The organism is Phycicoccus elongatus Lp2, assembly GCF_000367525.1.
Taxonomy (GTDB): Bacteria; Actinomycetota; Actinomycetes; order Actinomycetales; family Dermatophilaceae; genus Phycicoccus_A; species Phycicoccus_A elongatus.
On sequence record NZ_HF570956.1, the window covers coordinates 1248462 to 1305084 of the forward strand.

48 protein-coding genes and 1 pseudogene are annotated in these 56623 nt (G+C 69.0%); 17 read left to right on the forward strand and 32 right to left on the reverse strand.

All coding sequences use genetic code 11. The features are described from left to right. On the forward strand, nucleotides 1-1039 hold a 1039-nt coding region (locus tag BN10_RS05930; protein WP_324603516.1), incomplete at its 5' end, for a hypothetical protein. A 138-nt stretch (nucleotides 1040-1177) separates the two neighbouring features. On the opposite strand, the gene BN10_RS05935 is transcribed toward BN10_RS05930, so the two are convergent. Together BN10_RS05935 and topA are read right to left on the reverse strand one after the other, a co-directional pair. Next, nucleotides 1178-2752 (reverse strand): AMP-binding protein, encoded by a 1575-nt coding sequence (locus tag BN10_RS05935; protein ID WP_010850286.1) that lies wholly within the window; start codon nucleotides 2750-2752, stop codon nucleotides 1178-1180. Further along, nucleotides 2749-5550: a type I DNA topoisomerase gene (gene topA / locus BN10_RS05940; protein WP_010850287.1), complete on the reverse strand. Its 2802-nt coding sequence runs from the start codon at nucleotides 5548-5550 to the stop codon at nucleotides 2749-2751. Before topA ends, BN10_RS05935 begins: the two co-directional genes overlap by 4 nt. 139 nt (nucleotides 5551-5689) lie before the next feature. Here topA and BN10_RS05945 point away from each other — a divergent pair, with 139 nt between their 5' ends. Both BN10_RS05945 and BN10_RS05950 read left to right on the forward strand, forming a co-directional pair. After that, nucleotides 5690-6487 (forward strand): dioxygenase family protein, encoded by a 798-nt coding sequence (locus tag BN10_RS05945; RefSeq protein WP_010850288.1) that lies wholly within the window; start codon nucleotides 5690-5692, stop codon nucleotides 6485-6487. A 67-nt stretch (nucleotides 6488-6554) separates the two neighbouring features. Next, nucleotides 6555-7346, forward strand: a complete 792-nt coding sequence (locus BN10_RS05950; protein WP_051369812.1) for a maleylpyruvate isomerase family mycothiol-dependent enzyme — start codon at nucleotides 6555-6557, stop codon at nucleotides 7344-7346. Here the strand turns inward: BN10_RS05950 and BN10_RS05955 are convergent. Beyond that, nucleotides 7336-8709, reverse strand: coding sequence for a cryptochrome/photolyase family protein (locus BN10_RS05955; RefSeq protein WP_010850290.1), 1374 nt, complete (start codon nucleotides 8707-8709; stop codon nucleotides 7336-7338). The two genes, BN10_RS05950 and BN10_RS05955, sit on opposite strands and share 11 nt — an antisense overlap. Before the next feature lie 78 nt (nucleotides 8710-8787). Between BN10_RS05955 and BN10_RS05960 the strand changes: the two genes are divergently transcribed. Genes BN10_RS05960 through BN10_RS05970 form a run of 3 tightly spaced genes read left to right on the forward strand, consistent with a single transcriptional unit; the run spans nucleotide 8788 to nucleotide 10871 of the window. Further along, entirely contained in the window at nucleotides 8788-9699 is a 912-nt protein-coding gene (locus BN10_RS05960; protein WP_010850291.1) for a MerR family transcriptional regulator, read from the forward strand. 10 nt (nucleotides 9700-9709) lie between these two features. After that, nucleotides 9710-10504, forward strand: coding sequence for a DUF1295 domain-containing protein (locus BN10_RS05965; protein ID WP_010850292.1), 795 nt, complete (start codon nucleotides 9710-9712; stop codon nucleotides 10502-10504). A 16-nt stretch (nucleotides 10505-10520) separates the two neighbouring features. Further along, nucleotides 10521-10871 (forward strand): hypothetical protein, encoded by a 351-nt coding sequence (locus tag BN10_RS05970; protein WP_010850293.1) that lies wholly within the window; start codon nucleotides 10521-10523, stop codon nucleotides 10869-10871. Between the two features lie 24 nt (nucleotides 10872-10895). Here BN10_RS05970 and BN10_RS05975 read toward each other — a convergent pair whose 3' ends face one another. From BN10_RS05975 to BN10_RS06000, 6 genes are all read right to left on the reverse strand, one after another. Further along, the gene (locus BN10_RS05975) at nucleotides 10896-12932 is read right to left on the reverse strand and encodes an ABC transporter ATP-binding protein (RefSeq protein WP_010850294.1); all 2037 of its coding nucleotides are present in this window, start codon (nucleotides 12930-12932) and stop codon (nucleotides 10896-10898) included. Nucleotides 12933-13013: 81 nt separating this feature from the next. After that, nucleotides 13014-14747, reverse strand: a complete 1734-nt coding sequence (locus BN10_RS05980; RefSeq protein ID WP_010850295.1) for an ABC transporter ATP-binding protein — start codon at nucleotides 14745-14747, stop codon at nucleotides 13014-13016. Further along, the gene (locus BN10_RS05985; protein ID WP_010850296.1) at nucleotides 14747-15319 is read right to left on the reverse strand and encodes a TetR/AcrR family transcriptional regulator; all 573 of its coding nucleotides are present in this window, start codon (nucleotides 15317-15319) and stop codon (nucleotides 14747-14749) included. The genes BN10_RS05980 and BN10_RS05985 overlap by 1 nt, the downstream gene beginning before the upstream one ends. 31 nt (nucleotides 15320-15350) lie before the next feature. Continuing rightward, nucleotides 15351-16901 (reverse strand): DUF7059 domain-containing protein, encoded by a 1551-nt coding sequence (locus BN10_RS05990; protein ID WP_010850297.1) that lies wholly within the window; start codon nucleotides 16899-16901, stop codon nucleotides 15351-15353. 90 nt (nucleotides 16902-16991) lie between these two features. Further along, nucleotides 16992-19448 (reverse strand): sodium-translocating pyrophosphatase, encoded by a 2457-nt coding sequence (locus BN10_RS05995; protein ID WP_010850298.1) that lies wholly within the window; start codon nucleotides 19446-19448, stop codon nucleotides 16992-16994. A gap of 145 nt (nucleotides 19449-19593) precedes the next feature. Then, a complete protein-coding gene (locus tag BN10_RS06000; RefSeq protein ID WP_010850299.1) occupies nucleotides 19594-19950 on the reverse strand; it encodes an anti-sigma factor antagonist in 357 nt (118 codons plus the stop codon). A gap of 68 nt (nucleotides 19951-20018) precedes the next feature. Between BN10_RS06000 and BN10_RS06005 the strand changes: the two genes are divergently transcribed. Then, the gene (locus BN10_RS06005) at nucleotides 20019-22376 is read left to right on the forward strand and encodes a DEAD/DEAH box helicase (RefSeq protein WP_156917153.1); all 2358 of its coding nucleotides are present in this window, start codon (nucleotides 20019-20021) and stop codon (nucleotides 22374-22376) included. A 73-nt stretch (nucleotides 22377-22449) separates the two neighbouring features. Beyond that, a complete protein-coding gene (locus tag BN10_RS06010; RefSeq protein WP_010850301.1) occupies nucleotides 22450-22911 on the forward strand; it encodes a hypothetical protein in 462 nt (153 codons plus the stop codon). A gap of 90 nt (nucleotides 22912-23001) precedes the next feature. On the opposite strand, the gene BN10_RS15620 is transcribed toward BN10_RS06010, so the two are convergent. From BN10_RS15620 to BN10_RS06055, 9 genes are all read right to left on the reverse strand, one after another. Further along, nucleotides 23002-23424, reverse strand: a complete 423-nt coding sequence (locus BN10_RS15620; protein ID WP_010850302.1) for an Rv3654c family TadE-like protein — start codon at nucleotides 23422-23424, stop codon at nucleotides 23002-23004. After that, on the reverse strand, nucleotides 23421-23789 hold the full coding sequence (locus BN10_RS15625) for a TadE family type IV pilus minor pilin (RefSeq protein WP_156917154.1): 369 nt from the start codon (nucleotides 23787-23789) through the stop codon (nucleotides 23421-23423). Before BN10_RS15625 ends, BN10_RS15620 begins: the two co-directional genes overlap by 4 nt. Then, nucleotides 23786-23980 (reverse strand): DUF4244 domain-containing protein, encoded by a 195-nt coding sequence (locus BN10_RS16240; RefSeq protein WP_040750984.1) that lies wholly within the window; start codon nucleotides 23978-23980, stop codon nucleotides 23786-23788. The genes BN10_RS15625 and BN10_RS16240 overlap by 4 nt, the downstream gene beginning before the upstream one ends. 133 nt (nucleotides 23981-24113) lie before the next feature. Further along, nucleotides 24114-24695 (reverse strand): type II secretion system F family protein, encoded by a 582-nt coding sequence (locus BN10_RS15630; RefSeq protein ID WP_010850304.1) that lies wholly within the window; start codon nucleotides 24693-24695, stop codon nucleotides 24114-24116. Next, nucleotides 24692-25174: a hypothetical protein gene (locus tag BN10_RS06035; protein ID WP_040750987.1), complete on the reverse strand. Its 483-nt coding sequence runs from the start codon at nucleotides 25172-25174 to the stop codon at nucleotides 24692-24694. Before BN10_RS06035 ends, BN10_RS15630 begins: the two co-directional genes overlap by 4 nt. Before the next feature lie 149 nt (nucleotides 25175-25323). Further along, nucleotides 25324-26475, reverse strand: coding sequence for a TadA family conjugal transfer-associated ATPase (locus tag BN10_RS06040; protein WP_010850306.1), 1152 nt, complete (start codon nucleotides 26473-26475; stop codon nucleotides 25324-25326). Further along, on the reverse strand, nucleotides 26472-27179 hold the full coding sequence (locus BN10_RS15635) for a hypothetical protein (protein WP_010850307.1): 708 nt from the start codon (nucleotides 27177-27179) through the stop codon (nucleotides 26472-26474). Before BN10_RS15635 ends, BN10_RS06040 begins: the two co-directional genes overlap by 4 nt. A gap of 291 nt (nucleotides 27180-27470) precedes the next feature. Next, entirely contained in the window at nucleotides 27471-28340 is an 870-nt protein-coding gene (locus tag BN10_RS06050; protein WP_010850308.1) for a Fic family protein, read from the reverse strand. Continuing rightward, nucleotides 28337-29176 (reverse strand): acyl-CoA thioesterase, encoded by an 840-nt coding sequence (locus BN10_RS06055; RefSeq protein ID WP_010850309.1) that lies wholly within the window; start codon nucleotides 29174-29176, stop codon nucleotides 28337-28339. Before BN10_RS06055 ends, BN10_RS06050 begins: the two co-directional genes overlap by 4 nt. Nucleotides 29177-29199: 23 nt before the next feature. Here BN10_RS06055 and BN10_RS06060 point away from each other — a divergent pair, with 23 nt between their 5' ends. The 4 genes from BN10_RS06060 to BN10_RS06075 are packed head-to-tail and all read left to right on the forward strand — an operon-like array spanning nucleotide 29200 to nucleotide 33087. Further along, nucleotides 29200-30408: a sensor histidine kinase gene (locus BN10_RS06060; protein WP_010850310.1), complete on the forward strand. Its 1209-nt coding sequence runs from the start codon at nucleotides 29200-29202 to the stop codon at nucleotides 30406-30408. A 9-nt stretch (nucleotides 30409-30417) separates the two neighbouring features. Then, a complete protein-coding gene (locus BN10_RS06065) occupies nucleotides 30418-31158 on the forward strand; it encodes a LytR/AlgR family response regulator transcription factor (RefSeq protein WP_010850311.1) in 741 nt (246 codons plus the stop codon). Nucleotides 31159-31201: 43 nt separating this feature from the next. After that, nucleotides 31202-31546 carry a hypothetical protein gene (locus tag BN10_RS06070; RefSeq protein ID WP_156917155.1) on the forward strand — a complete coding sequence of 115 codons (345 nt, stop codon included), beginning with the start codon at nucleotides 31202-31204 and terminating at the stop codon, nucleotides 31544-31546. Continuing rightward, on the forward strand, nucleotides 31543-33087 hold the full coding sequence (locus tag BN10_RS06075) for a sodium/solute symporter (protein WP_010850313.1): 1545 nt from the start codon (nucleotides 31543-31545) through the stop codon (nucleotides 33085-33087). The genes BN10_RS06070 and BN10_RS06075 overlap by 4 nt, the downstream gene beginning before the upstream one ends. A gap of 3 nt (nucleotides 33088-33090) precedes the next feature. Here BN10_RS06075 and BN10_RS06080 read toward each other — a convergent pair whose 3' ends face one another. The 3 genes from BN10_RS06080 to tdh are packed head-to-tail and all read right to left on the reverse strand — an operon-like array spanning nucleotide 33091 to nucleotide 36092. Beyond that, on the reverse strand, nucleotides 33091-34287 hold the full coding sequence (locus BN10_RS06080; RefSeq protein WP_010850314.1) for a glycine C-acetyltransferase: 1197 nt from the start codon (nucleotides 34285-34287) through the stop codon (nucleotides 33091-33093). 54 nt (nucleotides 34288-34341) lie between these two features. Next, nucleotides 34342-35046, reverse strand: a complete 705-nt coding sequence (locus BN10_RS06085; protein ID WP_010850315.1) for a DUF3558 family protein — start codon at nucleotides 35044-35046, stop codon at nucleotides 34342-34344. Between the two features lie 5 nt (nucleotides 35047-35051). After that, entirely contained in the window at nucleotides 35052-36092 is a 1041-nt protein-coding gene (gene tdh, locus BN10_RS06095; RefSeq protein WP_010850317.1) for an L-threonine 3-dehydrogenase, read from the reverse strand. Nucleotides 36093-36352: 260 nt separating this feature from the next. Here tdh and BN10_RS06100 point away from each other — a divergent pair, with 260 nt between their 5' ends. From BN10_RS06100 to BN10_RS06110, 3 genes are all read left to right on the forward strand, one after another. Further along, nucleotides 36353-36652, forward strand: a complete 300-nt coding sequence (locus BN10_RS06100) for a DUF485 domain-containing protein (RefSeq protein ID WP_156917335.1) — start codon at nucleotides 36353-36355, stop codon at nucleotides 36650-36652. A gap of 1 nt (nucleotide 36653) precedes the next feature. After that, nucleotides 36654-38345 carry a solute symporter family protein gene (locus BN10_RS06105; RefSeq protein WP_010850319.1) on the forward strand — a complete coding sequence of 564 codons (1692 nt, stop codon included), beginning with the start codon at nucleotides 36654-36656 and terminating at the stop codon, nucleotides 38343-38345. 101 nt (nucleotides 38346-38446) lie between these two features. Beyond that, on the forward strand, nucleotides 38447-39709 hold the full coding sequence (locus BN10_RS06110; protein ID WP_010850320.1) for an AI-2E family transporter: 1263 nt from the start codon (nucleotides 38447-38449) through the stop codon (nucleotides 39707-39709). A 386-nt stretch (nucleotides 39710-40095) separates the two neighbouring features. Here BN10_RS06110 and BN10_RS06115 read toward each other — a convergent pair whose 3' ends face one another. The 5 genes and pseudogenes from BN10_RS06115 to BN10_RS06130 form a co-directional block, all read right to left on the reverse strand. Then, on the reverse strand, nucleotides 40096-43266 hold the full coding sequence (locus BN10_RS06115) for an efflux RND transporter permease subunit (RefSeq protein ID WP_010850321.1): 3171 nt from the start codon (nucleotides 43264-43266) through the stop codon (nucleotides 40096-40098). A gap of 9 nt (nucleotides 43267-43275) precedes the next feature. Continuing rightward, on the reverse strand, nucleotides 43276-43710 hold the full coding sequence (locus BN10_RS06120; RefSeq protein WP_010850322.1) for an efflux RND transporter periplasmic adaptor subunit: 435 nt from the start codon (nucleotides 43708-43710) through the stop codon (nucleotides 43276-43278). Beyond that, nucleotides 43703-46771: an efflux RND transporter permease subunit gene (locus BN10_RS06125; protein WP_010850323.1), complete on the reverse strand. Its 3069-nt coding sequence runs from the start codon at nucleotides 46769-46771 to the stop codon at nucleotides 43703-43705. Before BN10_RS06125 ends, BN10_RS06120 begins: the two co-directional genes overlap by 8 nt. Before the next feature lie 139 nt (nucleotides 46772-46910). Continuing rightward, nucleotides 46911-47113, reverse strand: a pseudogene (locus tag BN10_RS17960) (transposase); the annotation flags it as partial. A gap of 36 nt (nucleotides 47114-47149) precedes the next feature. After that, complete coding sequence (locus BN10_RS06130) at nucleotides 47150-48040, reverse strand: phenylalanine 4-monooxygenase (RefSeq protein WP_010850324.1); 891 nt, start codon at nucleotides 48038-48040, stop codon at nucleotides 47150-47152. 271 nt (nucleotides 48041-48311) lie between these two features. Here BN10_RS06130 and acs point away from each other — a divergent pair, with 271 nt between their 5' ends. Beyond that, nucleotides 48312-50288 carry an acetate--CoA ligase gene (acs, locus tag BN10_RS06135; protein ID WP_084310952.1) on the forward strand — a complete coding sequence of 659 codons (1977 nt, stop codon included), beginning with the start codon at nucleotides 48312-48314 and terminating at the stop codon, nucleotides 50286-50288. 24 nt (nucleotides 50289-50312) lie between these two features. Here the strand turns inward: acs and BN10_RS06140 are convergent, their stop codons facing one another. From BN10_RS06140 to BN10_RS06165, 6 genes are read right to left on the reverse strand one after another with little or no spacing between them, the layout of a single operon-like run. Continuing rightward, nucleotides 50313-50657: a monovalent cation/H(+) antiporter subunit G gene (locus BN10_RS06140; protein WP_010850326.1), complete on the reverse strand. Its 345-nt coding sequence runs from the start codon at nucleotides 50655-50657 to the stop codon at nucleotides 50313-50315. Beyond that, on the reverse strand, nucleotides 50657-50932 hold the full coding sequence (locus tag BN10_RS06145; RefSeq protein WP_010850327.1) for a monovalent cation/H+ antiporter complex subunit F: 276 nt from the start codon (nucleotides 50930-50932) through the stop codon (nucleotides 50657-50659). The genes BN10_RS06140 and BN10_RS06145 overlap by 1 nt, the downstream gene beginning before the upstream one ends. Continuing rightward, entirely contained in the window at nucleotides 50929-51303 is a 375-nt protein-coding gene (locus BN10_RS06150; protein ID WP_010850328.1) for a Na+/H+ antiporter subunit E, read from the reverse strand. The genes BN10_RS06145 and BN10_RS06150 overlap by 4 nt, the downstream gene beginning before the upstream one ends. Further along, nucleotides 51300-52829, reverse strand: a complete 1530-nt coding sequence (locus BN10_RS06155) for a proton-conducting transporter transmembrane domain-containing protein (RefSeq protein ID WP_010850329.1) — start codon at nucleotides 52827-52829, stop codon at nucleotides 51300-51302. Before BN10_RS06155 ends, BN10_RS06150 begins: the two co-directional genes overlap by 4 nt. Then, a complete protein-coding gene (locus tag BN10_RS06160) occupies nucleotides 52826-53158 on the reverse strand; it encodes a sodium:proton antiporter (RefSeq protein WP_010850330.1) in 333 nt (110 codons plus the stop codon). Before BN10_RS06160 ends, BN10_RS06155 begins: the two co-directional genes overlap by 4 nt. Next, nucleotides 53155-55965, reverse strand: a complete 2811-nt coding sequence (locus BN10_RS06165) for a DUF4040 family protein (RefSeq protein WP_010850331.1) — start codon at nucleotides 55963-55965, stop codon at nucleotides 53155-53157. Before BN10_RS06165 ends, BN10_RS06160 begins: the two co-directional genes overlap by 4 nt. A 132-nt stretch (nucleotides 55966-56097) precedes the next feature. Here BN10_RS06165 and BN10_RS06170 point away from each other — a divergent pair, with 132 nt between their 5' ends. Then, nucleotides 56098-56496: a phage holin family protein gene (locus BN10_RS06170; RefSeq protein WP_010850332.1), complete on the forward strand. Its 399-nt coding sequence runs from the start codon at nucleotides 56098-56100 to the stop codon at nucleotides 56494-56496. Nucleotides 56497-56623: the final 127 nt, after the last annotated feature.

A 56623-nucleotide genomic window follows, 5' to 3' on the forward strand; every position in this document is an offset into this window, starting at 1 on the left:
CATTTCCCAACCCAGTTCGTATGCCGCGGCCCGCTGCCTGTGGAAACCGCCGGGTCGCCTGCGTCACTTTCGGGATGCTGGGGGCATGACGAGCGCACCCGACGCTGCCGGGACACACCCGGCCGAAAAGCTGGACACCAGCCGACCCTTCAGCCGTACCACCGCGATCACACGAGGCCTCACCGACGGTGATCTGCGCAGCGGTCGATTCACGCAGGTTCTGTGGGGAGTCCACGTGGCCGCCGAGGTGGAACTCGATCACCTGACGAGGTGCCGGGCTGCCTTGGTCGCCCTCCCTGACGGAGTCATCAGCGGCCGGTCCGCCGCCAAGCTCTGGGGTGCGATCGTGCCCGATTCGGCCGACATCGAGGTTCTGCTCGACCGGCGACAGACCACGGCCATTCACGGCATACGCATGCATCGGCCACCACAACGGCCGGCGACCACGCGTCGGTACGGCGTGTCGGTGACGACGCCGGAAGCGACCTTCCTCAGACTCGCCGCCGAACTGGAGTTGGTCGACCTTGTCGTCGCGGGGGACACCTTGGTGAAGAAGGCGACGTCGCCCAAGAAGCTTGTCGATGCGGCCGCGACGTACCGCGGCAAGCGCGCGCGGCTGGCTCGCCGGGCGGCCGCCCTCGTCCGCAGCGGGGTCGACTCGCCACAGGAGAGCAAGGTTCGCCTGCTGGTCGTCCTCGCCGGCCTGCCGGAGCCGACGGTCAACATCGAGTTCCGCGACGACGAGGGAAACATCCTGCGCCGCTTGGACATGGGCTATCGCGAGCCGCGGGTCGCGATCGAGTACGACGGTCGTCAGCACGCCGAGAATGACCAGCAATGGCAGAGCGACATCGATCGGCGCGAGGAGTTCGACGACCTCGAGTGGCGGTTCGTGATCGTGCGCTCGCCAGGACTCTTCACTCATCCCGACCAGACCTTGGCAAGGATCGTCAAGGTGCTCTCCAAGAAGGGGATGCGCGTCAGGATCAGCAGCAACGAGTGGCGACGACACTTCCCGATACGCCGTGCCGCGGCCTGACGGGAGCTGGCCTGGGCCGGGAGCACGCGGCATACGAACCGGGTTGGGAAATGGGGACCCAACCCGCCCAAGCGACCCGCGGCCTACGAACCGGGTTGGGAAATGCGCACTCGCACCCGCACCCGCCCCGCGCCCGCGTCAGGCGAAGCGGGCCTTCAGCTCCCGGGTGAGGATCTTGCCGGTCGTGTTACGCGGCAACTCATCGAGGAAGACGACCTCGCGCGGCACGCAGTGGCGGGCCCGCTGGGAGCGCACCAGATCGCGCACGTCGTCGGCCGACAGTTCGGCACCCGGCTCGAGCGCGATGAACGCCGCGAGCCGCTGGCCGAAATCGGGATCGGGCACGCCGACGACCGATACCTCGCGCACGGCGGGATGGGCGACGAGCAGGCCTTCGACCTCGGAGGGATAGACGTTCTCGCCGCCGCTGATGACCATGTCGTCGTCCCGGCCGTCGATGAAATAGAGCCCGTCGGCACGATGCCCCATGTCCCCCGTGGAGACCATCCCGTCGATGAACTCCTTGGAACCCCCCGACGTGTAGCCCTCGAAGACCATCTCGTTGCCGCAGAAGATCCGCCCCGTCTCTCCGTCGGGCACCTCGGCACCGTCGGCATCGAGCAGCCGCACCACCGTGCCGAGGGGCGGCGTACCGGCCGTGTCCGGGTGGCGCCGCAGGTCCGACGGCGTCGCGATGCAGATCCACGAGGCCTCGGTGGAGCCATAGAGGTTGTAGAGGACGTCGCCGTACTCATCCATGAACCGCGTCGTGAAGCCACTGGGATAGGCCGACCCGGAGGTCGCGACGACGCGCAAGGACGGTCGGCGCACCGTGCCACCAGGATCCGCCGGCAGCTGCTCGATCATCCGCTGGAGCATCACGGGCACGGCGAACATCGCCTGGACCCGCTCCCCCTCCAGCACCTCGACGACATCGCGTGGGTCGAAGCGCCGCCGCAGGATGACGGTGGCGCTCATCCCGAAGGACAGTTGGAGGGCGGCATACCCCCACGTGTGGAAGATCGGGGCCGCGATGAGGATCCGATCCCCGACGTGCAGCGGGATCCGGTCGATCATCGACACCAGGGCGCCGACCCCCTTGGGCGTGCGCCGGGCGGCCCCCTTCGGCACCCCCGTCGTGCCCGAGGTCAGGATGATCGTCCGACCGGCCGGCTCCGGCCGGTCCACCGAGGTCCCGACAGGGAGCGCATCGACCGCAGCGGCAAAAGCGCTCTCCGACAGTGTCTTCGGGCCGTCCACCAACACATCCACGATGGCAGCGAACTCCTCATCGTGCACCAGCAGGTCGATCTCCTGTTGCGCCAGGACCAACCCCAACTGCTCCCCCGCCAGCCCGGTGTTGACGAGCACGAGGTCGACGCCGAGCGCACTCGCCCCGACCATCACCTCGACCGCGCCGACGTGATTGCGCGCCATCAGGCCGATCCGGTGGCCCGGCTCCACCCCCTGCGAGCGCAGCGCGACCGCAGCCCGCATGCCACGGTCGAAGAGCTCGGCATAGGTCGTGGCCCCCCGCGCCTGGTCGATCACGGCGATCCGCTGCGGTGCCCCCAAGGCGGCCTGGCGCACCTCGCCGACCAAGGACATCCCCCAGGTCGCGAGCGATGTCAGTTGACCGACGAGGCGGTGCGGCAGGTTCGGTGCGAGCATCCCGCGCCGAGCCATGGTCGCCGCGATGACGAGCGGGTTCACGAGGTCCTCTTCGCCGCCGTCTTCCTGGCCGGCGCCCGCTTCGCGGCGGTCTTCTTGGCCGTCGTCTTCTTGGCAGCGGTCTTGCGCGCGGTGCGCTTGACCGGTCCCTTCGCGCGCTTGTCCGCGAGCAACTCGTAGGCACGCTCGGCCGTCACCTGCTCTGGATCCTCGCCGCGCGGCACGGTCACATTGGTCTCGCCGTCGGTGACATAGGGCCCGAAGCGACCGTCCTTGATCGTCACCTTCTTGCCGGACACGGGGTCGGGTGCGAACTCGGCCATCGGCGGCTTGGCGGCGGCCCGACCACGCTGCTTGGGCTGCGCGTAGATGGCGAGCGCCTGCTCGAGCGTGATGTCGAAGAGCTGCGCCTCGGTCTCCAGCGACCGCGAGTCGGCGCCCTTCTTGAGGTAGGGCCCGTAACGACCGTTCTGTGCCGTGATCTCCTCGCCGTCCTCGCCGGCGCCGACGACCCGCGGCAGCGACAGCAGCCGGAGCGCATCCTCGAGGCCGATGCTCGACAGATCCATGTCCTTGAAGAGGCTGGCCGTGCGCGGCTTCTCCTTGGCCTTGCCCCGCTTGGGTGTCTCGTCGGGCTCCGGCAGCACCTCGGTCACATAGGGTCCGTAGCGGCCGGCCTTGGCGATGATCTCATTGCCGCTCACCGGATCCCGGCCGAGGACACGACCGTCGTCGGCTGCCGCCTCGAGCAACTCGCGCGCCTTGGCCGGCGTCATCTCGTCGGGCGCGATGTCGTCGCCGATGGTGGCCCGGCGCGGTTGCCCCGCCTTCCCTTCGTATGCCGCGGCGCTGGCTTCGTCGGTCACCTCACCGGTGCTGGGGTCGACTCCGGGCGGCACGACCTCCTCGACGTAGGGGCCGTAGCGGCCGACGCGCACGACCATGCCGTCGCCGATCTCGATGGTGGAGATGCCCCGGGCGTCGATGTCGCCGAGGTCCTCGACCAACTCCCTCAGCCCTTCCGCCGAGGACGCCTCGTCGCCGAAGTAGAAGCGGCGCAGCCACTCCACGCGGTTCTCGTCGCCGCGGGCGATCTCGTCGAGCCCCTCCTCCATCTGAGCGGTGAAGTCGTAGTCGACGAGCTGGGTGAAGTGTTCCTCGAGCAGTCGGGTCACGGCGAAGGCCAGCCACGATGGCACGAGGGCTTGGCCGCGCGTCGACACATAGCCGCGGTCCTGGATCGTGCCCAGGGTGGAGGCATAGGTCGACGGGCGACCGATCTTCTTCTCCTCCATGGCCTTGACCAGGGTTGCCTCGGTGTAGCGCGGCGGCGGGGAGGTCTCGTGGCCCTCGGAGTCCGCGCGCAGGACGGTGAGCTCGACGCCCTCGGAGAGTTTGGGCAGGCGCCGCTCCTCCGCGGCCACGTCCTTCTTGCGGGCCGCCTGTTGCTCGTCGCGGCCCTCCTCGTAGGCGGCGAGGAAGCCGCGGAAGGTGATGACCGTGCCACTGGCCGACAGCTCGACCTCGCGGGCAGGTGCGTCGGGGTCGAGGGTCGCGCCGACCTTGATGGTCGCGGTCGAGCCGCGGGCGTCGGCCATCTGAGAGGCCACGGTGCGCTTCCAGATCAGGTCGTAGAGGGCGAACTCGTTGCCCCGCAACTCACCGGCAACCTGGGCCGGGGTCCGGAAGCGGTCGCCCGCGGGGCGGATCGCCTCGTGCGCCTCCTGGGCACCCTGCACCTTGCCGTAACGCCGCGGTGCGTCGGGGACATACTCCGCGCCGTACATGTCGCGCGCCTGCTGGCGGGCCGCGGTCAGCGCGGTCTCCGACAGCGAGGTGCTGTCGGTGCGCATATAGGTGATGTAGCCGTTCTCGTAGAGTCGCTGCGCCACGCGCATCGCATCGCGGCTGTTGAGCCGCAGCTTGCGCGAGGCCTCCTGCTGCAGGGTGGAGGTGATGAAGGGGGCCGACGGGCGGCGGGTGTAGGGCTTCTCGGCGACCGAGGTCACCTTGGCGTCGGCAGCCCGAAGCGCCGCAGCGATCCCCGTCGCCACCGCTTCGTCGAGGTGGATGACCTTGTCCGAGGTCAGGGTCCCGTCATCGGCGAAGTCACGCCCCGCGGCGACCCGGCGACCGTCGACCCCGGTGAGTTTGGCGGTGAACTGCTCGGCGGCCGACCCCGGCGTGACATCGGCCTCGACGTCCCAGTACGAAGCGGCGCGGAAGGCCATCCGCTCCCGTTCGCGCTCGACCACCAGCCGGGTGGCGACGGACTGCACGCGGCCCGCGGACAGACCCGCCTTGACCTTGCGCCACAACACCGGCGAGACCTCGTAGCCATAGAGACGGTCGAGGATGCGCCGGGTTTCCTGCGCGTCGACGAGCGCAGTGTCGAGGTCGCGCGTGTTGTTGGCGGCGCGCTGGATGGCCTCCTTGGTGATCTCGTGGAAGACCATCCGCTTGATCGGGACCTTGGGCTTGAGCGCCTCGACGAGGTGCCACGCGATGGCCTCGCCCTCGCGGTCCTCATCCGTGGCAAGGTAGAGCTCGTCGGCGTCCTTGAGGGCCCGCTTGAGTTCGGCGACCTTCTTGCGCTTGTCGGGATCGACGACGTAGTAGGGCTCGAAGTTGTCCTCGATGTTGACGCCGAACTTCCCGAACGGCCCCTTCTTCATGTCCGCCGGCATCTCGCTCGGGGTGGGGATGTCGCGGATGTGGCCGACGGAGGCCTCCACCACCCATCCGGCGCCCAGGTATCCGGCGATCGACTTGATCTTGTTGGGGGACTCGACGATGACGAGCTTGTGGCCCGTCGCGGTGGGGGGAGCCATCGCAACCATCACTTCCTGCCCCGGTCACGTGCAGCGGATTCGTCGCTGCTCCGACGTGCGGGACGCCCGCCACTGTAGAACCTGAGCGGGTCGGGAAGACAAACGGACCACGAATGCTTTAACCTACAACCAACGAAGGAGACCACTGATGACCCCCACGGCCGACCCGATGCCCGTCCTGTACCTCAGTCACGGCGCCCCGCCGCTCGCTGACGACACCCGATGGACCGCCGAGCTCGCGGCATGGTCCGCCGAACTCCCCCGCCCCCGCAACATCCTCATGGTGAGCGCGCACTGGGAATCCGCCCCTATCGCCGTCTCGTCGACGTCGGGCACCACCCCTCTCGTCTACGACTTCTGGGGTTTTCCGCAGAAATACTACGGGGTGACGTATGCCGCGCCCGGCGCCCCCGACCTGGCCACCTCCGTGGCCGGCCTTCTCGCCGGCGCCGGGGAGCATCTGCACCAGGACCCCGACCGCGGCCTCGACCACGGCGCCTATGTGCCGCTCGTCGAGATGTTCCCCGAGGCCGACATCCCGGTCCTCCAACTCTCGATGCCCACTTTGGACCCGCAGCGCCTCTTCGCACTCGGCCGCCGCCTCGCGCCCTTGCGCGACGAGGGCACCCTGATCGTGGGCTCCGGCTTCACGACCCACAACCTGCGCTGGTTCAACCCCCGCGCCGGCGCGGACGGCACACCACCCACCCCGTCGAGCGAGTTCGACCACTGGGCTGCCGAGACCATGGCCGCTGGGGACGTCGACAGCCTGCTCGACTTCCTCGCCAAGGCCCCCGCTGCGCACGAGGCCCACCCGCGCACCGAGCACTGGGCTCCGCTCTATGTCGCGCTCGGGGCCGCAGACGCCTCCGCCGGCATCGAGGCGCGCAGTGTCATCGACGGCTTCTGGTTCGGCCTGTCCAAGCGCAGCTGGCAGCTCGCCTGAGTCTCCCGTCGAGGTGCACCCCGCCACTGGGGTGCGGCTCTTCGGCGGCAAGTGGCACAGTCGAGCCATGACCCTCGACCCGCACTCACCATCGCTGCTGTCGACGCCGACGCACCTCGAGCGCCTGGCCCAGGCGGCCGGCGCGATGACTCGGGCCGCACGCGAGACCTGGCTCGGCGCACCGGTGCCGACCTGTCCGGACTGGACGGTCCTCGACCTCGTCGCCCACCAGGGCATGGTGCACCGCTGGGCGACGGCGGCCGTCCGCCTCGACCCTGAGGGCATGGGCAATGCGGCGAGCCGCGAGACGGAGGGCCGCACCAGCGCTGATCCGATCGGCTGGCTCGAGGCCGGGGCCGCCGACCTCATCCAGGCGCTGGGGCAGGCACCCGACGACCTCGACACCTTGGTCTTCCTGAAGGAGGCCCCGCGCGCCAAGGCCTTCTGGGCACGCCGTCAATGCCACGAGACCACCGTGCACGCCCTCGACGCGCTGGGCGCCGTCCGGGGTCGCCCGCTCACCGCCGCCGACGCCTGGTTCGACGACGACCTGGCGCTCGACGGCATCGACGAATTGCTCATCGGCTTCTGGCAGCGAGGCAAGTTCGCGATCCGCTCCGCCATCCCGTATGCCGTGCTCGTCCGCCCCGACACCTCTCCCGTCGCGTGGGTGGTCACCATCTCCGACGGGCCGGTCCGGTCCCGACGCATCGACCCGGAGGAGCAGGTGGCCGTTGACCTGACCCTCAGCGGCACCCCGGTCGACCTCTACCTGGCCCTGTGGAACCGCGGCGGATCCCCCGACGACCCCGACGGAGCCCTCGATCGGTTCCGTGAGGGCGGCGCCATCACCTGGTGACGCGCTCCTTGGCCGCCGCGAGCCGGGCCAGGGCGTCTACCCGCTCCTGCGCGTGGTCGACGATGCGCGGGCAATAGCCCGCGGCATACCCGTCGTGGCGGGTCCACGGCTCGTGCGCGGCCGCGCCCGTCAGGTGCGCCAGCTCGGGCACCCAGCGCCGCACATAGGCGCCGTCCGGGTCGAACTTCTTGCCCTGCGTGACCGGGTTGAAGACGCGGAAGTAGGGCGAGGCATCGGTCCCCGTGCCGGCGACCCACTGCCAGCCGTGGCTGTTGGACGCGAGATCCCCGTCGACGAGGTGGTCGAGGAAGTGGCGGGCGCCGATCGGCCACCACACGTGGAGATCCTTGGTGAGGAAGCTCGCCGTGATCATCCTGACCCGGTTGTGCATCCAGCCGGTCGCGAGCAACTGACGCATCCCGGCGTCGACGATCGGGTAGCCGGTCCGCCCCTGCCGCCACGCCTCGACGAGGTCATCGGCTTCGTCGTAGGCCAGCCCGCTCAGCGTCGGCTTCAGGTCTCGCCACGCGCTGGAAGGGTTGTGCCACAGCACATCTGCATAGAACTCGCGCCACGCCAGCTCGCTGACGAAGGTGTCGGCGGCACGGTCCCGCCGACCCGCCAGGTCGGCGAGCAGGGTGCGCGGGTGGATCGCCCCGACCTTGAGGTGGGGCGAGAGTTGCGAGGTGCCGGGTCGATCAGGTCGATCGCGATCGGTGTCGTATGCCGCGAGCTCACCATCGAGGAACTCGCGCCACTTCCGTAAGGCCGCCGCCTCCCCCGGCTCGGGCAGCGGCGGCAGGCCCTCGACCGACAAGGCGTCGTCGACGAACGACCATGCCTCACGATCCGATTCGAGGTGCGCGACAGCAAGATTCGCCGGCGCTCCCGCCGGGGCCGGCCAGCCGTGGTCGCGCCAGGCCGCCCGGAAGGGTGTGAAGACCTGATAGGGAGCACCGTCCTGCTTGACGACCAGACCCGGCCCGACGGCATAGGGAGTGCCGGTCGAGATGAAGCGAATATCCCTGTGCGACAACGCCCTCTCGACCTGCGCGTCGCGCCGACGACCGAAGGGAGTCGACTCGCGGGTCACGTGAACCGCCTGGGCGCCGACCTCCCGCGCAACCGCCGGCACGACCTTCCGCGGATCACCGACGCGGAGCACCAACTGCCCGTCGTAGGCCTCCGCGCAGGCGCGGACGCTCGCGGCATACCAGGCGCGGCGCACCACCCCTGCGCCCTCCCAGAGGGTCGCATCGATGACGACGAGTGGCAGGACGGGCCCCTCCGACGCAGCGGCGACCAGCGCAGGGTGGTCGGCACGCCGCAGGTCGCGACGCAGCCAGAGCACCGAGCCGGTCATGCAATCCACGATGACGGAACTGTCTAAGGTATGTCAAAGGTTTGTCTTACGTCTGTCCAACCTCTAGGCTGTCTGTCCATGTCACCCCAGGTGATGACCATGCGGATCGGTGAGCTCAGTCGCCGGGTCGGAGTGAGCACCCACGTGCTGCGTGCCTGGGAGTCGCGCTACGGCCTGCTGAGGCCGGTCCGCTCCTCGGGCGGTTACCGCCTCTACGGGCCCGCCGACGAGCGCCGTGTGCGCGCCGTTCTGCTCCTGCGCGAGGCCGGGTCGTCCGCCGCGGAGGCCTGTCGCAGCGTCCTGCGCAGCGAGCGCTCCCGCCCGACCACCCTCCAGGACGGCGAGGCGGCGTCACCCCTTGGCCCCGCTGATGTCCGAGCAACGGTGTCCTCGATGTTGGCCTGCGTGCGCGCCTTCGACGACCAGGGCCTGCACGTCCATCTCGATCGACTCCTGGCCGGACTCGACCTCGAAGAGGTCATCCGGTCGGCCCTGATGCCCTTACTCGTCGACCTGGGTGAACAGTGGGCCGACGGGACGATCACGGTCGCCCACGAGCACTTCGCGAGCAACCTGCTCCGCCAACGCCTCGCCGCAATGACCCTGTCCTGGGGGTCCGGCGCGGGACCGCTCGCGGTGCTCGCCTGTCCCCCCGGGGAACGCCACGACATCCCCCTGCTCTGCCTGGGCCTGCTCCTCGGGCGCCGTGGCTGGCGGGTTCGCTTCCTGGGCGCCGACACCCCCGCGCCCGACCTGGCGGCGGCCTGCAGGCTCCTGCGGCCGCAGGCCCTGGTCCTGTCCTCGACCACCACGACTCTCTTGCGAGGCGCGGTGGGTGACCTGGCCGACCATCAGGACCGCCCCCGCATCCTCTTCGGCGGCCGAGGGGCGACCGAGGAGGTCGCCGAGCCGGCCGGAGCCGAGTTGCTGCCTCGGGACCTCGTCGAGGCCGCCGACGCCCTCAATTCGCTCGTGGCCACACCTCGCTGAAAGGACCCTGATGCCCTTCGACGCCGGACGGTTCGGGCTCGCTCTGCTCGTGAGTGCCCTCGCCGTCGTTGTCCTCGTCGCCGTGACGGCGTGGTGGTCCCACCGGGCGGGGAAGGTCGCCGTCGTCGATGTCGTCTGGGGGCTCTTCTTCGCCGCCATCGGGTGCTCCCTGCTGGTGGTCAACCCCGGCGCCCGCGCCCTGTTGCTGGCCGTCCTCGCCACGGTCTGGGGCGTCCGCCTCGCGACGCACCTCTGGGCACGGGCGCGCGGTCACGAGGAGGACTTCCGGTATGCCGCGATGCTCGCGTCGGTCCCCCCCGAGCGCCGCTTCGCGTATGCCGTGAAGCGCTTCTTCGTCACTCAGGGGGTCATCGCGTGGATCATCGCCATGCCCCTCACGGTGGCCGCCGCGACCAACAGGCCGGTGGGTGTCGTGGCTTGGCTCGGTGTCGCCGTGTGGGCGATCGGCCTCGGCTTCGAGGCCCTCGGTGACGCGCAACTGCGCAGGTTCAAGGCCGACCCGGCCAACAAGGGCAAGATCATGGACCGTGGACTCTGGTCCTGGACACGGCACCCCAACTACTTCGGTGACGCCACCGTGTGGTGGGGCCTGTTCCTCGTCAGCGCCGAGGCATGGCCTGGCATCCTCACCGTCCTCTCACCATTGGCCATGACCTATTTCCTGGTCTTCCGCACGGGCGCCCGGCTGCTCGAGAAGGAGATGGCCAAGAGGCCGGGGTATCGCGAGTACATGGAGCGCACGAGCGGCTTCTTCCCGCTCCCACCCCGCCGCAGGACGCCCTGACGTGGGAGCCTGAGCAATGGCCACGTACCTGCTGAACACCGATGCCGTCGACTTCGTCGAGGAGTTGATCAGCAAGCGCCGCTACGTCCTGCAGAGCACATGGACCGAGGCGAATCCCGACGCTGAGACCGAGAACGCCTTCCTGGAGCGGCACGACTGGGTGGCCTACGGTCGGTGGCACCTCGGGCTGACCGAAGGCGCCTCGGAGGAGACCAAGGGACGTTTCGCCTTCTGCGTCGGTGACTTCAGCCGGGTGCACCGCAGCGCACTCATCGCCTGCGTCTACCGCGCCGCGGAGTGGCACCACAAGGACGTCGAACTCGCCGCCCACGAGTTGCTCCAGAAACTCGACCGCGCGACCGCCTGAAACACCCGTCTCCGCGGGACCGCGTCAGTGAACGGGGACTCCTCTCGGGACCGCACCCTGCCCGGCCTCGGCGTCCTCGGTCAGCGCCCCGGCGAACTGCGCGGCATACAACCGGGCGAAGGCGCCGCCGCGCTCGAGCAACTCGGCGTGTGAACCCTGCTCGACGATCCGTCCGTCCTCCATGACGAGGATCAGGTCGGCATCACGGATCGTCGAGAGTCGGTGAGCGATGACGAAACTGGTCCGGTCCTGGCGCAGGTTGGCCATGGCCTGCTGGACGAGGAGTTCGGTGCGCGTGTCGACCGAGCTCGTCGCCTCGTCGAGGATGAGCAGTGCCGGGTCACTGATGAAGGCTCGCGCAATGGTCAGCAGTTGCTTCTCACCGGCCGAGATGTTGCCGGCCTCGCTGTCGAGCACGGTGTCGTAGCCCTCGGGGAGCGAGTGCACGAAGCGGTCGACATAGGTGGCGCGAGCCGCCTCCAGGATGTCCTCTTCGGACGCGTCCGGACGTCCGTAGGCGATGTTGTCCCTGATCGTGCCGCCGAAGAGCCAGGTGTCCTGCAGAACCATGCCGATCTGGCTGCGCAGGTTGTCGCGCGTCAGGTCGGTGATGTCCTTGCCGTCCAAGGTGATCCGACCGCCATCGACCTCGTAGAAACGCATGATGAGGTTGACCAAGGTCGTCTTCCCGGCACCGGTCGGACCGACGATGGCCACCGTCTGGCCCGGCTCCACGCACAGGTTGAGGTGCTCGATGAGCGGTCGGTCCGGGGTGTAGGAGAAGCTCACGTCCTCGAACGAAACCCGACCGTGGGGGTCCACGAGCGTCTCGGGGTGCGCTGGGTCGGGCGTCTGCTCAGGGGCGTCGAGCACCTCGAAGACCCGTTCGGCGGACGCCACACCGCTCTGCATGAGGTTGGCCATCGAGGCGACCTGGGTGAGCGGCTGGGTGAACTGGCGGGAGTACTGGATGAAGGCCTGCACATCACCGATGCTCATCGAGCCACTGGCGACCCGAAGGCCGCCGACGACCGCGATGATCACGTAGTTGAGGTTCCCGACGAACATCATCATCGGCATGATGAGCCCGCTGATGAACTGCGCGCCGAAGGTCGCGTCGCGAAGTTCCTCGTTCACCGCCTGGAAGCGGGCTCCCACTTCGTCCCGCCGGCCGAAGACCTTGACCAACTCGTGGCCGGTGAAGCTCTCCTCGACGATCGAGTTGACCTCTCCGGTCGACTTCCACTGCTGCACGAACTTCACCTGGGAGCGCTTGCCGATGAAGGCCGTGATGCCGATCGAGATGGGGATCGTGACGAGCGCGATGATCGCGAGCAGCGGGGAGACGTAGAACATCATCGCGAGCATGGCAATGACGGTGAGTGCCGACGTCAGGAGCTGGGAGAGGGTCTGCTGCAGGCTCTGGGCAATGTTGTCGATGTCATTGGTCACGCGGCTCAGCAACTCGCCGCGCGGCTGGGAATCGAAGTAGGACAACGGGAGTCGGCCCAGTTTGGCTTGGACGTCGCGGCGCAGGCGATAGACGGCGGTGTTGACGACCCGCACGATGATGCGTGCCTGCGTCCACGACAGGAGGCTCGACACGGCATACAGGGCGAGGGCGAGGAGGAGGACATTGCGGACGGCGGTGAAGTCGACGCCCTGGCCCGGGCGGATGTGCTCCATCGCCGCGAGCATGTCGGCAAGTTTGGTCTCCCCCTGAGCCCGCATGCCTTCGACGGCCTGCTCCTGGGTGACATTGGCAGGGATCTGCTTGCTGAAGAGGCCGGAGAAGATGAGGTCGGTGGCGCGGCCGAGGATCTTGGGACCAAGGGCGGTGAGGGCGACGCTCACGAGGGCGAAGGCCATGGCGGCCCACACGAGCACCTTGTCCGGGGCCATGAGGCCGAGCAGTCGCCGGGCCGACGGCCCGAAGTTCTGGGACTTCTCGGTCGGCTGACCCAAGCGCATGTGAGGTGGCCCGCCCCGCTGGGCACCGCCGGCAGCGCCGCGGCGCTCCTGAGCGGCCTTCTCCTCCTCGGTGAGGATTCTGTCAGCCACGAGGGCTCACCTCCCTGCGCGTGTTGAGGCCACCGCGACGTGTCGACGGGACGGAGGAACGGAGAGCTTCGGTGGGCTTTCTCATGCTGCCTCCTCCCGGACGGCCTGGGACTCGACGATCTCGACGTAGGTCGGGCACGTCTCGAGGAGTTCCTCGTGTCGGCCCTGCCCGACGACCCGGCCGTCCTCGAGGACGACGATCTGGTCAGCGCCGATGATCGTCGACACCCGTTGGGCGACGAGGAGAACGACCGCGTCGGCCGTCCACGGCCGCAGGGCGGCGCGCAGGCGGGCATCGGTGGCGACGTCGAGGGCGGAGAAGGAATCGTCGAAGAGGTAGACGTCGGGGCGGCGCACCAGCGCGCGGGCGATGGCCAGGCGTTGCCGCTGGCCGCCCGAGACATTGGTGCCGCCCTGGGCGATACGGGCGTCGAGCCCGCCGTCCAAGGCCCTGACGAAATCCTCGGCCTGGGCGACCCGCAGCGCCTCCCAGAGCTGGTCATCGGTGGCTTCGGGATCGGCATACCGAAGGTTGCTGGCGACCGTGCCGGTGAAGAGGAAGGGTTTCTGCGGGACCAGCCCGATGCGCGACCAGACGTCCTCCAGGGAGGCATCCCGGACATCGACGCCGCCGAGACGAAGCGATCCGCCGCTGACGTCGTAGAGCCGGGGCACAAGGCCGACGAGCGTCGACTTGCCCGCACCCGTCGAGCCGACGATGGCCGTCACCTGACCGGGCTCGGCGCGGAAACTCAGGCCGCACAGCACCGGCTGCTCGGCCCCCGGATAACGGAAGTCGACATCAGCGAACTCGACGCCGGTGCGACCCGCGGGGATCGGCGTCGGGTGGGCCGGTTGGTGGACGCTGGACTCGGTGTCGAGCACCTCACTGATCCGGGCGGCGGAGACGGCGGCCCGCGGGATCATCATCGACATCATCACGCCCATCATCACGCTCATGAGGATCTGCATCAGATAGGTCATGAAGGCGGTCAGGGCGCCGACCTGCATCTGGCCCGAGTCGACTCGGTGAGCGCCGAACCACAGCACGGCGACGGAGGCCGAGTTGAAGACCAGCATGACGAGGGGGAAGACGAGGGCGAAGAGCTTGCCCACGGCCAGCGCGGTGCCCGTGTAGGTCGTGTTGGCGCCGTCGAAGCGCGCCTCCTCGAGCGGCTCGCGGACGAAGGCACGCACGACTCGGATGCCGGTGATCTGCTCGCGCAGGATCCGGTTGACCGCGTCGACCGAATCCTGCATCTTGCGGAACCACGGCAACATGCGGACGACGATCGAGCCGACGATGACGCCCAGCAGCGGCACCGCGACCGCGACCAGCCAGGACAGGCCGAGGTCCTCGCGCAGCGCCATGAAGATCCCGCCGATCATCATCACGGGAATCGAGGCCATGAACATCAGGCCCATGTTGAGCACGGTCTGGACCTGCTGGACATCGTTGGTGTTGCGTGAGATCAGGGTCGGCGCCCCGAAGTGGGAGAGCTCCTTGGCCGAGAAGTCCCCGACCCGGTGGAAGACCTCCCGACGCAGGTCGCGTGCGATGCCGGCCGAGGTCGCGGAGGCGAAGCGGGCAATCGCGACGGTCGCCAGAATGTTGACGATCGAGACCCCGAGCATGATGGCCCCGGCCCGCAGGATGAAGTCGGTGTCGCCCTTGGCGACGCCATCGTCGATGATCTGGCCGTTGAGCGAGGGCAGGTAGAGGCTGGTCACGGTCGAGACCAGCTGCAACACGGCGACGGCACTGACCGCCCCGGCATACGGGCCGAGGTGGCTGCGGATGAGTTTCCAGAGCATCAGGGGCCCTTTCGTCGGGAGCCGTCGAGCACGATGGCCGAGATCTCGGCGGCGGTCAGGAGGTTGCCCTCGGTGATGTGCGGATTGCTGCCCGAGAACGCCAGCAACCGCACAAAGCGCATCACCTCACCCGGCGGGAGGGTCAACTCGTCGGCAAAGGGCTCGAGTAGTCGCGTGTGCGCGGTCGAGATGCGCCTCACCCAGTCCTCGGCGTTCTGGCGCGGCGGCGACTTCTTGTGCCCGGCGATCGAGATGACGGCGAAGACCTGGCTGAATCTCTGGATCATCAGCTGCGCGAGCTCGGTGACCGTCTCGTCGAGCGTGCGGCGCGGTTGCAGCGCTTCGACGGCGCGGATGTAGGCATCCATGTCGAAAGCGCTGTCGATCGCCTCCTCGACGAGTTCTTCCTTGGTCGCGAAGACCCGGAAGATCGTGCCCTGGGCCACGCCGGCGGCCTCGGCGATCTGGGCCGTGGTGACGGCGCGTCCGTGCTCGAGAACAAGGGGCAGGGTGACCTCCACGAGGGCAGCGCGACGGTCCTCAGGAGCGAGGGCGGGTGCGCGACGAGTCACGAGCGAGCACTCTAACTGAGTGAGCGCTCACTCACAACCGGTTTGTGTCCGCGTTGTCCGTCGTCATGGCGACGGAGGACGCGGACACAAGAAGTCCGTCGCGGGCGACGTCGCGCACGAAGGCGACGACCTCCTCGCGGACCGCCTCGGCCTCGACGCCGAGCACACCCGCGATCGCCGCGGCCGCCACTCGAGCGCTCAGCTCACCATCACAGACCGAGGCGTATGCCGCGGTCACGGTCGTCAGGTCGACCGTCCGTCGCAGGCCGCCTCCTTGGTGAAGGCGAATGCGCGAGGGGTCGGCCGCACCGGGCAGGGTGTGGCGTTCCTCGTGGACATCGCCTGCCATGACCCAGGTGGTGTCCAGCACGTCGTCGTCGGAATGCTCTGCCAACCACGTCCGGGCGAAGAGCCCGGCAAGGATCGTCGGCCCCATCGGAGCATCCACCGGATGCCGCACCTCGACCAGATCCACGAACGCCTGCCGGTCGGTCATCGGCCGCGCCAAGGTGATGACCCCGAAGCCGATCGCCTCGACCTCGCGAGAGGCAAAATCATCGAGCCACGCGGCATACATCCGATCGAAGTCGGCCGTCCCCGCGTGGTGGCCGCCGTCACGCGCCCATGTCTCGGCGTACTCCGCCGGGTCCTGCACCTCGCGCTGGATGACCCAGGCATCCAGGCCCGTGCCGACCAGCCAGCCGCCCACCTGGTCCTGCCAAGTGCTCCCGGCCCGCACCTCCCAGTTTCCGAGGAACTGCGCGATCCCGCCGGGCTCGAGGTGCGCGCCGATCGATCGGACGAGGTCGGCCACGATGGCGTCACCGCTGGCCCCGCCGTCGCGGTACTCGAAGAGGGGAACATCCCCCGAGCGCGGTGTGATGACGAAGGGCGGATTGCTGACGATGAGCGAGAACTGCTCTCCCGCAGCGGGTTCGAGCATCGAGCCGCCGCGGATCTGCCAGTCGACCGAGTTGAGCGCGGCGTTGAACGCGGCATACGCGAGGGCTCGTTCGCTGAGGTCGGTGACGACGACCTCGTCGGCGTGGGTGGCGAGGTGGAGGGCCTGGATGCCGCACCCGGTGCCGACGTCGAGGGCGCGGGCGACCTGCGGGCGCGGGGTCCACGACGCAAGGGTCGCCGACGCGCCCCCGATGCCGAGCACGTGGTCCGGGGAGAGCGGTCGACCGGTCGCCAGTTCGGCAAGATCCGAGGCAACCCAGTGGTCGACGCCATCGGTCGCATAGGGCCGCACGTCGGCGAGCGCGACGATCGCGTCACCTTCCGCCGCGACCAACCCGAGCGCCAGCGCTCCGTCGACGCCGAGCGTGGGCAGCGCGGTCGCCACGTCGCGCGCGTCGACCGGGTCACCGAGGGTGAAGAGTCGAATGAGGGTCGAGCAGCGCGAGTCGTCGTCGGCCGTGACCCGCTGGGCCGGCAGCGACTGCTCCCGGTCCAACGCCCCCAGGGCCATCGGCCCCAGGAGGTCGCTCACTCCGGCGACGGTGAACCCAGCGGAGAGGAGGTCTGCACGCAGGGCAGGGACGAGGGCGTCGTCGACGCGGGGCGTGGTCGTGGACATCGGGGGTCAGCCTATCGGTGGCCCGACGCAGGGGGGTATGCCGCGCGGCCCGGCTCCCACGAGGGGAACCGGGCCGCGAGGATGGTCGGCTCAGAGACCGCCGCCGGGCATCTGACGTGCCTGGGTGATCGCGGAGGATTCACCGAATCCGGGGGCCTCGGGGTGCGCAGCACTCACCTGAGCCGGGTGGTGGTGCTGCGGGTGCTGTTCCTCGGCGATGGCCGAATCCGGGTCGTCGTCGTTGCCGATCGCCAGGTCGCGCCGCTTGGAGATGGCGACCGCCGAGAGGATGACCACGAACGCGATCGCGGCGATGCCGTAGCGAATGGGCGCGGACGCCGACGGCCCGATCGAGAGGGTGACGATGGCCGGGGCGATGAGCACCGCAACGAGGTTCATCACCTTGATGAGCGGGTTGATCGCCGGACCGGCCGTGTCCTTGAAGGGGTCACCGACGGTGTCGCCGATGACCGTCGCGGCATGCGCCTCGGAACCCTTGCCACCGTGGTGCCCGTCCTCGACGATCTTCTTCGCGTTGTCCCACGAACCACCGGCGTTCGCGAGGAAGACCGCCATGAGCGCGCCGGCGCCGATGGCGCCGGCGAGGAAGCCTGCAAGCGCGCCGATGCCCAGGCCAAAACCGACCGCGACCGGCGTCAACGCAGCCAGCAGACCGGGCGTGGCGAGTTCACGCAGGGAGTCGCGGGTGCAGATGTCGACGACCTTGCCGTACTCCGGCTTTGTCGTGCCCTCCATGATCCCAGGGATCTCGCGGAACTGACGGCGCACCTCGAAGACGATCGCGCCGGCAGCGCGGGTCACGGCGTTGATCGCCAGGCCGGAGAACATGAAGACGACCGCCGCACCGAGGATGAGGCCGACGAGGGTCTGCGGGCTGGTGACCAGACCGAAGGCATCGTTGAGGAAGCTCTGTCCCTCGGCCTGGGTGATCTTGGAGGCGTCGAGCTCCTTGACCGCGCCCTGCCAAGCGTCGGTGTAGGAGCCGAAGAGCGCCGTCGCAGCCAGAACCGCCGTGGCGATGGCGATGCCCTTGGTGATCGCCTTGGTCGTGTTGCCGACCGCGTCGAGCTCGGTGAGGATCTGGGCGCCCTCCCCCTCGACGTCGCCCGACATCTCGGCGATGCCCTGTGCGTTGTCCGAGACCGGACCGAAGGTGTCCATGGCGACGATGACGCCGACCGTCGTGAGCAGGCCACAGCCGGCGAGCGCGACGAGGAAGAGGGACAGGGCGACCGATCCGCCGCCGAAGAGGAAGGCGGCGTAGACCGCGGCCCCGATGATGGCTGCGGTGTAGACCGCCGATTCCAGGCCGACGCCGATGCCCGAGAGCACGACCGTCGCGGGACCCGTCAGCGAGGTGCGGGCCACGTCGATGGTCGGGCGCTTGTCGGTGCCGGTGAAGTAGCCGGTGAGCCACAGGATGATGCCGGCGAGGACGATGCCGATGAGGACGGCCGCGATCGCGACATAGCGTGGGTTGCCGTCGAGGGCCGCGATCTCCTCGTTGGTCGAGTTGAGCTCGGCGTACGTGGCGGGCAGGTAGACCCACGCGGCGATCGCGGAGAGGACCGCCGAGATGGCTGCAGCGATGTAGAATCCACGGTTGATCGCCGACAGCGCGTTCTCACCCGGGCGTGCCTTGGTGATGTAGACACCGATGAGGGCGGTGATCGCGCCGATCGCCGGGACGATCAGCGGGAAGACCAGACCGAAGCTGCCGAAGGCAGCCGAGCCGAGGATGAGCGCGGCAACCAACGTCACGGCATACGACTCGAAGAGGTCGGCCGCCATGCCGGCGCAGTCGCCGACGTTGTCACCGACGTTGTCGGCGATCGTCGCCGCGTTGCGCGGGTCGTCCTCCGGGATGCCGGCCTCGACCTTGCCGACGAGATCGGCGCCCACGTCGGCGGCCTTGGTGAAGATGCCACCCCCGACGCGCATGAACATCGCGAGCAGGGCGGCGCCGAATCCGAAGCCTTCGAGGACCTTGGGGGCGTCCCCCTTGTAGAGCAGGACGACGATGGAGGCACCGAGCAGACCCAGGCCGACCGTGGCCATCCCGACGACGCCGCCGGTGCGGAAGGCGATGCGCATGCCTTCGGAGCGACCGTCCGGCTGGCGGGCCGCGGCGGCGACGCGCACGTTGGCCTTGACCGCCAGGCTCATGCCCAGGTACCCGATGGCTGCCGAGAAGAGGGCGCCGACGATGAAGAAGACCGAACGCCCGATCTTGACGTTTGTGTCGCCCGGCAGGACGAACAGCAGCGCGCAGACGATGACGACGAAGATGCCGAGGGTCTTGAACTGACGCGCCAGGTAGGCCTGGGCGCCCTCCTCGACAGCGGCGCCAATGGTCCGCATGTTCTCCGTGCCGGTATCCGCAGCCAGAACCTGTCCCCGGAACACGAAGCCCATGACCAAGGCGATGACCGCGATGGCGGCCACCGTGATGACCAAGGTGAGATTCGTGCCCGTGAGTTCGACCGCGGAGCTCGCTGCCGGCAAGGCGAGCCCGAGTGCTGCCATTCCATCCTCCTAGACAAGGTGAGACGGCACGCGCCACATCTGGGGGCGCCGGTGCCGTGGGGAACCTTACCCGTGACTCAGTTCACAGCAAGGAGTCGGGGGCCTCGTGTGACGACCTTCACGCGGCCGTCGCCCCCTGCCCCGCTCAGGCGCCTTCGACCTGCTGTTCCACGATCCCGAGAGCGTCATCAACGGTGGCGTGGATGGCGAAGACCTTGTCGAGTCCGGTGATCCGGAAGACCCGCAGGACCTTCTCCGAGGTGCACACCAACTTCAGCCAACCGTTCTGGCTGCGGACGACCTTGAGGCGCGCCACGAGGACACCGAGCCCGGTCGAGTCCAGGAAGTCGACGTCATCGAGGTCGACGATCAGGCGGATGCGGCCGCGCTGGATCTGTCCGTCGAGTCCCGACCGCAACTCCGCGGCGGTGTAGACGTCCACGGATCCAGCGACGTCGACGACGACGACACCCTCGGGTGCCTCCGCAACCTGCAGCTCCACCTGAACTCCTCATTTGCCGGCCCGGGATCGACCGAGCCGTGTCACATGTCGCGATTACCGTAGCGTCCATGTCGGGAAATGCCCATCCACCTGCAGAAATGGCAGGTCAGGTGCTGCCTGCGAAGGACCTCCCGACGGCCGCCGACTGGCTGACCGCCCAGCCCGCCGTCCGGCACGTCGAATCCCTCCCGGCGCGGGTCGCGCACACCTCCTCCTGGCCGCACTGGGTGCACCCGGCCCTGCTCGCCACGCTGCTCGGCGAAGGTCTGGCTGCACCGTGGTCACACCAACGCGAGGCGATGGACCTGGCCCGGTCCGGCCACCACGTGGTGCTCTCCACCGGCACGGCGAGTGGCAAGTCCCTCGGATACCTCGTCCCCGGCCTGAGTGCCGTGCTCGAGGGGCTCGACGCACCGACCGGTCGGGGGGCGACCGTCCTCTACCTGTCCCCGACCAAGGCGCTGGCCGCTGACCAGCGCGCCCGGGTGGAGTCCTGGGCCGTCCCCGGCGTGCGTGTCGCGACCCACGACGGTGACACCCCGACCGAGGAACGTCGGTGGATCCGCGACCACGCCCACGTCGTCCTCACCAACCCGGACTCACTGCACCACTCGGTGTTGCCGGGGCACGCGCACTGGCGGGCCTTCTTCCGCGCCCTGACGATGGTCGTCGTCGACGAATGCCATACGTATCGCGGCGTTTTCGGCTCCCACGTCGCGGCCGTCCTTCGCCGACTGCGCCGGATCGCCGCGCGGTATGGCGCGCACCCGACCTTCGTGCTCGCCTCGGCGACCGTCTCCGATCCCGCGGAGCACGCCTCCCGATTGATCGGTATGCCGGTGGCCCCGGTCACCGTCGACGGTTCACCGCGCGGCCCGGTCACCTTTGCCCTCTGGGAACCGGCCATGCTCGAGGACCGACGCCGGTCGGCGACCACCGAGGCTGCCGACCTGCTCGCTGCCCTGGTCGCCCGGGACACCCAGGTGGTCGCCTTCGCCCGCAGCAGAGCCGGTGTCGAAGCGCTCGCCAGTCGGGCCCGAGGCCTCCTCGCCGACCGGGCGCCCCACCTGGAGGCGAGCGTCGCGGCATACCGAGGGGGGTATCTTCCCGAGGAGCGCCGGGCCCTCGAGCGAGACCTGCGCACAGGCGCCCTGATGGGGCTTGCCGCGACCAACGCTCTCGAGCTGGGCGTCGACATCAGCGGCCTCGATGCCGTTCTCATCGCCGGCTGGCCGGGTCGACGCGCAAGCCTGTGGCAGCAGGCCGGCCGCGCCGGCCGTTCGGGGCAACCTGCACTCGCCGTCTTCGTCGCCGCTGACGACCCGCTCGATTCCTTCCTCCTCGGCCACCCCGAGGCGATCTTCGGGGCTCCAGTCGAGGCCACGGTCCTCGATCCGTCGAATCGCCATGTCCTCGCACCCCATCTCGCCGCCGCCGCCGCCGAGCTACCACTGACCCCACCGGACCTCGAGATGTTCGGGCCGACCGCGCGTGCGTGCGTCGACTCCCTGGTCGCCGGAGGGATCCTGCGGCGCCGTCCGGACGGGTGGTACTGGGCTCGGGATGATCGCCCGGCCGACCACCTGTCCTTGCGTGGCACGGACGCCGTCGTGGCCATTGCCGAGCGCCACACCGGACGCATCCTGGGCACCATCGATGCGTCCGCGGCCCACACCCAGGTGCACACCGGGGCCGTGCACGTGCATCAGGGACGCACCCATGTGGTGACGGAGTTGGACCTCGAGACAGCGACCGCCACCGTGATGCCCGGAGACCCGGGGTGGACCACACATGCCCAGTCGCACAGCGACTTTCAACTGCTGGGAGCCGAACGCAGCGCCTCCCTCGGCGCCTTGGGGGTCCACTTCGGCACGGTGCGGGTGACGACGCAGGTCACCGGCTTCCTGCGGCGCCTGCCCGGTGGTGAGGTCATCGGTCAGCACGACCTGGACCTGCCCGAACGGAGCCTTGTGACCCGGGGGGTCTGGTGGACCCTGACCCCGGCGGCGCTGGCATATCGGGGCATCGACGAGGCGGCTGTCCCCGGCGCGCTGCACGCCGCCGAGCACGCCGCCATCGGTCTGCTCCCACTGGTCGCCACGTCGGACCGTTGGGACGTCGGTGGCGTGTCCACCGATCGCCATCCGGCCACCGGGCTGCCGACGGTGTTGGTCTACGACGGGCATCCCGGCGGTGCCGGTTTCGCCGAGCAGGGTCACGCGCGCTTCGGTGACTGGATCGCCGCGACCCATGCAGCGGTGAGCGAATGCCGGTGCGTGGCCGGGTGCCCGGCCTGCGTGCAGTCCCCCAAATGCGGCAACGGCAACGAGCCCCTGGACAAGGCCGCGGCGATCTCGGCCCTTGCGGCTGTGCTCGATCTTCTCGGACGGCCGGTCAGCCCCCGCAGCGGCCCCGAACCGCACTAGCCTGACCAGAGACGTCGGGCACGCCGATGGCTCACCGTCGCTGACGCGACCGGGTCTCGTGAAAGGACCACCCATGATCCTCATCGGACTCCTGCTGATCTTGCTGGCCGCGGCCGTGGGGACGCTGCTCTTCATCGGCACCCAGCAGATCACGGACACCACGGACATCGACATCCTGGGCGGCACCCTGGGTCTGCCACCACTGGCCCTGTTGATCGCGGGAGCGTTGACGATCTCGATCTTCTGGCTGGGGTGGGCGCTGTTGCGCTCGGGCATCCGACGCTCGTCCAAGCGTCGGGCGCGCGCCAAGGAACAGGCCCGAGTCGCCGAGGAGGAGCGGGCGGCGCGCGAGCGCCAGTTGCAGGACGACTTCGCCACCCGGGAGCGCGAACTGGCGGAGGAGCGTCGTCGCCACGAGGCCGAGACGGCCAGCCTGCGTCAGCAGTCCGACGAGCGCGTGGCCGAGCAGCACCTGGCCACCGAGACCGCCCGCAAGCGCGCGGAGGTGGCCGAGCGCAAACTCGGCGACCGCTGACCCTCCGCCCCTCCGCTTGCGTCCGCTGACCCTGCTTGCGTCCGCGTGATCCGTCGTCATGAGCACGGATCACGCGGACGCAAGGGGTGGTCAGTTGGCCTCGGGATCGGATGCCACCGCGCCCGCTCGCGCGCGCGCGTGCACCCGCCCGACGAGGGCAAGCCCGGCCGCCTCCACCGGCAGGCTGACATCCACCTGCACCGAGTCGTCACCCAGGACCCGACAGCGATCGACGCTGGCCTCCAACCGCCGCGCCGTTTCTGCCGCCGCCGAGCACGGATCGACACCGCGCCACTGTGCCGCCGCGCCGGCCAGCACGGCCAGATCAGCCGCGGTGTCAGCTCGCCGATCGGTGGCCAGGATGCCGGCGATGCCACAACACAACGCGGTCACCACCACCAGTCCCGCGGTCAGGCCGGCCACGATGACCGTGGCCGCCCCTTGCTCCTTTTGGGTGCCCGCGGCACGAGCCTCGTCAGTGGCCCGATCGAGAGATCTGAGGTTGACGATCACGGCGGGTCTGCGGACTCGAGGGTGAGTTCTGCCCGCTCGCGGCAGCCCTCGACACCCAGGGCGGACCACGGAGCACGGGCGGTGGTGGCGACCGTGACCCGCGCGCTGCTCGCGCCGATCTGCACACCGATCCGTGCGCCCGCGGGTGACCGGGCGGCGATCGCAGCATGCACCGCCGACGGCAGGTCACCGCGCGCCGCCGCCCGAGCCCCGGCCCGAACCCCATCGACGCACCTGACCCGGTCGACGGCGCTCTGGACTGCCCCCAAGCAGAGCGCCAGCACCAGCACCAGGGCCGGGATGGTGACCGCCGCCTCGGCCGTCACCATCCCGCCCTCGCCCGATACGTGGCGGGCTCGGATCACTGCCCTGACGCGAGCGCGTTGGTGATGATCGACGTGAGCGCAGCCCGCACCGCATCGGACCGGACGACCGCGAGCAGCAACGCCGCGAAGGCCACGGCCGCCGCCGTGCCCACGGCATACTCCGCCGTCGTCATGCCTGCCTCGGGCGCCTTCCGCATGGCGCGCCAGAAGGTTCGAATTCGTTGTGTCACAGCAAAACTCCTCTCGGGTGCAGCCCTTGGGTCAGGGCCTTCGACGATCAGCCAACGCCCTGGGCAGGGCTTCGGCCAAGGACTGGTGGGCAGACCTGTGGACGACACACCTGGTGGCCGATGACCTGTGGACTCACGGCTGCCAGGCGCCCAGCACGTGCAGTGCCAAGGGGACGACGGTGGTGCCCAGGAAGCCGGGGAGGAAGAGCAGCCCGAGCGGCAGCGCCAGCAGTACGCCGGCACGCTGAACCCTGCCCGCGACACCCTCGCCGCTCGCCTGGGCCATCCGTGTGGCCACTGAGAGGAGCAACCCGGACGGCGCTGCACCTGACTTTTCCGCGGCGGTCAGGGCCAATGCCACCGGTCGCCAAGCGGGGTCCAGTGCCGGCCACACCGACTCCATCGGCAGGCCCCACCGGTGCGCCGCCACGATGGTCTCCAGGTCGGCGCGCACCTGACCGGTGGACACCGTGGCGACGCGTGCCATCGCCGTGGTCAGGTCGGGACCCGAGCGCAGGAGGATCGCCACGAGTACAAGCGCATCAGCAAGATCGGGCACCGTGCTCGTCTCATCTGGGCTGTGACCACCGTGCGAGCGTGCTGCCCTGTCGGCGGAGCGCGCGCTGGCGGGCACACGGCTTTCACTGGGCCACGTCGCGATCGCCGCGGCGATCAGCACCACGCCGACGACCACGACCCACTCCGGCCCACTCACGGCATCGAGCCACGGGTCGTGCGTGGGCGCTGGACCGTGGGCGGCCGGGAGGCTCGGTCGATGAGCGCACGCGCACAGAACCACCCGAGCGCGGTGAGGACCAGCCCGGCCGCGAGCGCCAGTTGCGCCATGGCGGTGCCATAGGCAGCGGAGACCGGGACGCCGAGGAGCAGGCAGAGCAGGGGACCGCCCAGCGGCAACCCGGTCAGCAGGTGCATCGACGCGCGGGCAGCAGCGACCTGGCTCGCGGAGCGCTCAGCGTGCACCGACCGGTCACGGATGGCGTCCGCGGCGGCCCGCGCCGCAGGCGCGACCGGAGCTCCCGTCTCCATGCTGAGTTCCACGGCGCGCACGACGAGCGGAGGAAGGTGCAGTTCGGAATCAGAGCCCGCGAGCTCGATCGCCGCCCGGACGTCCAGACCGGCCTCGAGGGCGATGGCCAGGACGTCTGCTGCCTCCGCGGACGCACCAGCCGACATCCCTCGCCTGCTCGTCAGGGACCACCGCGACGACCGGGGCTCCGTCGCCCGTGAACGACGGCCCCCACGTCGCAGGAGAGACGGAAGCGGTCCCGCGGCCGGCCAAGCGGCGACGGCGAGCAGGAGGAGTGACACAAGGACCATGACCGTCACGGCGGGCTCTCCAACCCCGTGACCTCCACCAGCCGATCCCAGCCCGGCCCCCGCCCCAACGTCCCCGGGTGGGGGCTCGATACGGCCGACCGAACCACCACGCGCGCATCCTCGGACCCCACGACACCGAGGTCGATGACGCGCCGGGTCGGGCCGTCACGACCCATGGTGAGCACGACGTCGAGCCCGGTCACGACCTGGCCGTCGACGGCTTCCCGGGACAGTCCGGCCAGCGCGCCCAGGGCCTGCAGGCGAGCCGGGAGCGCCGCCACACCGTTTGCGTGGACCGTGCCAGCGCCGGCGTGCCCGACATTGAGTGCGGCAAGGAGCTCACGGACCTCCGCTCCGCGAACCTCCCCCACGACCAGCCGGTCCGGCCGCATCCGCAAGGCCTGCCGGACCAGGTCGGTCATGGTGACCAGGCCGTGTCCCTCGACATTCGCCGGGCGGCCCTGGAGATGCACCACGTGACCATGCGATGGACGCAACTCGGCGACATCCTCGACGAGCACGACTCGCTCGTTGGTCGGGCAGAGGGCGATCAGCCCGCCGAGCAGGGTGGTCTTGCCCGTCCCGGTGCCGCCACACACGAGGAAGGAGCACTGGCTGGCCACCATGGCCACGAGAATCGCGGCCATCGCCTCATCGACCATGCCCAGCCGGACGAGATCGTCGACCCCGGCCGGCGCCACCCGCGGGATGCGCAGACTCACATGGGCGCCACCCCGCACCAAGGGGGGCAACACGGCGTGCAGGCGTATGCCGCCGGGCAGGTCGACGTCGGCCCATGGCTGGGCATCGTCGAGGCGGCGTCCACCGAGCCCCGCCAATCGGACCGCCAATGGTCGCAACTCCCCCTGCGCCATCCTGACGCCGGCCAGTTCCATCCCCTGCCCGCGATCCATCCAGACCCGACCGTCACCGTTGACGAGGACATCGGTCACGGTCGGGTCGGAGAGGGCGGCCGTCAGGTCACCGAAGCCGAGCAGGTCACGCGTGAGTCGGGCGCCCTCGAGGTCGACGCCGTCTCGACCCAGGCGGAGGGCGGAGGTGCCGACGACATCGCTGATGACCTCGGCGCTGGGTGACCGGCCGGCCTCCACGGCCGCGCGACGGGCAGCGGACCAGAGCGGCGAGGGGGTCGTCATGCGGCACTCGGTCGGCCACGTCGCTGCAGATTGTCCAGCAGGCCGGCAATCGGCCGACTGCCCGGCCAACGACCCCGCTCCATCGCGTTGACCAAGGCCGGCTGGCGTGGGACGTGCCCGATGTGGGTCAGGCCCACATGGTCCTCGATCGCCTCGATGAGTGCTCGATCCGGCTCTGGCCCGGTCGTGACGACGACGGCCTGACGTCCCGACAGTCGACGGCCGTCGATCTGATGCAGCAGGGCGTCCAGGTCGGCGAGCTCTCGGGTGCGGGTTCCGGTCAGCAGGATCCACGTGTGGAGGTCGAGGTCAGGCGGCCAGTACTGCCAGCGCGGGAGGTCCACGATGAGGGGCGTCGAGGCGCGGGCGACGGTCTCCAACACGTCATCGATCGCTTCCCGCGGCGGCGGGCCCAGAGCCGGCTCGACGCGAGAGGCACCGGCAGAGAGCACGGCGCACCCTCGCGATGCCGGCAGGGACCGCACGAGCAGATCGGGGTCGACCACACCGCGCACGGCACCGAGATCGGGCCAGCGGAGCCCTTCGACGTGGTCGATGCCGCACGTCACGTCGATCCCACCGCCGGTGAGGTCGAGATCGACGAGCAGGGGTGCCCGCTTGGACCAGGCGCCCGCGAGTGCGGCGGCCAGGGTCGAGGAGCCGAGCCCACCGGATGCACCGGTGACGACGAGGGGGGAGGACATGCCTCCACCGTGACCGCACGCCGTGGGTCCCGCCAGACCAGGAGTCGCGGCCTGTGGACGACACACCTCGCCCGAACGGGCCTGTGGATGAAAACCCCCGGACACGGGCGACGGCCCCGGTGGGGGGACCGAGGCCGTCGGGGCGTGCCGAACTCCGGGGGGAAGAATCCGGACCGCCCTCGCTGCAACCCGAGGGGGGAGCGATGGGTTCAGTACATCGGAGCCATCGCCTGCGCGCAAGCAGTAAAGCCAAACTCGTGAACCGCAGCGCATTTCGCGCTCAACTGGCGCTCAGCCATCGGAATCCCCCAGTTTCCCGGCGAGCACGGCGTCCGCGACGCGCTCACCTTCGCGTGCCGCCCGGGTCAGGGCACCGATCGCCTGGGTCATCCAGAGAGTCACCCCGTCCCGGTCGCCACGGGCGTAACCGCTGAGCGCCCCCAGGTATGCCGCGCCGCCAGCTTCCCCGTGCCCGGCCTCGGTGACCGCCACCCCGGTGGGGTCGAGTCCACCGGCGCGCACGATGTATCGCTCGACGGCCCTGGCCACCGTGCCGTTCGCCCGCGTGAAGGGACGGGAGTGAACCAGCTCGGCATGGGCGAGCGCCGCCGCGACCGGCACCGGGACGACGTCGAGGGCGCTCATCAGGGCCACGACACCTCGCAGGCGCATCCTGGCCTCGTCCGCTGCGGGTGCCGGTGACACCTCAAGGAGTTCACGGCAGTCCTCGTCGTCATTGCGGGGGCGACCCAGCTCGTCGGCCGGCACGAGTTCGGCGGCGGCGAGCAGGTGCAGCCGCGCCAGGACCTGGAGGGGAGCGGTGGCCGCGGTGAACGATTCCGTCGCCGCCGTCGCGGCGATGGTGCCCTTGGCGACACGCTCGACCGGATCGAGGGGGTCGTGCCATCCCACCGCCCCGCGCATCAGGTCCCGCACGACGTCGACAGGGAGCCGAGCACCCTCGAGTTCCATCGAGGCCGCCGCGCCACGGACCCGTGACTCGGCCGCGGCCTCCGGGATGCGGCGACGCAGCGCCTGGTGCCAGCGAAGGGCGGTGCAGGCCTGCCGTGCCTCGTCGACCGCGGCCGCCACGGCAGGCCAGGTGGCGATCTCGCCCGCTGCCCGGACCGCGTCCGGCACGGACCCCTGAGCCGGGCTCACGCCGGCGGGGCGGACGGCATCCGCACCCCGGCAAGTTGGCGCGACTGGGCAACAACCCGGCCCGTGCTGTCCCACACCACGCAGTCCTCCTCGAGCAGGCCACCGCTGACATTGGTGGTCGTGAGCCGGATCTGCAGCCAGCCCGGCGCCGGCACCGCGCGCACGTGGCCCGAGAACTCGATCGTCGGGGCCCACCCCATGGCGCCCAGGTCGAAGGAGACCGGCGGGAAGGCGTCGAGCACGAAGGGCAGCATCGCGGCATCCGGGACGTGGTCGTCAACGGTCCGCAACCAGCCGCGCAGCTCCCCCTCTCCGCTCGGTGCGCCCATCCCGAAGCCGGCCGTCGCCGGGTCGATCCGGATGTCGAGGCGTTGGAGGATGGCGATCGACCCCACGAGTTCCTTGGGTGCCATCGAGGTGGGGATGCACTCATCAGGCGGTGGCATCGACGGTGGTGGCTGTTGCCGGTGGACGGGCTCGGAGGTCGCGGCCAGGTCGGCCACCGTGCCCAACATCCGGACCCGCTCGACCGGGGAGCCGGCCACGTCCTGCAGCACCGACACCTGGGCGGTCGAGAAGTTGCGACCGACTCGGAGCACGTCCGGCCGAAGCTCGACCGGGCCGGGCTCGCTCGCCGAGAGGAAGTAGGCGCTGAAGGCCACGACATCGCGCTGGCCACCGCCGGCCGACACGGCCTGCGCCATCGCCTTGGCCCCGAGCGCCATCAGGATGCCGCCGTTGATGGCGCCGCCGATCAACCAGCCCGGCGTCAGGTGACCTCTGGTCACCCCGTCGGCCGGGTCGGAGAGGGCGAGGACATCCGAGAGCTCACTCACCCGCCTGACTCTAGGCTGCGAGGGTGCGCAGCTTCGACGTCCCCACCGCGATCGTCGTCGCCGGCGGGATGTTGCTGCTCTGGCTGGCTCTCTGGCTGCAGCGCAGGCTGCGTCGTCGGGGCTTCATCTCCCCCGTCGACCAGGCGACCTATTCGACGCTGCACCGTGCCTCGCTCGCCGCCCGACACCTGTCGACCGGTCTGTCGTCGGAGGCCGGTGACAAGGCCGGAAAGCACCTGCTCGCCCTGCTCGGCGCTCGCGCCCTGGCCATCACCGACCGGGTGGACGTGCTGTCCTGGACCGGACCGGGCGAGACCCTGCATCGCCCGCTCACGATGGCCGTCAACGGCGCTCTCACGGGGGCGGGTCGGACGTCGGCGGCGGACCACCGCGAGGTCAACTGCAGCGACCCCGAGTGTGAGCTGCGCTCGGCCGTCTTCGTCCCGCTGGTCCTCGGCGACGACGTCATCGGGAGCCTCGCGGCATACACCGACAGTGCCTCCCCCGGGCTGGTGCGGGCGACCGAGGAGGTCGCCGCCTGGGTGTCGGCCCAACTCGAACTCGCGCAGAGCAGCCGGGACCGTCCCCGTCTCATGGAGGCGGAACTGCGAGCCCTGCGAGCCCAGATCAGCCCGCACTTCATCTACAACGCGCTCGCGGCGATCGCGTCCTTCGTGCGCACCGACCCGGATCGGGCCCGTGATCTGCTGCTCGAGTTCGCCGACTTCACGCGCTACGCGCTGCGTCGCGGCGGAAACTTCACGACCCTCCAGGAGGAACTTCGCAACGTCGAGCGCTACCTGGTCCTGGAGCAGGCCCGCTTCGGCGAGCGACTCCAGGTCAGCCTGCTCATCGCGCCCGAGGTGCTGTCGGTCAAGGTGCCCTACTTGGCGGTTCAACCCCTCGTGGAGAACGCGGTCAGGCACGGACTGGCGGCCAAGGAAGGGATCGGCCATGTGACCATCCTCGCCAGCGACCTCGGCCACCTGGCCGAGATCGTGGTCGAGGACGACGGAGTCGGCACCGAACCGGATCGGGTTCGCCGGATTCTCGACGCAACCGACGGCTCGGACTCGGTCGGTCTCGGCAATGTGGACGCGCGGCTCCGCCAGGTCTTCGGTGACGCCTCGGGCCTGACCATCGAGACGGCGCCCGGGGCCGGCACCAAGGTGAGCTTCGTGGTCCCCAAGTTCTCGCCCGGCATCTCCGATGACGACTATGCCTCTCGGTAGGCTGCCGCCGTGACCGGTCCGGGGTTGACTGCGCTCGTCGTCGATGACGAGCGGCCAGCCCTGTCCGAGCTCGCTTGGCTGCTCGACCAGGACGAGCGGGTGGCCGAGGTCATCGCCGCCTCCAGCGGCACCCAGGCCCTGACCGTCCTGGAGGGTCGGGACGTCGACGTGATCTTCAGCGACATCTCGATGCCGGGCCTGGACGGCATGGCCCTGGCCCGCGTCGTCGCCAAGTTCTCGACCCAACCCCAGATCGTCTTCGTCACCGCGCATGACCAGCACGCAGTGGATGCCTTCGCCCTCGACGCCACCGACTACGTCATGAAGCCAGTGCGCCAGGACCGGCTTCGGGAAGCCGTCCGCAAGGTTCTCACCCGCTGCGAGGAACCCGGCGGGACCGAGACAGACGCTCAGGACGAGACCATCCCGGTCGAGTTGGGGGGCGTCACACGGTTCATCACCCGCCGCCAGATCCGCTATGCGCAGGCCCAGGGGGACTACGCCCGACTGCACACCGAGAACGGCAGCCACCTGGTGCGGATCCCGCTGTCCACCCTCGAGGAGCAGTGGGGCGAGCACGGATTCGTGCGCATCCACCGCAGCACCCTCGTCGCGCTCCCGCATGTCAGCGAAGTCCGGATGGACCACGGGCGGTGCAGTGTCGTCGTCGGCACCACCGAGCTCCAGGTCAGCCGCCGGCACACCAAGGCCCTGCGCGATCTGGTCCTGCGCCGCCAGGGGCGGCCGTGACCCCGTCGTGAGCCAGCCCTCCTCGACCCCGAAGCGGGTGCGCGTGACGCGCTCCCGACGGGTCTCCCAGCGGGCGTCCTGGCGCCCGGTCGCCGCGGAGCTGGACGAGCAGACCGGTGTCGGCGATGTCTATCTCGAAGGCCTCATGCGCGCACAGTTCCGCCTGTCCGTGCTCGTCCTCATCCTCCTCGTCGTCGGGCTCGGCGGCCTCCCCGTGCTGTTGATCGTCTTCCCGACCACGCGCAGCCTGACCGTGATCGGCGTCCCCTTCCCCTGGCTGGTGCTCGCCATCGCCTTCTACCCCACGATGTGGCTCCTCGCCCGGTGGTATGCCGCGCAGTCGGCTCGCGTGGAACGCCAGTTCCGTGACGTGCTGAGTGGCCGGTGACCTCGTCCCTGTCCCTTGTCGCGGTCGGTGCCGTGTGCCTGCTCACCATCGTCTTCGGGGCGTTGGGGCTGCGACTGTCGAGGGCGACGAGCGACTTCTATGTTGCGGGGCGATCGGTCTCCCCACGCATGAACGCCAGTGCGATCGGGGGCGAATACCTGAGCGCAGCAAGCTTTCTCGGTGTCGCGGGCCTCATCTACGACTTCGGGGTCGATCAGCTGTGGCTGCCGGTCGGCTACACCACCGGTTACCTCGTGCTGCTCGTCATGGTCGCCGCCCCGATGCGCCGGTCCGGTGCCTACACCGTCCCCGACTTTGCCGAGGCCCGCCTGCAGTCGGGGCGGGTGCGACTGGTGGCCTCGACCCTCGTCGTGGCCATCGGATGGATCTACCTTGTCCCCCAACTCCAGGGCGCCTCGCTCGTGCTCCAGATCGTCGCCGACGTGCCGGGCTGGGTCGGCGGCACCGTCGTCGCCATCGTCGTCATCCTCGCGGTGGGGGCCGGCGGCATGCGGTCCATCACCTTCGTCCAGGCAGTGCAGTACTGGATCAAGTTGACCGCCTTGGCCGTGCCGGCCTTCGTGCTCATCGTTCTCTGGGTCCGTGCCGGTCACCCCGCCCCCGATGTCCCCAGCACGTCGTGGGAGGTGGCCCTCACGCCGCGCGCCGAGGGTGACCACCCGACCTACCGGGTCTACTCGACCCTCATCGCGCTGAGCCTGGGCACGATGGGCCTGCCGCACGTCCTCGTTCGCTACTACACCAATCCGGATGGCAACGCCGCGCGTCGCACCACCGTCAATGTCCTGCTGTTGCTCGGCCTCTTCTACCTCCTGCCCCCCATTTACGGGGTTCTCGGCCGCGTGCACCTGCCGACCATGCCCGAGGGGGTGCGCTCGGACTCGATCGTCCTGCGCCTGCCCGGCGTCGTCGTCGGCGGCCTGGGTGGCGACCTGCTCACGGCGGTGCTCGCCGCGGGGGCCTTCGCGGCCCTGTTGTCGACGGCCTCGGGCGTGGCCATGTCAGTGGCGGGCGTCCTCGACCAGTCCCTCATGCGCCCCTGGGTGGCCCGCCTCTCCGGCGGCGACGCGGGTATGCCGGTCGGTTTCCGCCTCGCAGCCCTCGCCGCGGTGGCGGTGCCCTATGTCGTCAGCCGGCTGGTCGAGCCAATCGGCCTGGCGACGATGGTGGGACTCGCCTTCGCCGTCGCTGCCTCCACCTTCGCACCGCTGCTCATCCTCGGCGTGTGGTGGCGGGCGCTCTCCACCATCGGGGCGATCGCCGGTCTGCTCACCGGTGCCGTCGCGGCCACCGCGGCGATCTTTGCGTCGATCGCGCTTCGGCCGGTCGACGGATGGCCCGGGTGGACCGGAGCTCTGCTCTCCCAACCAGCCGCGTGGTCGGTCCCCCTCGCCACCTTGGTGACCGTCGTCGTGTCCCTCTCGACGCCGGCGTCCGTCCCGCCCGGCACGACTCGCCTGCTCGTCCGGTTGCACACGCCCGAGGGTGTCGACGTGTCGCGGTCACGACCCGACGACTGAGGCTCAGGCCACGACAGCCCGCGCCGACACGAAGGCATCGACGCACTGGCGGACATCATCCTCGGAATGGGCGGCACTGAGCTGGACACGAATTCGCGCCCTCCCCTTGGGCACCACGGGGAAGCTGAAGGCAATGACGTACACCCCCGAGTCGACCAGCATGTGGTCGGCGACCGCGGCGGCGGTGCGGGCACCACCCTCGCCGGGGAACATGACGGGGATGATCGGATGGCTGCCCGGGAGCAGGTCGAAGCCCGCTTCGGACATCAGCGTGCGGAAGAGGGATGCGTTGCGCTGCAACGTCTCCCGAGCCTGCGAAGACGTCGACACCAACTCGAGAGCCTTCAGCGATCCGGCCACGACGGCCGGCGCCACCGAGTTCGAGAAGAGGTAGGGCCTGGAGCGTTGACGCAACAGGTCGACGATCTCCTGATGGGCACTCACGTAGCCACCGGACGCGCCCCCGAGGGCCTTGCCGAGGGTGCCGGTGATGATGTCGACACGGTCCGTGACACCGAAGAGTTCCGGCGTGCCGCGCCCACCGGCGCCGACGAAGCCGACGGCGTGACTGTCGTCGACCAGCACCATCGCCTCGAACTCGTCGGCGAGATCGCAGATCTGGTCCAAGGGGGCAAAGGAGCCGTCCATCGAGAACACGCCGTCGGTCACGACGACGACCCGGTGGGCACCCGCGCCCCGCGCTGCCTCCAGTTGCCCGCGCAGGTCCGCCATGTCGGCGTTCTTGTAGCGATATCTGGCCGCCTTGGACAGGCGGACCCCGTCGATGATCGAGGCGTGGTTGAGTTCGTCGCTGATGATCGCGTCACCCTCGCCAAAGAGCACCTCGAAGACGCCGCCGTTGGCGTCGAAGCACGAGGAGTAGAGGATCGTCGCCTCCATCCCGAGGAACTCACTGAGGGCGCGCTCGAGCCGGTCGTGCTGGGTCTGGGTGCCGCAGATGAAGCGCACCGAGGCCATCCCGAAACCCCACTCGTCGAGCGCCGCCTTGGAGGCCGCGACGACGTCCGGGTGGTCGGCGAACCCCAGGTAGTTGTTGGCGCAGAAGTTCAGGGCGTCGCCTCGCGAGGTGCCGATGTGAGCCGATTGCGGGGTCGTGATCTGGCGCTCGCGCTTGTAGAGCCCGGCCTCCTCGATCTCCCGCAGGGTCTGGGCGAGTTGCTCCCGCACTGCTCCGTACACGGCATACCTCCATCGGTGGTGACGACCGCGGTCAGCGTATGCCGTGGGCGCGCGTCAGCCCCGGCCGGCGGCGTCCGCGGCGTCGAGGGCGTCGAACATGGCCTTGGTCTGGTCCTCACTCTTGGCCACCACGGGCTTGGCCAACTGCACCGTCGAATAGCGCTGTCCACGGCATCCGGAGGCGACCACCAGGGTCGGGTTGTCGAGGTCGGGTGCGTAGTTGACGATGCGCCATTCGTCGGCGGCCAGGCCCTGCCACTGGATCATCGTCGAGAACGCCGCGCAGGCCTGATCCGCGGTCATCGTGCCGGTGAAGAGGGCATCCGTGCGGTCGAGGCGGTCCAGGACCTCCTGGTTGCCCTTGGCCGCGATCCTCGTCATCGCCACCGTCGAGGGCATCGACGCCGCCCACTGATCGGCGGGCACCGACGTCACACTGAGCACCGACCCGTCATTGGACCATTCGCAGCCGGGGAGTCCGACCTTCTCCACCTGGTTGAACTTCGTGTAGGTGCCACCCATGAGCGCGGTGATCGTCGCCTTGTCGAGCAATTGGCAGGCGTCGACGCCCGAGGACACGCTCGGTGACGGCGCGGACACCGACGCGGATGCCGTGGCACTGGGTGACGCCGAGGACGCCTTCGGCGTCGGGGACGCTGCCTCGGGTCTGCCCGAGGCGGAGCAACCGGCGAGCAGGCCGAGCGTCAACCCACCCGCCATCACGCGGGACACCATGGTCTTCAGCAGACTGCGGGGCATTGCGCTCAACTCCAATCGAGGATGACCTTGCCGCCGTGACCGGAGCGGGTGTCGGCGAAGGCCGCCTCCCAGTCCTGCGCGGCATACCGGCCGGTGATGACGGAGGTGACGGCCCGACCCAGGTCTGGCGAGCTGGAGAGCATGGCCCCCATGAGGTACCACGTCTCGAACATCTCCCGGCCATAGATCCCGCGGATCGTGATCATGTGGGTGATGACCGGGCCCCAGTCGATCTCGTAGGGGTCCTTGGGTAGCCCCAGCATCGCGATCCGGCCGCCGTGGTTCATGTTCGCGATCAACTCGCGCGTCGCCGCCGGTGAGCCGGACATCTCCAGGCCGACGTCGAAGCCCTCGACCATGCCCAGATCGTCCTGCGCCTGCGCGAGCGAACCCCCGGTGCCGACATTGACGACACGGTCCGCCCCGGCGGCCCGGGCGAGCTCCAGACGGGCCTCCGACAGGTCGGTGACGCAGATCCGACGGGCCCCCGCGTGCCGGACGACTGCGGTCGCCATCACCCCGATCGGCCCGGCGCCGGTGACGACGACGTCCTCGCCGACGACGGGCCACTGCAGCGCCGTGTGGACGGCATTGCCGAGCGGGTCGAAAAGGACGCCGAGGTCCGGGTCGAGCTCGCCCGGCTGCACCCACGCGTTGGTCGCGGGGATGACGACGTAGTCGGCGAAGGCCCCGTCACGGTTGACCCCGACGCCGATCGTGTGGATGCACATGTGCTTGCGGCCGGCCCGGCAGTTGCGACAGTGCCCGCAGACGACATGGCCCTCCCCCGACACTCGGTCCCCGACGCTGACGTGCTCGACGTCCACACCCACCTCGACGACCTCGCCGAAGAACTCGTGCCCCAGCGTCTGCGGCACCTGCATCGCCGACGCCGCCCAGTCGTCGTAGTCGTACAAGTGGAGGTCGGTGCCACAGAGTCCGGCGCGCAGGACCCGGATCTTGACGTCCTTCTCACCGCACACGGGCTCGGGAATGTCGACGAGTTCGAGACCGGGACCTGGGGCGACCTTCCGCAGTGCGCGCACGACACCCATCCTTGCGTATGCCGCGGAAGCGGCGGCCAGAAGACACCGCTCGGCGCGCGACGCGCGCCGTTCGGCGGTGTGACGGCGCCCACAGACCGTTTCGGTCCACCCGCCCGGCGACGGCCGGCGCGCAACCGGTGCGCGCGGCATACCTCCTCAAGCATGCTGGCCCCCGAGTCGGGCAACGGTGCCTGCTCGGATTTCTTCGGAGGTGACCCTCAGTGAGCAATCACGCCCCCGCCGAGGCCGACGACCAGTACATGGCCGTCCAGGCCACGCCGGAGTTCCAGGCCCTGCGCAAGAAGTTCCGCGGCTTCGTCTTCCCGATGACCGCGTTCTTCCTCGCCTGGTATTTCCTCTACGTCCTGCTGTCGATCTTCGCCTCGGACTTCATGAACAAGGCCCTCTTCGGCAAGATCACGATCGGCCTGGTCTTCGGACTGCTCCAGTTCGTGACGACGTTCGCGATCACATTCATCTATGCGCGATGGGCCAACCGCGACCTCGACCCGGCCGCCGACGCCGTGGGCGCCACGCTCGACGGACAGAGGGAGCACTGACATGGCCGGCCTGACCTCGCTCGCCGCGGCCACGACCGTCGGCAACCCCACGCTCAACATCTCGATCTTCGTCATCTTCGTGCTCGTCACCCTGACCGTCGTCATCAAGGTCGCCGGCGGCAAGAAGACGGCCGAGCAGTACTACACCGCCGGTGGCGCCTTCTCCGGTCGCCAGAACGGCATCGCCATCGCCGGTGACTACCTGTCGGCGGCGTCCTTCCTCGGCATCGCCGGCGCCATCGCCCTCCAGGGCATGGACGGCTTCCTCTACTCGATCGGCTTCCTCGTCGCCTGGCTCGTCGCGCTCCTGCTCGTCGCCGAGCTCATGCGCAACACCGGCCGCTTCACGATGGCCGACGTCCTCGCCTACCGCCTCAAGCAGCGCCCGATCCGCATCGCGGTGTCGGTCTCGGTGCTCTGCGTCTCGCTGTTCTACCTGCTCGCGCAGATGGCCGGCGCCGGTGGCCTGGTGTCCCTCCTCCTCGGCGTCTCGGGCGAGATGGCCCAGAACCTCGTCATCGCCGTGGTCGGCGTCGTCATGGTGACCTACGTCCTCATCGGTGGCATGAAGGGCACGACCTGGGTCCAGATCATCAAGGCGGTGCTGCTCATCACGGCGGCCTTCGTCATGACCGTGTGGGTGCTCGGCAAGTACGGCTTCAGCCTCAGCGGCCTCTTCGACGGCGCGATCGAGACCGCCAAGGGCTCGGCCAACGCCAAGACCGTGGCCGGCGCCGACAAGCTCACCCACTACGGCGTGAAGTACGGCGTGACGACGACCTCGAAGATCGACTTCATCTCGCTCGCCCTCGCGCTCGTGCTCGGCACCGCCGGCCTCCCCCACGTGCTGCAGCGCTTCTACACCGTGCCCACGAGCAAGCAGGCCCGCAAGTCGGTCGAGTGGGCCATCTGGCTCATCGGTGGCTTCTACCTGCTCACCCTCGTCATCGGCTTCGGCGCGGGCGCGCTGGTCGGCCCGGACAAGATCTCGGCAGCACCCGGCAAGGCCAACTCGGCGGCGCCGCTGCTCGCCTACGAGCTGGGCGGGTCCTGGATGCTCGGCATCGTCGCCGGCATCGCCTTCGCGACCATCCTCGCGGTCGTCGCCGGCCTGACGATCACCGCCTCGGCAACCTTCGCCCACGACCTCTACAAGGAGGTCTTCAAGCGGGGCCAGTCCACCCAGGACCAGGAGGTCAAGGTCGCCCGCTACTCGGCGATCGCCATCGGCCTGGTCGCGATCTTCGGCGGCATGCTCGCCAAGAGCCAGAACATCGCCTTCCTCGTGGCCCTGGCCTTCGCGGTGGCGGCGTCGGCGAACCTGCCGACGATCCTCTACAGCCTGTTCTGGAAGGGCTTCAACACCAAGGGTGCCCTCTGGTCGATCTACGGCGGGCTCATCTCCTCGATCGGCCTGATCATCTTCAGCCCGGTCGTCTCCGGCAAGCCGGCGGTCGCCACCAAGCTCGCCGACGGCACGTCGGCGATGCTGAGCCCGTCGATGTTCACCAACCCGGACATCGACTTCCACTGGTTCCCGCTCGACAACCCGGGCCTGATCTCGATCCCGCTCGCGTTCTTCCTCGGCTGGCTCGGGTCGAAGCTCTCCAAGGAGCACAACGCCCAGAAGTACGCGGAGATGGAGGTCCGCTCCCTCACCGGTCACGGTGTGGGACCAGCGGTCGACCACTGACGGTCCTCTCCATCGCGGCACCCGGGCGGGCGGCATACCAATTGGTATGCCGCCCGCTCGGCTTCCCGAGGCCCCGCGCGACCGCCTGAGAGACTGCCGCCATGAGCGGCCACACCCAGGGGGATCCGTCGACGGCCCGTCGAGTCATGGAAGCAGTGCCCTTCGGCCTCTGGGTGACCGGTGCCGTCTCGGCGATCATCGTCGTGACCGGCATGGCCCTGACCACGGTCAACCGCGCACTGTCACCGGTCTCGTCGGTGATCATCGCGATCGTCATCGCGCTGCTGCTCACCGCGCTGCTCCAGCCGCTCACGAGTTGGCTGCGGCGACTGGGGTTGCGTCAGGGCTTGGCGGCGACGCTGACCATGTTCGCCTTCCTCATCGGCCTCGCCGGCGTCTTCTGGCTGACCGGCTCCCAGATCGCCTCCGGCGCTCAGGATCTCGTCGACGGGGTCTTCGATGGTCTCGACAGCGTCCAGGACTGGCTCAAGACCGAGCCCTTCGGGATCAGTGGCGACCAGGTCTCGAGCTGGATCGAGCAGGGCCGCGAGTGGCTGCAGAGCAACTGGACCTCGCTCGCCGGGGGGGTGCTGTCGGCGGGCAGCGCCCTCTCGACGGTGGGGGTCGTCTTCGTCATCGCCCTGGTCAGCACCTACTTCTTCTTGGCCCAGGGGCGCCGGTTGTGGCTGTGGTTCCTCCGACTGTTGCCCCGCCCCACCCAGCAGCCGGTCCACGACTCGATGCGTCGCGGATGGGTCGCCGTCCTGGCCTACTCGCGCACGCAGATCATCGTGGCAGCCGTCGACGCCGTCGGGATCGGCCTGGGAGCCCTGCTGCTCGGCGTCCCCCTCGTCGTGCCGATCGCCGTGTTGACCTTCCTGATGGCCTTCATCCCGGTCGTCGGAGCGGTGCTCTCCGGGATCGTCGCCGTGCTCATCGCCTTCGCCAGCAACGGATGGGTGGCGGCCCTGATCATGATCGGGGTCGTGCTGGCCGTGCAGCAGATCGAGTCCAACGTCCTGCAGCCGCTGCTCATGTCCAGGGCCGTCGACATCCACCCGCTGGCGGTGATCCTGGGCGTGACCGTCTTCTCGTCCGTCTGGGGGATCATGGGGGCGCTCGTGTCGGTGCCCGCGATGGCGCTGGTCAAGGTCGTCGTGCTCTCGCTGCGCGGCCACGACCCCTATCCCCAGTTGGGCAGTGATCCGGTCCCGCCCTATCGCGAGTCCGATCCGCAGGACACCGACGAGCCCCTCGTCGACGAGGCAGAGGCAACGGCTGCAGGCGCCCCGGCGGCAGCCGCCACGGCGACGCCCGCCGACGAGGTCAACGAGCAGCAGCCTCCGCGCGCAACCCGAACGTGAGGTCGTCGTCGACGGTGTCGAAGAAGGCGCCGACGACGTCATCGAGCTCATCGAGCTTCTGCGCGCAGAAGAGCACCGGCTGGTATTTCCGTGATGTCGTAGGCCAGGGTGCCCATGTCGGCCAGGTCGAGCGGGCGATGCTCCGTGTGGGTGAACTCGTCCTGCAGCCCGGCCTCATGTCACGCGCCGTCGACCTCCACCCGTGGGCGGTCATCATCGGTGTGACCCTCTTCTCCTCCATCTGGGCGAAAAGTGACCGGAGGGGCCGGGCCGCACCGTCGTGCCGGGCCGCACCGTCGTGTCGGAGCGCACCGTCGTGCCGGAGCGCAACGACGAGCCCTCGTCGACGAGGAGGCCGACCGACTGACGCCCGCCCCATGTCGAGGTCAGCCCGCGGGACTCGGCACCTGCTCGAGGCCTGCCGGCCCGCTCTCGGAGGCGTTCTCAGCCGCACTCTCGTCGCGCCGGCCGCGTGCGAAGCGCAGATAGAGTGATGGCACGACGAACAGGTTCAGCAGGGTCGAGGTGACCAGGCCACCGAGGATGACGATCGCCATGGGGTGTTCGATCTCATGGCCGGGCACATCACCCATGACGACGAGCGGCACGAGCGCCAGCGCCGTGGCGAGCGTCGTCATGAGGATCGGTGCGAGGCGCTCGCGTGCGGCGCGCAACACCAGCTCCGGACCGAAGGTCTCACCTTCGACATCCTCGAGATGCTGGCAGTGACTGATCATGAGGATTCCGTTGCGCGCGGCAATACCCAGGACCGTGAACAGGCCGACGAAGGAGCCGATGGTCATGGTGCCGCCAGTGGCCCACGCCGCGAGGACACCGCCAACGAGTGCCATCGGCAGGGTCAGCAGACTGAGGAAGGCCAGTCGCCAACGCCGGAACGACGCGTACAGCAACCCGAGAATGGCCAGGACGGCGATGATCGAGAGCAGCCGCAGTCGCTGGGACGCGGACTGCCGTTCGGTGTCCTCGCCGATGACCTCGAACCGGTATCCCAGGGGTAGCTCGACCGTCTCCGCGGCCGCGCGAACATCGGCGGCGACATTGGCCAGTGCACGTCCCTCGACGTTGGCACCGACGTCGAGGCGGCGGGAGCCATCGATGCGCCGGATCATGCTCGGTGTCGAGCTCATCTCGACCGAGGCGATGTCGGCCAAGCGCACCGTCCCACCCGACGGGGTGTCGATGAGCATGTCCTTGACGTGATCGGGGGTCTTCCGAGACTCCGGGACGCTCCACACCATGACGTCATAGGCCTTGCCCTCGCGATAGACGTCGGAGAGTTCCTCGGCCGCGAGATAGACCGCCGCCTGGCGCCTCACGTCGCCCGGCTTGAGACCGACGGTCTGCGCCTTGTCGAGATCGACCTGAACGACCAGGTGCGGGATCCGCGTCTGGAGGTCCGTGTGGGGGTCCTTGACCCCTGGGATGTCCGCGATCGCCGCCTCGATCTCGTGGGCCTTGGCCTCGATGACATCGAGATCGTCTCCGTAGACCCGCACGACAACGGCCTCGCCGGCACCGGTCAGCACCTCACGGATGCGCTCCTTGAGGTAGGTCTGCACGTCGCGTCGCAGGCCCGGATAGCCGTCAACGACCTCCTGGACCCGGGCGAGGGTCGAGTCGTAGTCCTTGTCCGGATCGATGCTGATCCAGTTCTCGACGAAGTAGATGCCGTAGACCTCGTCGCCCATGACTGCCTGGCCGACGTGGGCGCCGAAGTTGCGGACGCCGGGGACCTGACGGAGCTCGCGACTGGCGGCCTTGGTCACCTGCATCGTCTCGTCATAGGAGGCACTGGGCTCGAGCACCCAGTGCATGAGAAAGTCGCGCTCCTTGAAGGTGGGGAGCAGGTCCTGGCCGAGCCGTGGCACGACGGCCACGCCCCCGGCCGCGAGGGCGATGACCAACGCATAGGCGGCCAAGGGACGCCGCACGATCGGCCGGAGGAGGCGGTCATAACCTCGCTGGGTCCACCGGACGAGCGGTGGCGGCTTGGGGTCCAGCGTGGCCTTGCGTAGCAGGATGAGCGCCATGGCGGGCGTCAGGGTGACCGCCACGAGCATCGAGGCGCCCACAGCAAGGGTGTAGGACAAGGCCAGGGGCTGGAAGAACGACCCCATCAGGCCCGTGAGGAAGAAGACCGGGAGCGCCGCGGCCAGAATGATGAAGGTCGCATAAACGATCGGGCTCCGAACCTCCAGCGATGCCTCCAGCACGATCGACGCAGTGGAGCGGGTCCCACCCTCCTCTCGATGTTCGCGCAACCGTCGGACGATGTTCTCGACATCGATGATCGCGTCATCGACGACCACGCCGACCGCGATGACCAAGCCGGCGAGCACCATCGTGTTGGTCGTCTCGCCCCGCGCGTACAGGACGAGGGCCGCCGCAACCAGCGAGAGCGGGATCGCCACGATTGATATCAGCGCCGTGCGCCACTGGAAAAGGAAGAACATCAGGACGATGGCCACGAGAATGATGCCCAGGGTCAACGCCCGCGTGAGGTTGTCGATGGACAGTTCCACAAAGCTCGCGGGCCGGAAGATCGTGGTGTCGAGCTCGAGGTCCCCGAGCGACGGGGACATCCTCATGAGTGCCTCCTCGACGTCCCTTGTCACGTCGAGGGTGTTGCCCCAGGGGAGCTTCTCGACGATGAGCAACAAGCCGTCGCCATCGTTGATGACCGCATCGCCGATGAGCAACTGGTGCCCCTTGACCACGGTCGCGACATCGCCGAGCAGGACGTTCTTGTCGCCCTTCTTCGCCACGAGGATCTGGGAGATGGATTCGGCCGACTCGAGGGGCAGCACATGTTGCACCACCTGGCGCTGAGTCCCGTCGTCGACATAGCCGCCCGTGCCGATCTTGGTCCCGGTGCGGTGCTTCAGGAGTCCCGCATCGGTGCCTGCCGACGCCGCAGCCATGACCTCCTCGAGGGAGACCCCGGCGGCCCGCATGCGGTCAGGATCGACCTGGACCTGCCACTGGTTCTTGCGCATTCCCCAGACCGCAACATTGGCCACCCCCGGCAGCGCCATCAGTTGCGGCCGGATCTTGTAGCGGACAATGGTCGCCTGCTCGATGGGGTCGAGCGAGTCGGAACTCACCCCGATCTTCATGACCCTGCTGGTCGCCGACAGCGGTTGGAGCACCACCGGGGGGGTGGCCCAGCTCGGCAGAGTGGGCGTGATGGTCTGGATCCGCTCGGCCACCAGTCGGCGGGCATCGATGACATCGGTCCCCTTGGCGAAGATGAGCTCGACCGACGACTGCTGCGGGATCGACTTGGAGCGCAAGGTGACAAGGGACGGCATACCGCTCAACCCTTGTTCCAAGGGGACGGTGATGAGTTCTTCGACCTCCTGGGCGGACAGCCCCAGCGCGTCGGTCTGCACTTCGACCCGCGGCGGAGCGAACTCCGGGAAGACGTCGACGGGCGTCTCCCGCAACTGCAACCCGCCGAGGACGAGCATGGCCACGGACGCAGCGACCGCGATGTAGCGGAACCGAAGACTGAAGATGAGGATCTGTCGCATCATGGCCGGCTCCTATCGCCCGCCCCCGACGCCGTTCTCGGCGCCGTAGAGCTTGATCGCTGACCGCGTGACCACTCGCGTGCCGACCGGTGGGCCCGCGGACACGGCCGCGGACTGTCCGTCGACGCGATCGAGGGTGATCGGGACCCGTACGTAGGTGAGCTCCGAGGGGTTCGTGTACACCCACGGCGCGCCCTTCTTGTCATAGACCACGGCCGCGTAGGGGACGGCCGTGGCGTCGTCGACGACGACAGTCACCAATTCGAGACGGCGCACGGCATCCGCGGTGAGAGTCAAGGTCTTGGGCCCACCCTCGGTCGCCGCCGGAGCGATGGACACCGCCGGAACGGACTCGTGCACGGTCTCCTCGACGGCCGTGCAGCCACCGGCGACAGCAGCACAGATGGACATCGCGGCCACGGCGCGCACGGTTCGGAGCTCACGCATAGCTGGTCACCGAGTGACTGCCGAGTGCGTGCTCGTCGATGGCGTAATCGTCGGCGGACTCCTCACGGTCGGCCCATCTGGCGGCGACCGCCGGGAGCACCACCAAGGTCGTGAGGGAACTGGTGATCGCCCCACCGGCGAGCACGGCTCCGAGATCCCAGAGGGCCTCCCGCCCGGGTCCGGCGCCGAGCACGAGCAGCCCGATGCCCATGAGGAGGATCAAGACCGCCGCGGGTAGGACCGCACGCACGATCGACAACCGCGGCGTATGGGCGCCAGGGCGCATCCCCTGGGCAGCGATGAGTGCCTGATGGACCCCGAGGACGGAGAGGGTCGCCAAGCCCAGGAAGGCTCCGAGCGTCAACCCACCCAGGAGATGGGTCGCGATCAGGCCGCCGATCATTCCCACGGGGATCGCGGTGGTGGCGGCCGCGGCATACCACCAGTTGCGGGTGGCTGCCTGGATCAACAGGAGCAGGCCGACGAGCGCGCCCAGCCCAGCGAGCAACGCCAGGCGCTCGCTCTCCTCGACCCCGGCACTCTCCGGGCGAACCTCGGCGTGGTATTCGGCCGGCAGCGTCATCTCCGCGAGCCGGCTCGCGACGGCATCCCGCGTGGCGGCGTCGGCGATGTCGGCGACAATGTCCAGCCGTCGCTGGACCGACTCACGCCGGATAGTCGTGGGCCGTTCGCCCTCCGTGACGCTGGCCACGTCACCAAGAGGCACATGGACGCCGCCGGGCGTGTCGATGGGCAGGGCCCGGACCTTCTCCAGCGAGTTGCGGAGGTCCTCTGCGGTCCACACCTGGACGTCGAACACCTTCTGCTCCTGAAAGATCGCACCCACCTCGAGGCCCCCCACCAGGGTCGCGGCCTGACGACGCACATCACCCGGGGTCATGCCCAGTGCCACGACCTTGGCCAGATCGACAGTGACCTGGAGCGTCTGCTCGGTCGGGGTCTGCACCAACGCGGCATTGCTGACACCCGAAGTGCTGGTGACCACCTCCAAGGTGCTGGCAGCAGCCTCTTCCAAGGTGCTCGGCACCGGGCCATAGACCGAGACGACCAATGGCGCAGCCGCCGCAGGAAGAATGCGGTCGATGCGGTGGTCGAGGTTGGTTCCGATGGTGCTGGTGAGCCCGTCCACCTGGCGCGCGGCATCGAGGACGCGTGCTGCCACCGTGTCCTGGTCGGCTCCGGCCGCGAGGGTCACCCAGAGCTCGCCCGTGTTGCTTCCCACGACCCGCTCACCGGACACGGCGCGGCCGACGTGCCCTCCGACGGTGGCCACCCCATCGAGGCCCCGGATCGATGTGGCGAGGGTCCCGAGTGTGCTCGTGAGCGACAGTGGCGAAGTCCCCTCCTGAGCCGTCGCCGTGAGCACCAGGACGCCCTCCTGAAAGGAGGGACGGGTCCGGTCCTGCGCACTGAGGCCCAGAGCGATCGCGCCCGCGGCACCGACGGCGAGCACCGCCACGGCGGCCACGGCGGACAGCGCGAGACTCGGCGCCTTGATCGGCAGGTGCGCCGAGCCCACATCCTTGAGCCGAGCGCTGCCCAGCGCAGCCGCGATCCCCGGACCCACGAGCAGGGCAACCACTAGGCAGGCGATGACGGCGAGCAGGAAACCATCGACCGCTTCGGAGAGGAAGACCCCGGATTGCCCACCCCAGAGGTGGACCGGGACGGCGATGAACGCGGCAGCAAGGGTCGTGTAGGCCGCAGAACGCCCGACGGCGGCGTAAGCGGCCACGAGCCGCTTCGCCGCCGTCCCGTCATCGGGCGCGCGCGAGAGGGCGTCGACGGCGGCGACGGATTGGGCGATGGCCAGCGCAGCGCCCGCACCGAGCCCGGTGAGCGTCAGCACGTTGATGGGAGTGTCCCGCTGCCACAGGACGAGCCAACCGACGAGCAGGGACATGCTCACCGAGGCCACGATGATGACCACCGGGCGCCATGCACGGTAGACCAGCACCGAGCCGATGGCGATGAGCGCCAGCACGATCAGGGCGGTGATGCCCAGGTTGCGGCGCGTGTCATCGGCATACTCAGCGGGCCGGTAGACGGAGGAGTCCAGGACCACGCCGGGGAGGCCCGGCCGCAGCGAGGCGAGCGCTTCCTCGATGCCCTGGCTCACCGCGGCCGTGCTGACGCCCTTCTGCTTCTCGACGACGAGCATCAGGTTGGAGGTGTCGTCGACGATCCCGTCGCCGATGATCGTCGGGGGTGCCTCGACGATCGTGGCCACGTCCGCGAGGGTGATGTCCGGGCTGGCCGCGCCTTCGACCGAGACTCTTCCGAGGGTGGCGCTGTCCGTGATCGGTGACACGTGCTGGACGTTGACTCGCTGCTGGGGCAGGTCGAGGAAGCCGCCGCGCCCGGGGGTCGAGGCCTCGAGGAAGCTCAAGGGCGAGACCCAGAGCGCATTGCCGGTGGTCGCCACCACCTGGTCGAGGGAGACACCGTGCTGCTGCATGCGGACAGGGTCGGCCTGGACGTGGAGCTGGCGGTCCCGCATCCCCCACACGGAGACATTGGCGACACCCTCGACACTCATGAGCTTTGGTCGAATGGTCCACCGGGACAGCACCGAAAGGTCGACCAAGGACTGGTCCGCGGACGAGAGCCCGATCATCATGACCCGGTTGGCGGCCGATGTCGGCTGCAACATGACCGGCGCCTTGGATGCATTCGTCAACAGGGCACCCTGGGTCAGCCGCTCCTGCACGACCTGTCGAGCCCGGATCTCGTCCGTGCCGTCCTCGAAGGTCATCACGATCGAGGACAGCCCGGCCATCGAGATCGACTGCATGGTGTCGACCCACGCGACACCGCTCAGCAGGTTCGACTCCAGCGGGACCGTGACGAGGTCCTCGACCTCCTGGGCCGAGAGTCCGAGTGCCTCGGACTGGACCTCGACCGTCACCGGAGCGAACTCCGGCACCGCTTCGATGCTCGTTCGCGTCATCTGGAAGCCCGCGAAGGCTGCCGCAGCAAGGGTGAGGATGACGACAAGGACACGTGCGCGCGCCCCAGTCCGGACGAGATAGGAAATCATGGTGGACACCCCTTGCCACACGCCACGGCCCGAGCGATGACGCCGGCACGGTCCTCCACCTGTGACGCGCGCCACCCTCAAGATGGATTTCGGACCCTACTCCAGACTTGGCGTGCGTGCAGCAGAATGCAAATGACGCCTCAGTGCGCCGGTGGATCTCGCGGTTGAGCCGCTCGTTGGGGGTTGGGTGGACCAGGCCTGTCGTCACAACACCCTGGGGAACGCGGTGCAGGCCACGATGTCAGCGCGAGCGTCTTCGATGTGCGCAGCGACCGTGGGCGCCTTGTCCTGCAGGCCCTCGAGGACGCGGTCGAACTGTGCGTGGACACGGTCGTTCATTGGGTTCGCAACTCAGAGGGTTCTCAACTCAGTGAGTTCTCAACGATGAGCTGCCCGGGCGCGCAGACATTCGGTGAGGTCGTCGTCGACGGTGTCGAAGAAGGCGCCGACGACGTCGTCGAGTTCGTCGAGGCTCTCGGCACAGAAGAGGACCGGTTGATACTCGGTGATGTCGTAGGCCAACGTACCCATGTCGGCCAGATCGAGACCACGGTGCTCCATGTGCCCGAACTCGTCCATCTCGCCGAAGCTGCTGAGGATGCCGGCCCCATAGGCCTTGACCTCGCCGTGCTCCTTGATGACCCCGAACTCCATGGAGAACCAGAAGACGTCGGCGACGAACTTCATCGCGTCCTCGGTCTCCAGGCGCAGTGACGCCCGACCGGCGGCCTCGGTCAGCCGCGCGAAGCGCGCAGACGCGAGCTGGTTCCCGTGGCCGATGACCTCGTGGATGATGTCCGGCTCGGGTGTGTAGAGCGGCTCGGACCCGTGCCGGAGGTATTGCGTGGAGTTGAAGGTGCGCGCGCCGAGGTCGGCGTAGAACTCGCGCAGCGGCACCAGCCCCGGGGCGGCGCGATAGCCCCACCCGGTGAGTGGCCGGAGTCGGGCGCTGACCTGGTCCAACTGGGGCACGTGGTCGGTCGGCAGACGCAGGCGGTGCTTGGCCGCAAGGAACTCGCTGTGCGCGTACTTCTCGTGTTTGGGCGCCAGTTGCTCCTGGCACAGCCGCCAGATCCGGTGCTCGTCCTCGGTGTAGTCGATGACGGGCACCGTGCCCGCCGGCGCGTTGATCGCCGCCGCGGCGATGTGGGAGCGCCGTGCCCGGTAGGCCGGGTCGTGCAGACCCGGGTGGTTGTCGGCCAGATGCACCTCGACGGTGCCATCCTCGCCCGTGGTGACGGGTGAGTAGAGCTGTCCCTCGTCGAACATCGACTCCACCTCCTTGTGAGAGTGCCTATCCCACGAGGCAACCAGATACCGACGGGCAGTGGAACCGTTGCCCGACACGCTGGGCACGACTGCCAGCAATTTCGGACCCTGGGCCCCTCAGATCTGCACACTTTGTCCACCCTTGCGCGAAGGTCACTGACCGCTCGGCGACGTCCGCTCGGCGCACGTGGTGGCGCGCTCGCGGCATACCTCTGGGTTGGCCTTGCCGCCCGCGGCTGCGCACGGTTGGCTGGGAGCAAGCCACTCGACGATGAGGAGTCCCGCCGTGACCGACGACAGCCTGAGCACCCACCTCGACCGCGCGACCTTGGAGCCCGATCCGGCGTTCACCGCGCAGGCCAACGGCACGCAGGACATGTATGCCGCGGCCGAGGCCGACCACGAGGGTTTCTGGGCCGAGCAGGGCAGGAAGTACCTCACCTGGGCCAAGGACTTCGACACCACGCTGGACTGGAGCCAGGCTCCGTTCGCCCAGTGGTTCGTCGGCGGCGAGCTCAATGTCGCCTACAACTGCGTCGACCGCCACGTCGAGGCCGGCAACGGAGACCGCGTCGCGATCCACTTCGAGGGCGACCAGGGCGACACCCGCACGATCACCTATGCCGACCTCCAGCGCGAGGTCAACAAGGTCGCCAACGCGCTGACCGAGCTGGGCGTCGGCAAGGGCGACACCGTGATGATCTACATGCCGATGATCCCCGAGACCGTCTTCACGATGCTCGCCTGCGCGCGCCTGGGCGCGATCCACTCGTTGGTCTTCGGCGGTTTCTCGGCCGAGGCGCTGCACACGCGGATCAACGACGCCCAGGCCAAGATCGCGGTCACCACCGACGGGCAGTGGCGCCGCGGGAAGCCGGCTCCCCTCAAGGCAGCCGTCGACGAGGCTCTCGAGCACGCGGACAACACCGTCGAGAAGGTGCTCGTCGTCAAGCGCACCGGCACCGATGTCACGTGGACCGAAGGTCGCGACATCTGGTGGGACGACGTGGTCCCCGGTCAGAGCGACGAGCACACGCCGGAGGCCTTCGACAGCGAGCACCCGCTCTTCATCCTCTACACCAGCGGCACGACCGGGAAGCCCAAGGGCATCTTCCACACCAGCGGTGGTTACCTCACCCAGGCCGCCTACACGAACGCGATCGTCCACGACGTGCACCCCGAGACCGATGTCTACTGGTGCACCGCCGACGTCGGCTGGGTGACCGGCCACTCCTACATCGTCTACGGACCGCTGGCCAATGGCGCCACCCAGGTGCTCTACGAGGGCACCCCCGACACGCCACACCAGGGCCGGTGGTGGGAGATCATCGAGAAGTACAAGGTGAGCATCTTCTACACCGCCCCGACGGCGATCCGGACTTTCATGAAGTGGGGTCACGACATCCCGGACAAGTTCGACCTGTCGTCGATCCGCGTCCTGGGCAGCGTCGGCGAGCCGATCAACCCCGAGGCCTGGCTCTGGTATCGCAAGTACATCGGCAGTGACAAGGCGCCGATCGTCGACACCTGGTGGCAGACCGAGACCGGCGCGATCATGATCAGCCCGCTGCCCGGGGTGACGACCCTCGAGCCCGGCTCCGCGCAGAAGCCGATCCCCGGCATCTCCGCCGAGATCCTCGACGACGAGGGCAACCCCTTCACGGAAGCCGAGAAGGTCGGCTACCTCGTCCTCACCAAGCCGTGGCCCTCGATGCTGCGCGGCATCTGGGGCGACCCGGATCGGTACCGCGACACCTACTGGAGCCGCTTCGGCCCGAAGTACTACTTCGCCGGGGACGGCGCGAAGTACGACGAGCGCGGCAACATCTGGCTTCTCGGCCGGGTCGACGACGTGATGAACGTCTCGGGTCACCGTCTGTCGACAGCCGAGATCGAGTCCGCGCTGGTCTCGCACCCGAAGGTCGCCGAGGCGGCGGTCGTCGGCGCCAACGACGAGACGACCGGTCAGGCGCCGGTGGCCTTCGTCATCCTGCGCGCGGACGCCGTCTCGGACGGCGAGGACAAGGACGCGCTCTCCGCGGAGCTGCGGGGCCACGTCGGCAAGGAGATCGGGCCGATCGCCAAGCCGCGCAACGTCATGATCGTCTCGGAGCTGCCCAAGACCCGCTCGGGCAAGATCATGCGCCGACTGCTCAAGGACGTCGCCGAGGGCCGCGACATCGGCGACACGACGACACTGGCCGACTCCTCGGTCATGAACCTCATCAAGGAGACGCTGGGGGGGTAGGTCCCTCCGTCAGCAGGTCTTCCGTCAGCGCCCGGCGAGTTCGTTGGGATCGGTTTTGGGGTCCAGCGGTGCCCCCGAGCGGTATGCCGCGCGCCCGAGCGCGTTGCTCGCGATCGATGAGACGACGAGCGCAGCGAGGACGGCGAGCACGACCTCGACGACACTGACGATGTCCCATCCCTCGGTGCGGCCCTGGTGCAGCAGGGCCGCCGCGAGCAGCAGAGGCACCCCCACCCCCGTCGCCGGGCCGAGGGAGTTGACCATGCTCAGGGCGTCACGCACGCGGAGCAGGGCGACCGCGCTGACGAGGAAGCCGAGGGCGCCGACGATGGCCAGCGCAGCGATGAGGAGGTCGAGGACGAGGGACATCAGCGGCGGCCTCTCGTGAGCATTCGCGCGAGGGCCAGGGTGGCGAGGATGCCGAGCACCATGGCGATCAGCGCGACGTCGAAGACGACGGCGGACCCGGTGAGCACGGCCACGAGCACGAAGACGGCGACGGCGGCGAAGAAGAGCAGGTCGGCGACGACCGCCCGGCGCGCATCGTCCTGGGCGCGCACGACGGCAACGATGCCCAGGACGGCGGCGACACCGACGATCGCGGTGGCGGCGGCGAAGGCGATGGTGACGACAGGGGACGTCATGACTCCTCGATCCCCTCTTCGGAGCAGCCTCGAGTGGCCCGCAACAGACGAGTCTCCATCGCCTCCAACTCGGCGATGGCGCCTTCGTGCGTGTGGGCATAGAGGAAGTGGACGAAGAGGCTGCGCGGATGATCCGGGGTGGCCTCGGCGATGCCGAGCGTCAAGGTGCCCGGGGTGATGGTGATCGAGGACTCGATGGCTGCCGTCTCGAAGGTGGAGCGGGCACGGAGTGGGAACTCGATGATCGACGGGGCCACCTCCAGACCCGGAGTGAGCACGTCGCGGGCCAACTTCATCGACTGCACCGGAACCTGCCAGGCCAGCCACACGAGGTAGATCACGGCATACCAGAGTTGGCGTAGTCGCCTCATCGCCCCCTCACCGCCTCGACATAGGGGCCGAGATCGACCAACCCCTGCGCGGCGCGGGTCGCGATGTCCCAGGTCGGGCCGGCCCCGAAGAACATCGCGAGCGAGAGGACGAGCATCAGGCCGGCCGGCACGAGGTCGAGGGTCGGGATGCGCACGGAGTCCGGCAGGGGCACCAGGTCATCCTTCGACTCGTCACTGCGCACAGCCGCGGGCAGCCGACTGCGGTAGACGGTCATCTTCGGTCCCCAGAAGACGTCGTGCCAGAGTCGCTGCATCGCCACCAGACTCAGGATGCTCGCGACGATGACGGACCCGATGATCACGGCAGCGACCCAGGGCGTCGCGGCTGCACTCGCCACGACGAGGGCCGCCTTGCCGATGAATCCGGCCGAGGGTGGGAAGCCGACGAGGGAGATCAGGGCCAGGCCGACGATCCAGGCCAGCGCCTTCTCGCGGCGCAGCAGGTCGGCCAGCCGGACCAGGTGACCGGTGCCATAGGTCTGCTCCACGGCCCCGGAGGCGAGCACCAGGGCGCCGAGGGTGAGCACGCTGTGCACGAGGTAGAGCAGGCCGCCGCGGTAACCCGCCAGGCTCAGCAGGGCGACGGCGATGAGGATGTGGCCGTTGCTCGACACGATCTGGAAGGACAGGATCCGGCGCATCGTGTTCTCGCCGATCGAGGACCACGCACCGACGATCACGCTGAGCACGACGAGCCCGACGACAGCGGGCAGGAGGACGGGGTTCTCCGCGAAGACAACGGCAGTGATGCGATAGACGGCCACGAGCGCGACCTTGGAATGCAGGCTCCCGAAGAGTGCCATGACCGTGGCCGAGGTCGCGGGGTAGGCCCGGGGGAGCCAGCCGTGAACCGGGACCGCCCCGGCCTTGACGACAAGGGCGAACAGGACGACGGCGGCGCCGAACGCGACCTTGGGATCGTCCCCGCGCCCCACGAGGGCGGCGAGATTGACGGTGCCGGCCGCGGCATACAACAACGCAATCCCGACGAGGAAGACCGAGGAGGTGACGAGGTTGACGACAAGGAAGAGCCGACCGACACCGAGCCGACGCCAGGTGCCACTCATCGCGAGCAGCGCGTAGGACGGCAGGAGCATGACCTCGACGAAGACGAAGAGGTTGAAGATGTCGCCGGTGAGGAAGGCGCCGTTGACACCGGCGATGAGCATGAGGACCAGCGCGGGGAAGAAGCGCAGTCGGTCCTCACCCGTGCGCAGCGCGAAGAGCAGCACGACGAAGGTGGCGATCCCGGTGACCGCCAGCAGGACCGCGCTCAGGGTGTCGGAGACGAAGGGGATGGCGATGCCGACGGGGAAACCGCCGACGTTGGTTGCGAACACCGGTGTCTCGCGGTGGATTCCGATGAGCCACACCCCGACCACCGCCGTGGCCAAGGGGGTGCCGAGCAGCAGGACGAGACGGACAACCCGCCACGGCGCGACGGCGGTCAGGGCGCTGGCCAGCAACGGCAGGGCCACGACGAGAGGGAGCCAGGCGGCGTTCATCGATCCCTCTCCTCTCCGGACTCGGGCATCCGCATGGTGTCGTCATTGCGGCCGACGACGGCCAGGGCGAGCAGGATGACCGTCACGGCGAGCGTGATGACGATGGCGGTGAGCACGAAGGCCTGCGGCAACGGGTCGGCGGCGGTGGCCGGGTCCATGCGGTTGGCCAAGGGCTCTCCCCGGTATGCCGGGACCCCGGAGGTGAGGAGGAAGAGGTTCACGGCGTGACTGAGGACCCCGACGCCGAAGGCGATCCGCACCAGGCTGCGTTGCAGCAGCAGGTAGGTGCCGCCCGCGACGAGCACGCCGATGGTGAGCGCGAGGATCATCGCTTCGCCTCCCGGTCGGCACCCAGGACGTTGAAGGCAAGAATGACCAGGCCGAGCACTGCGGCGTAGACGCCGACATCGAAGACCATGGAAGACGCGAACTTGGTGCCCAGGATGGTGACGTGGAGTGGCTCGAGGAAGGTGCCGCCGAGGTAACCGAGCAGGCCGGTGCCCAGGGCGACGATGATCCCACCGACGATGAGCGCCACCGGGGTCGACGGGCGGGACACCGGTCGGTCGTGCGCCTTGGCGAGATAGACATAGGCGACGGCACAGGCGGCGACGAGGGCGGCGATGAAGCCACCTCCGGGCTCGTTGTGACCGCGCCAGAAGAGCACGGCCGAGATGACGACGAGGATCGGGACGAGCACGGTCTGCAGAAGACGCAGGGGCTCGGTGTTGGCCTCGACGTCCTCGAGGGCGCGGTGTGATGGGGAGCCCTCCTCGCCGATCTCGATCTTGGGCCGGGCCACATGGGTCGCGGCGGAGTCAGGGTCTGGGTCGGGATCGAGGAGGGCTCGCGGGATCGTCGCGAGGATGCCGAGGATGGCGATGCCGGCCATGCCGAGGACCGCGAGCTCACCGAAGGTGTCCAGGGCTCGCAACTCGACGAGGATGACGTTGACGATGTTGTCGCCGCCGGTGACCTGCGGGGCCTGGCTGAGGTACCACTGCGCGACCTCGGAGCGTTCCCGGCGACCGATGACGGTCCACGCGGCGAGCGCACTCGCCAGCCCGGCGCCGATCGCGATCACTGCGTTGCGCAGTTGTTGGGGACGCTTCTTGATGGTGAACTCCTGCGGCAGCTTGCGAAGCACCAGCATGATGACCAACACCGTCAGGATCTCGACGAGCAGCTGGGTGAGGCCGACATCGGCCGCACCGAGGAGGAAGATCTGCACGGTCATTGCCACGCCGACGCCACCGAGCAGCACGGTCGCGCCGATCCGTGACTCGGCGCGCACCAGGGCGACGACGGAGCCCGTCACGATGACCAGGACACCGACGTCCACGACTTGGTTGACCCCGGGCGTGAGCGGGGGCACGTGGCCTCCGGTCCACAGCAGCACCGACCCGACGGCCAGGACGGCGGTCAACGTCACGATGATGGCGGCCACGTGGCGGGCCGGGTTGTCGGCTCGCACCAAGCCGGCCGCGCGCACGCCCACCCGTTCGAGCCACCTGGTGATCGCCCCGAGCACCCCTGCCCCGTCGAGGGTGAAGAGGGGGCGTTCGACCAAGTGGCGCAGGGAGGCGCGCCGGGGGAGCAGCAGTCCACCCCCGACGAAGACGAGCATCGTGACGATGAGCTCGAGATTGACACCGTGCCACAGGTGGAAGGCCGCCGTGTGACTGGTGACCGCGTGCGACGCGACGACGGCCTGCTCGATGATCGGAGCGAATTGGTTGATCGTGAAGGCGAGCGGGATGCCGACCAGGATCGGCGTCGCGGCGGGAAGGATGGTGACCCAGCGGGCCTCGGTCACCGGCCGGCTCGGCTCCGGTCCGTCGAGGAAGGCGCCGGTGACGATCTTGCCGCAGTAGAGGAAGGTCAGGACCGCGCCGAGCCCCGCCACCGCCAACAGGATCGGCCCCGCGACGGTGGGTCCGGGCGCGTCGAGCAACGCTCCGAAGATGTTCTCCTTGGAGATGAATCCCAGCAGCGGGGGGACACCCGCCATCGACGCCGTGCCCACGAGTGCCACGGTGAAGGTGACCGGCATGGCGCGGCGCAGGGCCGGCAGCCGATCGATCATGCGCGTGCCTGCCTGGTGGTCGATCAGGCCCACCACCATGAAGAGACCGGACTTGAAGCAGGCGTGAGCGATCGTGTGGAGCAGGGCGGCAGCGATCGCGAAGGACGTGCCGACCCCGATCGTGGCCGTGATCAGGCCGAGCTGGCTGACCGTGGAGTAGGCCATGAGCTTCTTGAGGTCGACCTGCTGCATCGCGAACCAGGCCGCGAGCACCGAGGTGAAAAGGCCCAGCCCGACGAGCAGAACGTTCCAGATGAGGGTGCTGTGGAAGATGATCGAGAAGCGGAAGAGCAGGTAGATCCCCGCCTTGACCACGGCCGCCGCGTGCAGGTAGGCGCTGACCGGGGTCGCTGCGGCCATCGCGTCGGGCAGCCACAGGTGGAACGGGAACTGGGCGGCCTTGCTGAAGCCGGCGGCGGCCACGAGCACCGCGATCAGCCCGGTGAAGGCGGGGTCCGATCCCCAGACCGGTGAGGCGACGGCCTGCGAGAAGGTGCTCGTCCCGGTGCGCGCCATGATGAGCGCGACAGCCGCGAGGAGGGCCAGCCCACCGATGAAGGTGAGCAACATCGTGCGCATGGAGGCGGCTTCACCGGCGTGACCGGACCGGGCGATGAGAAGGAAGGACGCGAGCGAGGTCAACTCCCACGTGAGGAACATCAGGACCAGGCTGTCGCTGACCGTGAGTGCGACCATCGCGAAGGTGAAGCCGGTCATGATGACGTAGAAGCCGCGCTGGTTTCCCTTGGTGAAGTATGTCGTCGAGTAGAAGAAGACGAGCGCGCCGATGACCAGGGCGAGGGCGATGAAGATGACGGACAGTCCGTCGAGGCGCAGGGCGAGATCGAGCCCCAGCTCGGGAACCCAAGCGGCATGCCAAGTGATCACGTCGCCGTTCGCGACCCGGATGGCACTGGGAACCATGGCACCGGCCAGACCCAGGAAGATCACGCCGATCGGCCATCCCGCGGCGCGGCCCAGGAACCCCGTGAGGGGCACGCTGAGCAGCGGCACCAGGGCCAGCAGGCCCAAGAGGATGGGTAGGCTCACGCGTCTCCACTCGGAGTTCGACACAGGGGGGGACATCCGGGGAGGGACGGCGACCCTCCGTTGAGCGATCCAGTCTATTTGACGTCGGATGTCGGCCACAAAGGGCGGGGGCCCCGGCGCTAGGGTGAGTCCATGTCGGAGAACAGAACCCCGGTGGCGGAATCGCAACGAACCATCGGCCAACTCGTCGCCGACGCGACCCATGACGTCCAGGGCCTGGTCAAGAGCGAAATCGCGCTCGCCAAGGCCGAGGTCCAGCAGGGCGCCAAGGTCTTGGGCAAGGGCGCCGGTCTGCTGGCCGGTGCCGGCTTCGTCGCCCTCCTCGGCCTGATCTTCCTCTTCCACACCTTGGCCCAGGTGATCGCGATCTGGCTCCCCGCGTGGGCTGGCTATGCGATCACCACCGGGCTCCTCTTCCTCGTGGCTGCCGTGCTCGGGCTCATCGGCAAGAACGCCCTCTCCAAGGCGCGACCGAAGCCCGAGCGCGCCATCGCCGAGGCCGAGAAGACCATCGCCGCCCTCAAAGGCTGACCTTCCCGCCGGACTCGACGACGGGTCCAGCCCTCGTCCTCCCTCGAACAGACCCCGCACCCCCCTACATCCATACCTGTGGTCGGCTGCGAGATCTGTTCCCTGCCGAACAGACTTCGCACCGCCC

Bases quoted from the DNA above. Each gene is read 5' to 3' on its own strand.
- topA (WP_010850287.1), bottom strand. From the start codon at position 5,550: ATGGTTGCGATGGCTCCCCCCACCGCGACGGGCCACAAGCTCGTCATC.
- BN10_RS05945 (WP_010850288.1), top strand. From the start codon at position 5,690: ATGACCCCCACGGCCGACCCGATGCCCGTCCTGTACCTCAGTCACGGC.
- BN10_RS05950 (WP_051369812.1), top strand. From the start codon at position 6,555: ATGACCCTCGACCCGCACTCACCATCGCTGCTGTCGACGCCGACGCAC.
- BN10_RS05955 (WP_010850290.1), bottom strand. From the start codon at position 8,709: ATGACCGGCTCGGTGCTCTGGCTGCGTCGCGACCTGCGGCGTGCCGAC.
- BN10_RS05960 (WP_010850291.1), top strand. From the start codon at position 8,788: ATGTCACCCCAGGTGATGACCATGCGGATCGGTGAGCTCAGTCGCCGG.
- BN10_RS05965 (WP_010850292.1), top strand. From the start codon at position 9,710: ATGCCCTTCGACGCCGGACGGTTCGGGCTCGCTCTGCTCGTGAGTGCC.
- BN10_RS05970 (WP_010850293.1), top strand. From the start codon at position 10,521: ATGGCCACGTACCTGCTGAACACCGATGCCGTCGACTTCGTCGAGGAG.
- BN10_RS05980 (WP_010850295.1), bottom strand. From the start codon at position 14,747: ATGCTCTGGAAACTCATCCGCAGCCACCTCGGCCCGTATGCCGGGGCG.
- BN10_RS05990 (WP_010850297.1), bottom strand. From the start codon at position 16,901: ATGTCCACGACCACGCCCCGCGTCGACGACGCCCTCGTCCCTGCCCTG.
- BN10_RS05995 (WP_010850298.1), bottom strand. From the start codon at position 19,448: ATGGCAGCACTCGGGCTCGCCTTGCCGGCAGCGAGCTCCGCGGTCGAA.
- BN10_RS06005 (WP_156917153.1), top strand. From the start codon at position 20,019: ATGTCGGGAAATGCCCATCCACCTGCAGAAATGGCAGGTCAGGTGCTG.
- BN10_RS06010 (WP_010850301.1), top strand. From the start codon at position 22,450: ATGATCCTCATCGGACTCCTGCTGATCTTGCTGGCCGCGGCCGTGGGG.
- BN10_RS06035 (WP_040750987.1), bottom strand. From the start codon at position 25,174: ATGTCGGCTGGTGCGTCCGCGGAGGCAGCAGACGTCCTGGCCATCGCC.
- BN10_RS06040 (WP_010850306.1), bottom strand. From the start codon at position 26,475: ATGACGACCCCCTCGCCGCTCTGGTCCGCTGCCCGTCGCGCGGCCGTG.
- BN10_RS15635 (WP_010850307.1), bottom strand. From the start codon at position 27,179: ATGTCCTCCCCCCTCGTCGTCACCGGTGCATCCGGTGGGCTCGGCTCC.
- BN10_RS06085 (WP_010850315.1), bottom strand. From the start codon at position 35,046: ATGCCCCGCAGTCTGCTGAAGACCATGGTGTCCCGCGTGATGGCGGGT.
- BN10_RS06100 (WP_156917335.1), top strand. From the start codon at position 36,353: ATGGCCGTCCAGGCCACGCCGGAGTTCCAGGCCCTGCGCAAGAAGTTC.
- BN10_RS06105 (WP_010850319.1), top strand. From the start codon at position 36,654: ATGGCCGGCCTGACCTCGCTCGCCGCGGCCACGACCGTCGGCAACCCC.
- BN10_RS06110 (WP_010850320.1), top strand. From the start codon at position 38,447: ATGAGCGGCCACACCCAGGGGGATCCGTCGACGGCCCGTCGAGTCATG.
- BN10_RS06115 (WP_010850321.1), bottom strand. From the start codon at position 43,266: ATGATGCGACAGATCCTCATCTTCAGTCTTCGGTTCCGCTACATCGCG.
- BN10_RS06120 (WP_010850322.1), bottom strand. From the start codon at position 43,710: ATGCGTGAGCTCCGAACCGTGCGCGCCGTGGCCGCGATGTCCATCTGT.
- BN10_RS06125 (WP_010850323.1), bottom strand. From the start codon at position 46,771: ATGATTTCCTATCTCGTCCGGACTGGGGCGCGCGCACGTGTCCTTGTC.
- BN10_RS06130 (WP_010850324.1), bottom strand. From the start codon at position 48,040: ATGTTCGACGAGGGACAGCTCTACTCACCCGTCACCACGGGCGAGGAT.
- acs (WP_084310952.1), top strand. From the start codon at position 48,312: ATGAGGAGTCCCGCCGTGACCGACGACAGCCTGAGCACCCACCTCGAC.
- BN10_RS06140 (WP_010850326.1), bottom strand. From the start codon at position 50,657: ATGTCCCTCGTCCTCGACCTCCTCATCGCTGCGCTGGCCATCGTCGGC.
- BN10_RS06145 (WP_010850327.1), bottom strand. From the start codon at position 50,932: ATGACGTCCCCTGTCGTCACCATCGCCTTCGCCGCCGCCACCGCGATC.
- BN10_RS06150 (WP_010850328.1), bottom strand. From the start codon at position 51,303: ATGAGGCGACTACGCCAACTCTGGTATGCCGTGATCTACCTCGTGTGG.
- BN10_RS06155 (WP_010850329.1), bottom strand. From the start codon at position 52,829: ATGAACGCCGCCTGGCTCCCTCTCGTCGTGGCCCTGCCGTTGCTGGCC.
- BN10_RS06160 (WP_010850330.1), bottom strand. From the start codon at position 53,158: ATGATCCTCGCGCTCACCATCGGCGTGCTCGTCGCGGGCGGCACCTAC.
- BN10_RS06170 (WP_010850332.1), top strand. From the start codon at position 56,098: ATGTCGGAGAACAGAACCCCGGTGGCGGAATCGCAACGAACCATCGGC.